The 57671-nt window shown below is 34.1% G+C and carries 55 protein-coding genes, 2 pseudogenes and 1 riboswitch (2 of these 58 cut by a window edge); of the genes and pseudogenes, 34 read left to right on the top strand and 23 right to left on the bottom strand.

The window, feature by feature from the left end; translation table 11 throughout:
* The 5 genes from A4F88_RS22315 to tsf all read left to right on the top strand — a co-directional run.
* Positions 1-642: the 3' portion of a ferritin-like domain-containing protein gene (locus A4F88_RS22315; protein ID WP_068844979.1), read on the top strand. It extends 171 nt beyond the left edge of the window; only the last 642 of its 813 coding nucleotides appear in the window; its start codon lies off the left edge, out of view; the stop codon is at positions 640-642.
* Positions 643-836: 194 nt separating this feature from the next.
* Positions 837-1292 (top strand): 50S ribosomal protein L13, encoded by a 456-nt coding sequence (rplM, locus tag A4F88_RS22310; RefSeq protein ID WP_068844978.1) that lies wholly within the window; start codon positions 837-839, stop codon positions 1290-1292.
* Positions 1292-1678, top strand: a complete 387-nt coding sequence (gene rpsI, locus A4F88_RS22305; RefSeq protein ID WP_007808909.1) for a 30S ribosomal protein S9 — start codon at positions 1292-1294, stop codon at positions 1676-1678. Before rplM ends, rpsI begins: the two co-directional genes overlap by 1 nt.
* Before the next feature lie 176 nt (positions 1679-1854).
* The gene (rpsB, locus tag A4F88_RS22300; protein WP_068844977.1) at positions 1855-2625 is read left to right on the top strand and encodes a 30S ribosomal protein S2; all 771 of its coding nucleotides are present in this window, start codon (positions 1855-1857) and stop codon (positions 2623-2625) included.
* A gap of 136 nt (positions 2626-2761) precedes the next feature.
* Positions 2762-3724 (top strand): translation elongation factor Ts, encoded by a 963-nt coding sequence (gene tsf, locus A4F88_RS22295; protein ID WP_068844976.1) that lies wholly within the window; start codon positions 2762-2764, stop codon positions 3722-3724.
* A gap of 216 nt (positions 3725-3940) precedes the next feature.
* Here tsf and A4F88_RS22290 read toward each other — a convergent pair whose 3' ends face one another.
* Entirely contained in the window at positions 3941-6058 is a 2118-nt protein-coding gene (locus A4F88_RS22290) for a M3 family metallopeptidase (RefSeq protein WP_082815835.1), read from the bottom strand.
* Positions 6059-6227: 169 nt separating this feature from the next.
* Here A4F88_RS22290 and A4F88_RS22285 point away from each other — a divergent pair, with 169 nt between their 5' ends.
* From A4F88_RS22285 to A4F88_RS22235, 11 genes are all read left to right on the top strand, one after another.
* Positions 6228-6905 (top strand): queuosine precursor transporter, encoded by a 678-nt coding sequence (locus tag A4F88_RS22285; protein WP_068844975.1) that lies wholly within the window; start codon positions 6228-6230, stop codon positions 6903-6905.
* On the top strand, positions 6905-7474 hold the full coding sequence (locus A4F88_RS22280) for a DNA-3-methyladenine glycosylase I (RefSeq protein WP_068844974.1): 570 nt from the start codon (positions 6905-6907) through the stop codon (positions 7472-7474). The genes A4F88_RS22285 and A4F88_RS22280 overlap by 1 nt, the downstream gene beginning before the upstream one ends.
* 122 nt (positions 7475-7596) lie before the next feature.
* A riboswitch (TPP riboswitch) is annotated at positions 7597-7693 on the top strand.
* Positions 7694-7757: 64 nt separating this feature from the next.
* Positions 7758-7964, top strand: coding sequence for a sulfur carrier protein ThiS (thiS, locus tag A4F88_RS22275; RefSeq protein WP_068844973.1), 207 nt, complete (start codon positions 7758-7760; stop codon positions 7962-7964).
* A 139-nt stretch (positions 7965-8103) separates the two neighbouring features.
* Complete coding sequence (gene thiC, locus A4F88_RS22270) at positions 8104-9927, top strand: phosphomethylpyrimidine synthase ThiC (RefSeq protein WP_068844972.1); 1824 nt, start codon at positions 8104-8106, stop codon at positions 9925-9927.
* Between the two features lie 31 nt (positions 9928-9958).
* Positions 9959-10558, top strand: a complete 600-nt coding sequence (locus A4F88_RS22265) for a thiamine phosphate synthase (RefSeq protein WP_068844971.1) — start codon at positions 9959-9961, stop codon at positions 10556-10558.
* On the top strand, positions 10525-11280 hold the full coding sequence (locus A4F88_RS22260) for a hydroxymethylpyrimidine/phosphomethylpyrimidine kinase (protein ID WP_068844970.1): 756 nt from the start codon (positions 10525-10527) through the stop codon (positions 11278-11280). Before A4F88_RS22265 ends, A4F88_RS22260 begins: the two co-directional genes overlap by 34 nt.
* Complete coding sequence (locus A4F88_RS22255) at positions 11270-11908, top strand: thiamine phosphate synthase (protein WP_068844969.1); 639 nt, start codon at positions 11270-11272, stop codon at positions 11906-11908. The genes A4F88_RS22260 and A4F88_RS22255 overlap by 11 nt, the downstream gene beginning before the upstream one ends.
* Positions 11889-12665 (top strand): thiazole synthase, encoded by a 777-nt coding sequence (locus A4F88_RS22250; RefSeq protein ID WP_068844968.1) that lies wholly within the window; start codon positions 11889-11891, stop codon positions 12663-12665. Before A4F88_RS22255 ends, A4F88_RS22250 begins: the two co-directional genes overlap by 20 nt.
* Before the next feature lie 142 nt (positions 12666-12807).
* Positions 12808-13185: a GxxExxY protein gene (locus A4F88_RS22245; RefSeq protein ID WP_068844967.1), complete on the top strand. Its 378-nt coding sequence runs from the start codon at positions 12808-12810 to the stop codon at positions 13183-13185.
* A 57-nt stretch (positions 13186-13242) separates the two neighbouring features.
* Entirely contained in the window at positions 13243-14364 is a 1122-nt protein-coding gene (thiH, locus tag A4F88_RS22240; protein WP_068844966.1) for a 2-iminoacetate synthase ThiH, read from the top strand.
* A 96-nt stretch (positions 14365-14460) separates the two neighbouring features.
* On the top strand, positions 14461-15171 hold the full coding sequence (locus A4F88_RS22235; RefSeq protein WP_068844965.1) for a HesA/MoeB/ThiF family protein: 711 nt from the start codon (positions 14461-14463) through the stop codon (positions 15169-15171).
* 7 nt (positions 15172-15178) lie between these two features.
* Here the strand turns inward: A4F88_RS22235 and aat are convergent, their stop codons facing one another.
* The 3 genes from aat to A4F88_RS22220 all read right to left on the bottom strand — a co-directional run bounded on the left by aat (position 15179) and on the right by A4F88_RS22220 (position 17275).
* Positions 15179-15829, bottom strand: a complete 651-nt coding sequence (aat, locus tag A4F88_RS22230) for a leucyl/phenylalanyl-tRNA--protein transferase (protein ID WP_068844964.1) — start codon at positions 15827-15829, stop codon at positions 15179-15181.
* A gap of 168 nt (positions 15830-15997) precedes the next feature.
* The gene (locus tag A4F88_RS22225) at positions 15998-16369 is read right to left on the bottom strand and encodes a DUF3127 domain-containing protein (protein ID WP_068844963.1); all 372 of its coding nucleotides are present in this window, start codon (positions 16367-16369) and stop codon (positions 15998-16000) included.
* 30 nt (positions 16370-16399) lie between these two features.
* Positions 16400-17275 carry a flavin reductase family protein gene (locus A4F88_RS22220; protein WP_068844962.1) on the bottom strand — a complete coding sequence of 292 codons (876 nt, stop codon included), beginning with the start codon at positions 17273-17275 and terminating at the stop codon, positions 16400-16402.
* A 160-nt stretch (positions 17276-17435) separates the two neighbouring features.
* Between A4F88_RS22220 and A4F88_RS22215 the strand changes: the two genes are divergently transcribed.
* Positions 17436-18584, top strand: coding sequence for a sensor histidine kinase (locus A4F88_RS22215; protein WP_068844961.1), 1149 nt, complete (start codon positions 17436-17438; stop codon positions 18582-18584).
* A gap of 113 nt (positions 18585-18697) precedes the next feature.
* Here the strand turns inward: A4F88_RS22215 and A4F88_RS22210 are convergent, their stop codons facing one another.
* Positions 18698-19087, bottom strand: coding sequence for an HIT family protein (locus A4F88_RS22210; protein WP_068844960.1), 390 nt, complete (start codon positions 19085-19087; stop codon positions 18698-18700).
* Between the two features lie 65 nt (positions 19088-19152).
* Positions 19153-19629, bottom strand: coding sequence for a transcription elongation factor GreA (gene greA / locus A4F88_RS22205; RefSeq protein ID WP_053472608.1), 477 nt, complete (start codon positions 19627-19629; stop codon positions 19153-19155).
* A gap of 155 nt (positions 19630-19784) precedes the next feature.
* Between greA and A4F88_RS22200 the strand changes: the two genes are divergently transcribed.
* On the top strand, positions 19785-20198 hold the full coding sequence (locus A4F88_RS22200) for a Rieske (2Fe-2S) protein (RefSeq protein ID WP_068844959.1): 414 nt from the start codon (positions 19785-19787) through the stop codon (positions 20196-20198).
* Positions 20199-20256: 58 nt separating this feature from the next.
* Here A4F88_RS22200 and A4F88_RS22195 read toward each other — a convergent pair whose 3' ends face one another.
* The 6 genes from A4F88_RS22195 to A4F88_RS22170 all read right to left on the bottom strand — a co-directional run bounded on the left by A4F88_RS22195 (position 20257) and on the right by A4F88_RS22170 (position 27123).
* Complete coding sequence (locus tag A4F88_RS22195; RefSeq protein ID WP_068844958.1) at positions 20257-22446, bottom strand: TonB-dependent receptor; 2190 nt, start codon at positions 22444-22446, stop codon at positions 20257-20259.
* A 252-nt stretch (positions 22447-22698) separates the two neighbouring features.
* Positions 22699-23223 (bottom strand): hypothetical protein, encoded by a 525-nt coding sequence (locus tag A4F88_RS22190; protein ID WP_068844957.1) that lies wholly within the window; start codon positions 23221-23223, stop codon positions 22699-22701.
* Positions 23224-23255: 32 nt separating this feature from the next.
* A complete protein-coding gene (gene arfB, locus A4F88_RS22185; protein ID WP_068844956.1) occupies positions 23256-23660 on the bottom strand; it encodes an alternative ribosome rescue aminoacyl-tRNA hydrolase ArfB in 405 nt (134 codons plus the stop codon).
* Entirely contained in the window at positions 23660-25774 is a 2115-nt protein-coding gene (locus tag A4F88_RS22180) for a DUF4301 family protein (RefSeq protein WP_068844955.1), read from the bottom strand. Before A4F88_RS22180 ends, arfB begins: the two co-directional genes overlap by 1 nt.
* Positions 25735-26358, bottom strand: coding sequence for a nicotinamide riboside transporter PnuC (gene pnuC / locus A4F88_RS22175; RefSeq protein ID WP_068844954.1), 624 nt, complete (start codon positions 26356-26358; stop codon positions 25735-25737). The genes A4F88_RS22180 and pnuC overlap by 40 nt, the downstream gene beginning before the upstream one ends.
* 33 nt (positions 26359-26391) lie before the next feature.
* Entirely contained in the window at positions 26392-27123 is a 732-nt protein-coding gene (locus A4F88_RS22170; protein WP_068844953.1) for a phosphoglycerol geranylgeranyltransferase, read from the bottom strand.
* Positions 27124-27218: 95 nt separating this feature from the next.
* Here A4F88_RS22170 and A4F88_RS22165 point away from each other — a divergent pair, with 95 nt between their 5' ends.
* The 3 genes from A4F88_RS22165 to A4F88_RS22155 all read left to right on the top strand — a co-directional run bounded on the left by A4F88_RS22165 (position 27219) and on the right by A4F88_RS22155 (position 28579).
* Positions 27219-27815: a Crp/Fnr family transcriptional regulator gene (locus A4F88_RS22165; protein WP_068844952.1), complete on the top strand. Its 597-nt coding sequence runs from the start codon at positions 27219-27221 to the stop codon at positions 27813-27815.
* A gap of 81 nt (positions 27816-27896) precedes the next feature.
* Positions 27897-28184 (top strand): hypothetical protein, encoded by a 288-nt coding sequence (locus tag A4F88_RS22160; protein WP_068844951.1) that lies wholly within the window; start codon positions 27897-27899, stop codon positions 28182-28184.
* Complete coding sequence (locus tag A4F88_RS22155; RefSeq protein WP_068844950.1) at positions 28181-28579, top strand: group III truncated hemoglobin; 399 nt, start codon at positions 28181-28183, stop codon at positions 28577-28579. The genes A4F88_RS22160 and A4F88_RS22155 overlap by 4 nt, the downstream gene beginning before the upstream one ends.
* Position 28580: 1 nt before the next feature.
* Here the strand turns inward: A4F88_RS22155 and A4F88_RS22150 are convergent, their stop codons facing one another.
* Entirely contained in the window at positions 28581-29231 is a 651-nt protein-coding gene (locus tag A4F88_RS22150) for a 4'-phosphopantetheinyl transferase family protein (RefSeq protein ID WP_068844949.1), read from the bottom strand.
* A 306-nt stretch (positions 29232-29537) separates the two neighbouring features.
* On the opposite strand from A4F88_RS22150, the gene ahcY reads away from it, so the two are divergent.
* From ahcY to A4F88_RS22095, 11 genes and pseudogenes are all read left to right on the top strand, one after another.
* On the top strand, positions 29538-30854 hold the full coding sequence (ahcY, locus tag A4F88_RS22145; RefSeq protein ID WP_031454371.1) for an adenosylhomocysteinase: 1317 nt from the start codon (positions 29538-29540) through the stop codon (positions 30852-30854).
* A gap of 152 nt (positions 30855-31006) precedes the next feature.
* On the top strand, positions 31007-31642 hold the full coding sequence (locus A4F88_RS22140) for a hypothetical protein (RefSeq protein WP_082815834.1): 636 nt from the start codon (positions 31007-31009) through the stop codon (positions 31640-31642).
* A 195-nt stretch (positions 31643-31837) separates the two neighbouring features.
* A complete protein-coding gene (locus A4F88_RS22135; protein WP_068844947.1) occupies positions 31838-34156 on the top strand; it encodes a patatin-like phospholipase family protein in 2319 nt (772 codons plus the stop codon).
* Positions 34157-34399: 243 nt separating this feature from the next.
* Positions 34400-34987, top strand: coding sequence for a hypothetical protein (locus A4F88_RS22130; protein WP_068844946.1), 588 nt, complete (start codon positions 34400-34402; stop codon positions 34985-34987).
* Between the two features lie 162 nt (positions 34988-35149).
* Positions 35150-35392, top strand: coding sequence for a hypothetical protein (locus A4F88_RS22125; protein WP_245179196.1), 243 nt, complete (start codon positions 35150-35152; stop codon positions 35390-35392).
* Positions 35393-35444: 52 nt separating this feature from the next.
* Positions 35445-35777 (top strand): DMT family transporter, encoded by a 333-nt coding sequence (locus A4F88_RS22120; RefSeq protein WP_068844944.1) that lies wholly within the window; start codon positions 35445-35447, stop codon positions 35775-35777.
* Positions 35778-35784: 7 nt separating this feature from the next.
* Positions 35785-36258, top strand: coding sequence for a GNAT family N-acetyltransferase (locus tag A4F88_RS22115; protein WP_143155082.1), 474 nt, complete (start codon positions 35785-35787; stop codon positions 36256-36258).
* A gap of 271 nt (positions 36259-36529) precedes the next feature.
* Positions 36530-37372: a bifunctional helix-turn-helix domain-containing protein/methylated-DNA--[protein]-cysteine S-methyltransferase gene (locus A4F88_RS22110; protein ID WP_068844943.1), complete on the top strand. Its 843-nt coding sequence runs from the start codon at positions 36530-36532 to the stop codon at positions 37370-37372.
* Between the two features lie 170 nt (positions 37373-37542).
* A pseudogene (locus A4F88_RS22105) lies at positions 37543-38255 on the top strand (2OG-Fe(II) oxygenase).
* A 94-nt stretch (positions 38256-38349) separates the two neighbouring features.
* Positions 38350-38595 carry an Ada metal-binding domain-containing protein gene (locus A4F88_RS22100; RefSeq protein ID WP_068844942.1) on the top strand — a complete coding sequence of 82 codons (246 nt, stop codon included), beginning with the start codon at positions 38350-38352 and terminating at the stop codon, positions 38593-38595.
* Positions 38582-39190, top strand: a complete 609-nt coding sequence (locus A4F88_RS22095) for an alpha-ketoglutarate-dependent dioxygenase AlkB family protein (RefSeq protein WP_068844941.1) — start codon at positions 38582-38584, stop codon at positions 39188-39190. The genes A4F88_RS22100 and A4F88_RS22095 overlap by 14 nt, the downstream gene beginning before the upstream one ends.
* Positions 39191-39284: 94 nt before the next feature.
* Here A4F88_RS22095 and A4F88_RS22090 read toward each other — a convergent pair whose 3' ends face one another.
* Positions 39285-39605 carry an MmcQ/YjbR family DNA-binding protein gene (locus tag A4F88_RS22090; protein WP_068844940.1) on the bottom strand — a complete coding sequence of 107 codons (321 nt, stop codon included), beginning with the start codon at positions 39603-39605 and terminating at the stop codon, positions 39285-39287.
* 29 nt (positions 39606-39634) lie between these two features.
* Positions 39635-40390 carry an NUDIX hydrolase gene (locus A4F88_RS22085; protein ID WP_068844939.1) on the bottom strand — a complete coding sequence of 252 codons (756 nt, stop codon included), beginning with the start codon at positions 40388-40390 and terminating at the stop codon, positions 39635-39637.
* 314 nt (positions 40391-40704) lie between these two features.
* Between A4F88_RS22085 and A4F88_RS22080 the strand changes: the two genes are divergently transcribed.
* Complete coding sequence (locus A4F88_RS22080) at positions 40705-40962, top strand: hypothetical protein (RefSeq protein ID WP_068844938.1); 258 nt, start codon at positions 40705-40707, stop codon at positions 40960-40962.
* Positions 40963-41131: 169 nt separating this feature from the next.
* A pseudogene (locus A4F88_RS22075) lies at positions 41132-43153 on the top strand (DUF3857 domain-containing protein).
* Positions 43154-43203: 50 nt separating this feature from the next.
* Here the strand turns inward: A4F88_RS22075 and A4F88_RS22070 are convergent.
* From A4F88_RS22070 to A4F88_RS22035, 8 genes are all read right to left on the bottom strand, one after another.
* Positions 43204-45429 (bottom strand): glycoside hydrolase family 3 N-terminal domain-containing protein, encoded by a 2226-nt coding sequence (locus A4F88_RS22070; RefSeq protein ID WP_068844937.1) that lies wholly within the window; start codon positions 45427-45429, stop codon positions 43204-43206.
* Between the two features lie 6 nt (positions 45430-45435).
* Positions 45436-46275 carry an endonuclease/exonuclease/phosphatase family protein gene (locus A4F88_RS22065; protein ID WP_068844936.1) on the bottom strand — a complete coding sequence of 280 codons (840 nt, stop codon included), beginning with the start codon at positions 46273-46275 and terminating at the stop codon, positions 45436-45438.
* A 193-nt stretch (positions 46276-46468) separates the two neighbouring features.
* Positions 46469-48211 (bottom strand): cellulase family glycosylhydrolase, encoded by a 1743-nt coding sequence (locus A4F88_RS22060; RefSeq protein ID WP_068844935.1) that lies wholly within the window; start codon positions 48209-48211, stop codon positions 46469-46471.
* Between the two features lie 81 nt (positions 48212-48292).
* Positions 48293-50560 carry a glycoside hydrolase family 3 N-terminal domain-containing protein gene (locus tag A4F88_RS22055; protein ID WP_068844934.1) on the bottom strand — a complete coding sequence of 756 codons (2268 nt, stop codon included), beginning with the start codon at positions 50558-50560 and terminating at the stop codon, positions 48293-48295.
* Positions 50561-50596: 36 nt separating this feature from the next.
* Complete coding sequence (locus A4F88_RS22050; RefSeq protein ID WP_068844933.1) at positions 50597-52060, bottom strand: glycoside hydrolase family 30 protein; 1464 nt, start codon at positions 52058-52060, stop codon at positions 50597-50599.
* A 67-nt stretch (positions 52061-52127) separates the two neighbouring features.
* Positions 52128-53588, bottom strand: coding sequence for a glycoside hydrolase family 30 protein (locus A4F88_RS22045; RefSeq protein ID WP_068844932.1), 1461 nt, complete (start codon positions 53586-53588; stop codon positions 52128-52130).
* A 198-nt stretch (positions 53589-53786) separates the two neighbouring features.
* Entirely contained in the window at positions 53787-55322 is a 1536-nt protein-coding gene (locus A4F88_RS22040) for a RagB/SusD family nutrient uptake outer membrane protein (protein WP_068844931.1), read from the bottom strand.
* A 17-nt stretch (positions 55323-55339) separates the two neighbouring features.
* Positions 55340-57671 carry the 3' portion of a SusC/RagA family TonB-linked outer membrane protein gene (locus A4F88_RS22035; protein ID WP_068844930.1) on the bottom strand. It continues 821 nt past the right edge of the window, so 2332 of the gene's 3153 nt are visible here — the last part of the coding sequence; its start codon lies beyond the right edge, outside the window — the gene reads right to left on this strand; its stop codon occupies positions 55340-55342.

Genomic DNA, 57671 nt, shown 5'->3' with positions numbered 1-57671 from the left:
ACTGCAACACCAGCAACGCCGATTGGGGCTTTGCAGTTTGCATTAACACTAGAATATCTGGAAAATGAATTTTACGCTATGGCATTAGATTCCGGAGTAATTCCGGCATCAGAAAATGGAGGTCGTGACTTAAAAGTTTTTCAACAAATAGCTGCTCACGAATCCAATCATGTTAAATTTTTGATTGCAGGACTAGGCGGAACAGCAAGTGCAAACTTTGTTCCTAAACCTACTTTTGATTTTACAGTTGGAGGCGCATTTGATCCGTTTCATGATTATCCAACTTTTTTAGCACTGGCTCAGGCTTTTGAGGATACTGGCGTAAGAGCCTACAAAGGTCAGGCAGGAAATCTAATTTCGACACCTGATTTATTGACTGCCGCATTACAGATTCACTCTGTAGAAGCACGTCATGCTTCAGAAGTACGACGATTGAGAAAATTAAAAGGATGGATTACAAACGACGAAAGAGGTCCGGGAATGCCTAGTCAGACACAAGCTGTATATAATGGCGAAGGCGTTACTGTTCAGGCAGGATTTAACACAGCAACTGCATTTGGCGCTGCCGCAGGCTCAGAAGCTTATGATGAACCACTTACGACACAACAAGTCGTTGATATTGCCAATTTATTTATTGTTTAGTAAAAAACAATTCTAAATATTGAACCACCTTCGCGTTATTCTGAAGGTGGTTTTTTTTTATTGTTTTAAATAGAAAACTGATGCCCTGATTTTCAGCAGATAAAATATTCTTTTCAGGTATTTGGTTTTAAAATAATTAATTGTACTTTTGCATCCCCTTTATTGGGGATGGAATGTTTAATTAAAATAATATTATGGACGCATTAAGCTACAAGACAATTTCAGCTAGCAAAGCCACTGTAACTAAAGAGTGGATTGTTGTTGATGCAGAAGGTCACAACTTAGGACGTCTTGCTTCAAAGGTTGCGATGATCTTAAGAGGTAAGTACAAGCCAAGTTACACACCGCACGTTGACTGTGGAGATAACGTAATTGTTATCAACTCAGAAAAAATTAACCTTACAGGTACAAAAATGAATGACAAAATTTACATGCGTCATACAGGTTACCCAGGAGGACAAAGAACTTTAACTGCTAAAGTATTGCAATCTAAAAACCCTGCATTATTAGTAGAAAAAGCTGTAAAAGGAATGTTACCTAAAAACAAATTAGGAGCTGAACTTTTTAGAAATCTAAATGTTGTTGTAGGATCTGAGCACACTCACGGAGCTCAAAAACCTAGAACTGTTAACCTAAACGATCTTAAGTAATGGGAGTTATTCACAAAATCGGTAGAAGAAAAACCGCTGTTGCACGTGTATATGTTTCTGAAGGAACAGGTAAAATCACTGTAAACAAAAAAGAATTCGCAACTTACTTTCCAACTGCAACTTTACAATACAAAGTTTTACAACCAATGTCTATGACAGAAAACGTAAACAACTTTGATGTAAAAGTAAACGTTTACGGAGGTGGTTCAACTGGTCAGGCAGAAGCTGTAAGAATGGCATTAGCACGCGTAATGTGTGAAGTTAACGCTGAAAACAGAGCTATCTTAAAACCAGAAGGTTTATTAACAAGAGACCCAAGAATGGTTGAACGTAAGAAATTCGGTCAGAAGAAAGCTCGTAAGAGATTCCAATTCTCTAAACGTTAATATTACCTGTCTTGTTCAAATGGGACAAGACATTATCAATTATTTATTGAAATTAAAAAACACAGTTATTGTTGCTCTCCTACCGAGGTAGGATATAGTTTAGCATCTAAATGTATAAAGCCAGAGAAATCGCCATTTATACATTGCTAATCAACAGAACGTAAACTAGTACAAAAATGGCAAACAAAATAGAAGTAAAAGAATTACTAGAAGCAGGTGTTCACTTCGGACACATGACTAGAAAATGGGATCCAAACATGGCTCCTTACATTTATATGGAGCGTAATGGTATTCACATTATCAATCTATATAAAACTGCAGCTAAAATTGAAGAAGCTAACGAAGCTTTGAAAAAAATCGCTGCATCAGGTAGAAAAATCTTATTCGTAGCTACCAAAAAACAAGCAAAAGACATCGTTGCTGATAAAGCAAAAGCTGCAAACATGCCTTACATCACTGAAAGATGGCCAGGTGGAATGCTAACTAACTTCGTAACTATCAGAAAGGCAGTTAAAAAAATGTCTTCTATCGATAAAATGAAGAAAGACGGTACTTTCATGACTCTTTCTAAAAAAGAGCGTTTGCAAGTTGATCGTTTACGTGCTAAATTAGAGAAAAACTTAGGTTCAATTGCTGATATGTCTAGACTACCTGCAGCATTGTTCGTAGTAGATATCAAAGCTGAACACATCGCAATAAAAGAAGCACAAAAATTAAACATTCCAGTTTTCGCAATGGTTGACACGAATTCTGACCCAAGAGAGGTTGATTACGTTATTCCTGCAAATGATGATGCTTCTAAATCAATTGACAAAATTTTATCTTTAGTAACTACTGCAGTAATCGAAGGTCTTTCTGACAGAGGTTCTGAAAAAGAGACTGAAGCTCCTGCTGAAGAAGCTACTCCTGCTGTTGAAGCAGAAGCTGCTCCTGCAACTGAAGAATAAATCAAATTTAAATTCCAAATTTTAAATTCTAAAATCCAAATACAAATTAAAAACGTTATGTTGATAATTTAATAAAATTGGAGTTTAGAATTTAAAAGATGGAATTTTTACTTTTAACATTAAAATTCAAAATATTATGGCAACAATTACTGCTGCAGACGTAAATAAATTAAGACAATCTACAGGTGCCGGAATGATGGACTGTAAAAAAGCTTTAGTTGAAGCTGATGGAGATTTCGATAAAGCTATACAAGTCCTTAGAGAAAAAGGACAAAAAGTTGCTGCTAACCGTTCTGACCGTGAGTCTTCTGAAGGAGCTGCTGTTTCTTTTATCAATGCAGACAACACTAAAGGAGCTATCATCACTTTAAACTGCGAAACTGACTTCGTAGGTAAAAATGAAGCTTTCGTAACTTTAGCTAAAGATTTAGTAGAAAGAGCTATTAACTTCTCTTCTAAAGAAGAATTTTTAGCTTCTGATTTTAACGGAATTACTGTTGCTGAAAAATTAATCGAGCAAACAGGTGTTATCGGTGAGAAAATCGAAATCGGTGGTTTCGAAATTTTAGAAGGTGCTTTCGTTGGATCTTATGTTCACGTTAACAAAATTGCTGCTTTAACTGCAATTTCTGCTGCAATTCCTAACGCTGACGTTTTAACTAAAGATGTTTCTATGCAAGTTGCTTCTATGGGAGCTGATACATTATCTTACAAAGATTTTGATCCTGCTTTTGTTGAATCTGAACTTGCTGCTCGTATTGCTGTAATCGAAAAAGATAATGAAGAAGCAAAACGTTTAGGAAAAACTTTAAAAAATGTTCCTAAATATATTTCTTTCTCTCAATTGACTGAAGAAGTTTTAAAACAAGCTGAAGAAGATGCTAAAGCTGAATTAAAAGCTGAAGGTAAACCAGAGCAAATTTGGGACAAAATTATCCCAGGAAAAGTGCAACGTTTTATCTCTGACAACACTACTTTAGATCAAGAGAAAGCTTTGTTAGATCAAAACTTTATCAAAGACGATAGTAAAAAAGTTGGTGATTACGTTAAAGGATTCAACGTTGAAATCACAGGTTTCAAAAGAGTTACTTTAGGTTAATATATTATTATTTCAATATAAAAAGCCCTGAATATATTTATTCAGGGCTTTTTTATTGGCATTAAACCAATCTGTTCAACCTTTAAATGTCATTAAACTGAGGCTTTTTTATTCGAGATCTTATTTTAAAATTTCAGTTAAAAAGCCAGCTCTTATTTGATAAAAAAAAATCCCCGAATAATACTTATCCGGGGATTTAACTAGATTTTCATCTTATTATTTTTTATCCTTAATTGGAAAATTTCTGGCACGCATTAACGCATCAGACTTAGGAGCTCTTCCTCTGAAATTTTCATAAGCTTTCTCCTGATCGATTGTATTTCCAACACTGAAAACAGTATCATAAAGTCTTTTAGCTACTTTTTTATCATAAGGACCTTTTCCTTCTGTAAAAGCTTCCCAAGCATCAGCATTGATCACATCTGCCCATAAATAACTGTAGTATCCGGCAGCATATCCATCACTTGAAAAAATATGTCCAAATTGTGGAATACGATGACGCATTACAATTTCTGAAGGCATATGAAGCGCATCTAAAGTTTCTTTTTCAAATTTATGCGGATCGATAGGCTCTGTAGCTAAATGAAGTTTCATATCTACTAAAGAACTTGAAATAGTTTCTACAGTAGAGAAACCTTCTCCAAAATTAGCCGCTTTTTCAATTCTGTCAACCAGAGCCTGTGGCATTGGCTGATTTGTTTTATAATGCAACGCGAATTTATTCAATACTTCTGGAGTCGACAACCAGTGCTCTAATAATTGTGAAGGGAATTCAACATAATCTCTTGCAACAGAAGTTCCTGCCAGGCTCGGGTAAGTTACGTTTGAGCATAATCCGTGAAGTGCATGCCCAAATTCATGGAATAAAGTACTTGCATCTTCCCAAGAAATCAAGATTGGTTCATTTGGTGCACCTTTAACAAAATTACAGTTATTAGAAACAATTGTAAGCACATCTCCATCTAGTTTTTGCTGATCGCGGTATGCATTCATCCAAGCTCCTGAACGCTTTCCTGCACGTGCGTAAGGATCAAAGTACCATAATCCCACAACTTTGCCTGTAACTTTATTGCTTACTTCCCAAACACGTACATCTGGATGATATACCGGAACATTTGTAATTTGTTTGAAACTTAGATTAAATAATTCGCCTGCAACCCAAAACATACCTTCGCGTAGTTTTTCTAACTGAAGATATGGCTTAACTTCATTTTGATCTAAGTCATATTTTGCTTTTCTAACTTTCTCAGCATAAAAACGATAATCCCAAGGCTGAATTTTAAATTTACCGCCTTCAGCATCCACTATTTTTTGCATTTCGGCAACATCTTTATGTACTTGTTCCACAGCAGGTTCCCAAACTGACTCCATTAATGCTAAAGTCTTTTTTGGATCTTTTGCCATTTTGTTAGACAAACTCCAATCAGCGAAAGTTGGATAACCCAATAATTTTGCTTTTTGAGTACGTAATTGCAAGATAGAAACAAGCGTTGCATTGTTATCATTTTCGTTGCCATTATCGCCACGTTTAACAAAAATATCAAATGCTTTTTCTCGTAAATCTCTACGATTTGAAAATGTCAAAAATGGCTCAATTGAAGAACGTGTATTAGCAATACAACCCATTACATTCAATTTTCTTTCTTTTGCTTCAGCAATAGCAGCATTTTTAACTTCGGTTGGCAAACCAGCAAAATCACTTTCTGTTTTTAATTCAACATATTGATTATGCTCTTCTGCCAGTAAGTTTTGGCTAAAACGTGTAAAAAGTGTCGCTAATTCTTTGTTTATTCCAGCAACTTTTGCTTTATCAGCATCGTTTAACTGAGCGCCCTGACGAACAAAATTGGTATAATACAGCCAAATCAAACGTTGTTGCTCGCCTGTAAGTTTGCTTTTTTCTTTTGAATTATATACGGTTTCAATTCTGGTAAATAATTTTTTATTCTGATTGATTTTATCTGAAAACTCAGAAAATTTTGGCGACAATTCTCTATCGATTGCACTAAATTCTGGACTGCTTAAATTTGATCTGTAAATTCCGTAAACTGTCATGATTCTTTCGATTGTTTGCCCGGAACGCTCCATAGCAACAATAGTATTTTCGAAAGTAGCTGGTTTTGGATTATTAGCAATAACATCTACTTCATTTAGTTTTTCCTGAATAGCAAATTCAAGTGCAGGTTTAAAATCTGAAACCTTGTATTCATTAAAAGCCGGAACTCCGCCATAAGGCCCTGTCCATTTTTTAACCAAAGGATTATCAGAAATATTCTGTGCGTTGGCCGCAAATAAGGTTGTTCCCATGAGAAAAATTGTCATTAATTTTTTCATTATCATTAAATTTGATTTAAGTATGTTACTGTTCCAAATGTAACTAAAATTCGTCTTCAAAATAAAATTTTAACTTTCTGATTCCCCTTCAGACATCTCTAAATTTAATTTTAATCGGCTATAACTTATAGAGAAATAGTTTAAATTTGAGACTTTATTTACCAATCACATGTTTAAAACCAGAAAAGAAATTGTATTTGTCATTCTCGCAGGCATCTTTATAACTAATGCCGTTGTAGCAGAACTTATTGGAGGAAAATTAATTCAAGTTGGCCCATTTGTAATGAGTATTGGTATTTTGCCCTGGCCTGTAGTATTTTTAACTACCGATTTAATCAATGAATACTTTGGAGAAAAAGGCGTTAAAAAACTTTCTTTTATCACCGCCTGTTTAATTGCTTATGCTTTTCTGATTTTATTTATGGCAATTGTAATTCCTGCTGCAAAGGGAATTAGTCCTGTAAATGACGAGCAATTTCAGGCTGTTTTTGGACAGAGTATGTGGATTATTATAGGAAGTTTAATTGCTTTTATGGCTTCTCAATTAATCGATGTCTGGATTTTTTGGTTCTTTAAAAGACGTACCGGAGAAAGAAAAATATGGCTCAGAACAACAGGATCAACAGTGATTTCTCAACTGTTTGATTCGTTTATTGTTCTTGGAATTGCTTTTTGGTTGCCCGGAAAAATCAATTTCGAAACCTTTCTTTCATCAGCTTTAATTGGTTATACCTTTAAATTATCAATAGCCATTATACTAACTCCCCTTATTTATGCCGGACATCATTTGATTAAAAAATATTTAGATGAGGATCCTGATCATAAAAAGTCTAAACACAGAAAATAATGGACAACGAAAATCAAATAAGATGCGGTTGGTGCTCCGCCAGTGATTTATATAAAAAATACCATGACGAAGAATGGGGCGTTCCTATTTATGACGATCCGTCTATATTTGAATTTTTAATCCTGGAAACTTTTCAGGCTGGTTTAAGCTGGATTACCATTTTAAACAAAAGAGAAAACTTCAGAGCTGCTTTTGACCATTTTGATTATAAAAAAATCGCCAATTATTCTGAAGAAAAAATTGAATCTTTATTACTTGACAGCGGAATTATTCGCAATAAACTTAAAATTCGCGCTACTGTTTCAAATGCTCAGGCTTTTATGAAAGTACAGGAGGAATTTGGCAGTTTTTCTGATTACATCTGGAAATTTACCAATGGAAAACCCATAAACAACAATCCAAAAACATTAAAAGACGTCCCCGCCACTACTCCACTTTCTGATGAAATTAGTAAAGATTTGAAAAAACGCGGATTCAAATTCGTTGGATCAACAGTAATTTATGCTCACATGCAAGCTACCGGAATGGTCAATGATCATATCGAAGATTGCTGGACAAGGATAAAGTAAACGTTTTTGTTTCAGGTTGAGTTGTTTCTATAATAGAAACAAAAAAGTACTTTTCGCATTTAACCTGAAATCTGAAACTTGATTTTTTTTTTAACTCCCAAGCAAAAATTACCTATATTTGCTTCACACTTTAGGGGTGTCTACAACTTGTAGGCTGAGATTTTACCCTCTGAACCTGATCTAGTTCATACTAGCGTAGGGAAAAGTAAGATGACTTCTGCGCGCATACTTATGCGTAATTGTAGCCATTCCTAAGGTATAACACATACTAAACTTACAAGGAATGGAACTAAAAATCAACCAACAAATCAAACAATTCAATGCTGAATCGCTAAGCGTTCAATCATTGCTCGATCTCGAAATTCCGAATAAACAAAACGGAATCGCCGTTGCTATCAACAATACCGTTGTTCCAAAAATCAAATGGAACGAATTCCTCCTACAAGAAACCGACGAAATTTTAATTATTTCTGCCACTCAGGGCGGTTAATTTTTGAAAATCCGAGAAAGAAATTGCTTTGCCTTTTCGCTATCGTTCAAGTCCACATTTCAATTGCTCACAAAGGGTATACAGGTTACCGTATGTCTCTGCAACAACTCATAACTTATAACTCATAACTTCTTTTCCTATGACTACAGAAGAACAAATCTCAAGAACTCCTTTTCCCAACTCCAGAAAAGTATACGTAAACGGTGAAATCCACCCAATTCAAGTCGCCATGCGCGAAGTCATTTTAAGTGACACTAAACTTTCTAATGGTGGAATTGAAAAAAATCCACCCGTAACAGTTTATGATACTTCCGGCCCTTATACAGATCCAAACATCGAAATCGATATTCGCAAAGGATTGCCACGCTTACGCGAAAGTTGGATTCTGAACCGAAATGATGTTGAAATCCTCGAAGAAATCACATCAGATTACGGACAAAGCCGATTAAAAGATGAAAGTTTAAATCATCTTCGTTTTGAATATTTACATCAGCCTAAAAGAGCTAAAAAAGGCGCAAACGTAACGCAGTTATATTACGCTAAACAAGGAATTATTACCCCGGAAATGGAATATATTGCGATTCGCGAAAACCAGCGAATTGAATTATTGAACGAACAAACCAAGGCGATGAAATGCCAGCATAGCGGACATAGTTTTGGAGCCAATACACCAAAAAGTAAAATTACTCCGGAATTTGTTCGTGCTGAAGTTGCCTGCGGGAGAGCCATAATTCCAAACAACATCAATCATCCTGAAAGTGAACCTATGATTGTTGGGCGTAATTTTCTGGTCAAAATCAATGCTAATATCGGAAACAGCGCTGTGACTTCGAGTATTGAAGAAGAAGTTGAAAAAGCCGTTTGGGCTTGCCGTTGGGGCGCTGACACGATCATGGATTTGTCTACAGGAAAAAATATTCACGAAACCAGAGAATGGATTATTCGTAATTCACCTGTTCCTATTGGAACTGTACCAATTTATCAGGCTCTGGAAAAAGTAAAAGGAATCGCCGAAGATTTGACCTGGGAAGTTTTCCGTGATACTTTAATCGAACAGGCAGAACAAGGTGTTTCTTATTTCACCATTCACGCTGGAGTTTTATTGCGTTACATTCATTTAACCGCTGATCGTGTTACCGGAATCGTTTCGCGTGGTGGATCAATCATGGCAAAATGGTGTTTATTTCATCATAAAGAAAACTTCCTGTACACCCATTTTGAAGAAATCTGCGAAATCATGAAACAATATGATGTTGCTTTTTCTTTGGGAGATGGTTTACGTCCGGGTTCAATTGCAGATGCGAACGATGCTGCTCAATTTGCCGAATTAGAAACTTTAGGAGAGTTAACCAAAATTGCCTGGAAACACGATGTACAGGTTTTTATTGAAGGTCCGGGTCACGTACCAATGCATATGATCAAAGAAAACATGGACAAACAATTGGAACATTGTCATGAAGCTCCGTTCTATACTTTAGGCCCTTTAACAACTGATATCGCACCGGGTTACGATCATATTACCTCTGCTATTGGAGCTGCCATGATTGGCTGGTACGGTTGTGCCATGTTGTGTTATGTAACCCCAAAAGAACATCTTGGTTTGCCCAACAAAAAAGATGTAAAAGACGGAGTGATTACCTATAAAATTTCAGCTCATGCTGCTGATTTGGCAAAAGGTCATCCGGGTGCACAATATCGAGACAATGCTTTGAGCAAAGCCCGTTTTGAATTCCGTTGGGAAGATCAGTTTAACCTTTCATTAGATCCTGACACAGCACGAGAGTTTCACGATGAGACACTTCCGGCTGATGGTGCAAAAGTGGCTCATTTTTGTTCGATGTGCGGACCGAAATTCTGCTCTATGAAAATATCTCAGGAGATTCGTGATGTTGCTGCTGCCGAAAAAGGCATGCAGGAGAAATCAGAAGAATTTATTGAGCAGGGAAAAGAAATTTACATCTAGAGTTTTAGAATATAGAATAAAGAGAAAAGATATGCTCGTAATTTCTAATCCTTTTGCTGTAGCAAATGAAATCAAAATAATTCATTCTTTGTTTGAAGAAGGATTGTCTTTACTTCATATCCGGAAACCTGATTTTTCTAAATTGGAAATGGCTGCATTTATTCATCAGATAAAATTAGAATACAGAAATAAACTCGTTTTGCACCATCATCACGCTTTGGCAGAAGATTTTGGCATTAACCGAATTCATTTTTCTGAAAACGAAAGAAAAGATTCTCTTGAATTTGCACCGTTTTTTAAACCTGATAAATACAAATCAACATCAACACATGCTATTGAAGATTTTAATTCTTTAGAAAACGAATTTGAGCACGCTTTTCTTAGTCCTGTTTTTAAAAGTATTTCTAAAGAAAATTATCATCCAAAGATCAATCTATTTGAAGCTTTAAAATCAAGAACCAACTTTAAGACAAAAGTGATCGCTTTAGGCGGAATTGATCCTGATAATATTGCAAAAACACTTGAAAATGGCTTTGATAATGTGGCGCTTTTAGGAACAATCTGGAATCATGAAAATCCAATAAAACAATTCAAATTATGTCAGCAAATCGTCCATTCGTACTCTCTATAGCTGGTTTTGATCCTTCAGGAGGTGCCGGTGTTCTGGCAGACATCAAAACATTTGAGCAGCATCAGGTTAGCGGATTTGCTATTCTGACAGCTAATACGATACAAACCGAAAACAATTTTCATGTTATCCAATGGACCGATTTAAGTTTTGTAATTCGCTCTGTTGAAACTTTTTTTAAGGACTATAAAATCAGTGCCGTAAAAATTGGGATCGTCCCTTCTTTACATTATCTCAACCGAATTCTTTCGACAATAAAATTATTATCCCCAACAACACAAATTGTCTGGGATCCTGTTTTAAAATCAACAACAAAATTCGAATTTATGAATGTGGAAGATCAACTCGATTTAAACCAAATTTTATCTAAAATAAATCTGATTACACCAAATTATAACGAAATAGAAGTTTTATTTCCAGGTTTTATCCTGAACAACCTTTGGCTCAAAGATGAAGTTTCAACATCAATTCTATTAAAAGGCGGACATAATGCTGCAGCAATTGGAACAGATCGTTTATTCATTAAAAACGAAATTATTGATTTGTTTCCCTCTGAAAAAAAATGCTTTGAAAAACACGGTTCTGGCTGTGTATTATCATCTGCTATAACAGCAAATCTCGCCCTTAACCAATCCCAAATCGAAGCCTGCAAAAACGCAAAAACCTACATCGAAAATTACCTGGGTTCAACTTCAAACTTAATTGGATATCACTATGTACCATAAACTGCAATATATTTCTCAAGGAAAAACAATCGAAGAACAATTGTACAATATTCATCAGGCACTGGATGCAGGATGTGACTGGATACAACTGCGTTTTAAAGATCAGACAGTAAAAGACACTTATGCTCTGGCTGAAGCTGTAAAATTTTTATGCGAAGAATACCTCGCTAATTTTATTGTCAACGACAATTTATCTCTCGCTCAGCAAATTGCGGCAGATGGTGTGCACTTAGGGCTTTCGGATATGAAAATTGACGAAGCCAGAGCGATTTTAGGCAGTACAAAAATCATAGGCGGGACCGCAAACACTTTTGAGGATATAAAAAATCACGTCAAAAATGGTTGCGATTATATTGGGCTAGGCCCTTTTAGGTTTACGAATACAAAAGAAAAATTAAGCCCAATATTAGGTTTATCAGGATATTTTGAAATTTTGAGACAAATGAAAAAAAACAAAATACAAATTCCTGTTTATGCTATTGGCGGAATCGAATTAAATGACATAAACCCTTTAATGGAAACCGGAATTCATGGTATTGCCGTTTCAGGAATGATTACCAATAGCGACAAAAAGAAGAAATTAATTCAACAGTTAAACGAAAAATTATATGCAAACGTCATTGTTTAAAATTGGAGATAAAACCTTAACCTCCCGCCTATTTTTAGGAACAGGGAAGTTTGGTTCAAACCATCAAATGGAAGAAGCAATTTTGGCTTCAGAAAGCGAATTGGTTACGGTTGCACTTAAGCGCATTGATCTCGAAACAGAAACTGATGCCATTCTCTCGCATTTAAAACATCCAAACATCAATTTATTACCCAATACTTCGGGCGCGAGAAATGCCAAAGAAGCTGTTTTTGCATCGCAATTAGCTCGTGAAGCATTAGAAACAAACTGGATCAAACTTGAAATTCATCCTGATCCAAAATACTTAATGCCGGATCCAATTGAAACTTTAAAAGCTACAGAAGAACTCGTCAAACTTGGTTTTTTTGTTCTCCCGTATATTCACGCTGATCCTGTTTTGTGTAAACATTTAGAGAACGCAGGAACGACTGCTGTTATGCCTTTGGGTTCCCCAATTGGCAGTAATAAAGGTTTAAAAACAATCGATTTTCTGGAAATTATTATTGAACAAAGTACTGTTCCTGTAATTGTTGATGCCGGAATTGGCGCTCCGTCTGATGCTGCAAAAGCCATGGAAATTGGCGCCGATGCTGTTTTGGTTAATACTGCAATTGCTGTAGCAGGAAATCCGAAATTAATGGCTGAGGCTTTTAAAGAAGCTGTAATTGCCGGACGAAAAGCTTTTGAAGCTAAAGTTGCAAATCAGCAAAATTATGCTTCGGCTTCAAGCCCTTTAACCTCTTTCTTATATGAATAAAATTATTTCACGCAGATTTTTGAAGATTTAAGCTGATTTAAAATGATCTATTCATTATTTATCTATTAAAACCTGTTCAAAAAACGAAATAAAAAAGAAAGAAAATTCTTTATTTTTGAATCAAATTTAAAATTAAAGAATGATGACAGAAAATGAGATTTCATATTTAGTGCGCGGAGCTATTTTTAAAGTATATAATAATTTGGGACCTGGATTATTCGAATCTGTTTATGAGAGTGCTTTGTTTTATGAATTGACAAAAATTGATTTACATGTTCAAAAACAGGTTGAAGTTATAATTTCTTATGAAGAAATAACATTAGAACCTGCTTTTAGAATTGATCTTTTAGTAGAAGCCAAAGTAATAATTGAATTAAAATCAGTTGAAGAATTAGGAGCAATACATTATAAACAATTTGCTACATATCTAAGACTAACAAATAAAAAATTAGGATTGTTAGTCAATTTCAATACGTTAAATATCTTAAACGATATCAAAAGAATTGCTAACAAAATATGAAATCATATTTTATCTGCCTAAATCTGTAAAATCTGCGTGAAACAAAAACACAATCCAATGAAAACATTCAAATCGGTTTTTGAAAAATATAACTGGGATTCCATTCAATCTAAAATACACCAAACCTCATCAAAAGATGTTGAACGTTCTTTGGCTAAAACCAAACGAAATCTCGATGATTTTTTAGTTTTGATTTCTCCTGCTGCTCAAAATTATCTGGAGCAAATGGCGCAGGAATGTCATCAGATAACAAAAAAACGTTTTGGAAAAACCATTCAGATGTATGCTCCTCTTTATTTGAGCAACGAATGCCAGAACATCTGTACTTATTGTGGTTTTAGTCTCGATAATAAAATCAAACGAAAAACCCTTTCAGATAATGAGATTAAAATTGAAGTTGAGGCTCTAAAAAATATTGGTTTCGATCATGTTTTACTAGTTACCGGTGAAGCAAATTATACCGTAAATATTAATTATTTTCTAAATGCAATTGCTTTGATACGGGAGCAATTTTCGATTATTTCTGTCGAGGTTCAACCGCTTTCCACAGAAGATTATATTCGTTTGCATGAAGCCGGAGTATACTCCGTTTTAGTCTATCAGGAAACTTACCATCAGGAAGTTTACAAAAAGTATCATACAAAAGGTAAAAAATCCAATTTCGATTATAGGCTCGAAACTCCTGACCGAATTGGAACTGCAGGAATTCATAAAATCGGATTGGGGGTTTTATTGGGTTTAGAAGACTGGAGAACAGACAGCTTCTTTAATGCCCTACATTTGGATTACCTTCAAAAAACCTATTGGCAAACCAAATATTCTGTTTCGTTTCCACGACTTCGCCCCGCTGAAGGTATTATTGAACCCAACTTTATTATGGATGACAAAGATTTGACACAACTAATCTGTGCTTATCGATTATGGAATGAAGATTTAGAAATTTCTATTTCTACACGGGAGAATGAAAAATTCAGAAACAACATTATCCCAATTGGGGTTACTAGTATGAGTGCAGGTTCTAAAACAAATCCGGGAGGTTATGTTGTTGATCCACAATCTTTGGAACAATTCGAAATCAGCGATGAGCGCTCTGCAAATGAAATATCAAACATTATAAAAAATGCAGGCTATGAACCTGTCTGGAAAGACTGGAACAAATCATACAGTCGAAAGTTTTAAAGTCGAAGGTCATAAAGTCCAAAATCATATATCATCTGACTTTAATCTGCTTCCACGGCTTTTGACATTTGACTTTCAAATTTTAAAACTAAAAAAATGAGTATTATACAAGAATTTTTACGTTACAACAGGCAAACCATATTACCTGAAATTGGCGATGAAGGGCAGGAAAAATTAAAAAGAGCAAAAGTATTGGTAATTGGAGCAGGTGGTTTAGGCTGTCCGGTGCTGCAATATCTTTCGACTGCAGGTGTGGGTTATATTGGTATTATGGATTTTGATCGTATTGAAATTCACAATTTGCATCGTCAGATTTTATACACTGAAAATGAAATCGGGCAAGAAAAAGCCCTTGTTTCTCAGGAAGTAGTTTCGAAACTGAATCCTTTAATCGAAGTCGTGGCAATTCCGGAAAAGCTAACGGCCGAAAATGCAGTGAGAATTATAGAACACTATGATATTGTTGTAGATGGTTCTGACAATTTTGCAACACGTTATTTAGTCAATGATACTTGTGTTCAGCATGGGAAGTCTTTAGTTTATGGCAGTATTTTAAAATTTGATGGACAAATAGCTGTTTTTAACCATAAAGAAAGTAAAAATCTAAGAGATTTATTTCCGGAAATGCCGGATCCAAAAGAGGCTCCAAATTGCAATTTAAATGGTGTCCTGGGCACTCTTCCCGGAATTATAGGCACTATGATGGCTCAGGAAACACTCAAATTAATTTTGGAATTACCCACTTTAAAAAATGAATTGATCCTCTTTAATACGCTAAACTGGAGTTTTACAAAATTAAATTTTTAGATAGCAATTATATTGATGATTTCTCACTTTCTAAAATAGCCATAAAGTCTTCTCGATCAATTTCGCGGCAGCCCAGACTTTCTAAATGCGGATTATAAACCTGACAGTCCAGTAATTTGTAATTCTCTTTTTTTAAATGATTTACCAAAGCGATAAAAGCTACTTTTGAAGCATTAGATACTTTCGAAAACATACTTTCTCCACAAAACACATGTCCCAAATCGACACCATACAAACCTCCTACTAAAACCTCATCCTGCCAAACCTCAACAGATTTTGCAATTCCCTGATGGTGTAGTTCACAATAGGACTTAACTATTTCATCAGAAATCCAGGTTCCGTCCTGACCATCACGTAATACTTTCTGGCAGTTTAAAATCACATCTCTAAAACAGGTATTAAACGTAACCGTAAACAGCTTTCTGTTTAAAATATTTCGCATGCTTTTAGAAACCACTAATTCATCCAAATACAATATCATTCGTGGATCCGGTGCCCACCACAGGATTGATTCTCCTTCATTAAACCAGGGAAAAATACCTCTTTTATAAGCTAGTTTTAGCCGTTCCGGACTTAAATCACCTCCAACTGCAAGAACTCCTTCTTCATCGGCTTCTGAGACGGGTGGAAAATATAAATTTTCAAATATAAAATACATCTTTAAAGAATAATCAATTTTTAAAATTGTTTTAAATGCACTACAACCTGGATTTCTTTATACCTAAATAACATAAATATACCTGGTTTTCAATACAAAAAATTCCAAATCCCAAATACATCTGAATGATTTGGAATTTGGAATTTGATAAATTGTTATTTAGACTTCTTAGAACGGTAAATCGTCCGGTTCGTCTTCGTTTACATTCGTTGCCGGTGCAAAAGCTTCTGCTGCTGGCATTGGAGGTGTCTGTGCAGGACCTTCAGGAGCTACTCTTTCAATTCTCCAACCTTGAATACTATTGAAATATCTGGTTTCTCCTTGAGGATTAACCCATTCTCTTCCTCTTAAATTGATAGAAACTTTTACTGCCTCACCTTGTTTGTAGCTACTTAATAAATCGCATTTATCTTGTGTAAATTCGATCAAAATATGCTGTGGATACTGCTCATCTGTGGTAACAACCAACTCTCTTTTTTTGAATGCAGCACTAACTTGTTGCTCTGGGTTAACCACTTTTACTTTTCCTGTAACTTCCATCTTCTTCTATATTAATTATTGTTTCTTTTCTTACTTCTTTGCTAAAAGCACTTTCCAGGCAGATGAAATATCATCTTTGTTAAGGTATTTTTTGGCTTCTAAATGTACTTTTTCCTGGTCATCTGAACTCAATACTCCTTTTACCGAAAAATTTTCCTTCACAAATATACTAACTTCTTCCGTTGTAGGCAAGGCTTCTATATTACCTAATTTTCCAAAATCATTTCCGTTAAAAACGGTACTTTCTTTTATATGATTTGGTATGGCATCTACACCTACGCCTAGTGTTGTTAATGGTTTTGGCACTTCAAAAAGCCCTTCATTCGATCTTGAATACCAGTTACTTCCTAATCTCGAAACCAAATCAATTTTATGTTGGTCAATCGCTCCGTTTTCATCCAGAATCGATTCATGAATATGAATTTTAACAACTTCACAGAGAATCAGGTTTCCTGCTCCGCCCTGATCCCCTAAAGGAATAATCTGCGTAACTTTGCATTCAAATTGCACCGGAGACTCTTTTACACGATACGGTTTTACTAATTCTGACGGAATTTGTGTTAATCCGGCCTTTACAAATTCGTTTACACCATCTCCATATTCTGTACTCGCCAAAGATGTTTGCTGTACTAAATCATAATTTACAACATTAATTACGACTTCCTTTGTTGCCTCAGCATTAATTAATGTATGTTTTATGGTATTGTCACGCACTCGTCTTGCTGGTGAAAAAACCAAAATTGGCGGATTGGCACTAAACACATTAAAGAAACTAAAAGGAGACAAATTTGGGATTCCTTTTGCACTAATTGTACTGGCAAACGCAATTGGTCTTGGTCCTACAGCACTTTGCAGGTAACCCTGTAATTTTGCTGTTGGTATCTCTTTTGGATCGATACTAATCATATTTTTTCTTTTTAACCGAACCTCATTTCGGCAAGTACAAAAGTATAGAAATCGTTTAATCCAAAGAAATAGTTTTCCATTTAAAAACCAAAAATCTTTAGCAATTTACAAAATATTAAATGTGTTTATTTCGTTATATTTATACCTCAAAAATATACTTATGTCTTTTTCCGAAAGAAGAAATACAACCCGCTGGATTATCATTTTTATTTCCTTTTTAATCATTTCTTTGATTCTCTGGAACACTTATACTTTTTTTCAGATTTTTAAAAATGAAGAAAGACTGAAAATGAACCTTTTGGCAAATGCACAAAAAACACTCGTTAATGCTGATGAAAATACAGATTTAGATTTACCGCTTCAAATTATAAACAACAATACCTCGGTACCTGTTATGTTAACGATGTATGACAAGGTAATTAATTCTGTAAATGTTCCGGAAGAGATTCTGCAAAACAAAGAAAAATCAATTTCCTATCTGAATAATCTAAAAAACGAAAATGATCCAATTGTTATTGAATATGCTCCCGGAAAACATCAGGAATTGTATTATGGTAATTCGGCATTACTCAATAAACTAAAATATTATCCTGTTGCTTTATTATTGATTATCTTTTTGTTTGGTGCACTAATTTATAATTTTTACAAAAGCACTAAAATGGCTACCCAAAACAAACTTTGGGCTGGAATGGCAAAAGAAACAGCACATCAGATTGGAACACCTTTATCCTCCTTAATTGGCTGGGTTGAAATATTAAAAACAGAAGATATTGATGCTTCTATAACAACCGAAATTGAAAAAGATGTCGAACGTTTACAGACTATCACAGACCGTTTTTCTAAAATTGGATCGGTTCCTGTATTAGAAACGCATGATATTGTAGCCGAGACTTTGAATTCGTATGAGTATTTACAATCTCGTTTTTCTAAGCAGGTTGCTTTTTCTTATCACGGTACAAAAGAGCCTATTCTGGTTATGATTAACCCAACTTTACACAGCTGGACTATCGAGAATTTAGTTAAAAATGCCATTGACGCAATGAAAGGAAAAGGAACATTGGACCTTCAAATCGAACAGGACGCACAGCATGTAAAAATAAATGTAAAAGATTCAGGAACGGGAATCCTGAAAAAACAGTTTAAAACCATATTCGAACCTGGTTTTACGACCAAAAAACGTGGCTGGGGATTAGGCCTTTCTCTTACTAAACGAATTGTAGAAGAATACCACAATGGAAAAATAAAAGTTTTAAATTCTGAAATTGGAAAAGGCACTACTTTTCAGATTTCATTAAACAAAAAAGTGTAGCAAAAATCATTTTTACTACACTTTATCTTTTTTTATTTTGATTAGCAAATCGAGTTGAATTGAGATTTTTTGAACACAAAAAGGTTTCGACTTCCCTCAATCTGACAGTATTTTTACAAATTTGCCTGAATGCTCTTAGCCAAAGTTTCAAATTCTTCTTTAGAAAGAGATACTTTATTTTGAAAACGCATTTCATCCATTTCGTTTAACGGAATCAAGTGTACATGCGCATGAGGAACTTCCAGACCAACAACAGCAATTCCTACTCTTTTACATGGAACTGTTTTTTCGAGTGCAACTGCAATTTTTTTTGAGAATTTCATTAATCCTAAATACAACTCATCATCCATATCAAAAATCTTATCGATTTCTTGTTTCGGAATACAAAGTGTGTGTCCTTTTGCATTTGGATTTACATCTAAAAAAGCCAGATAATTATCGTCTTCGGCAATTTTATAGGCTGGAATTTCTCCGTTTACTATTTTAGTGAATATACTGCTCATTGTTTATTCTTTTATTTCATTAATCGGTTAACCAACTTAACGATTAAACGGTTAAACTTTAAAAATTAGTCTCTTGAGATTTCCAGAATTTCGAATTTCAAAACGCCATTTGGCACTGTAATTTCGGCTACTTCCCCAACAGATTTCCCTAGTAAACCTTTTCCAATAGGAGAAGTTACAGAAATTTTCCCTGTTTTTAGATCTGCTTCACTTTCAGCAACAAGTGTATATTTCATTTCCATTCCGTTGCTTTGGTTTTTAATTTTTACATTAGAAAGTACCAAAACTTTCGAAACATCTAATTGCGATTCGTCTATTAATCTTGCATTAGAATACACTTCTTCCAGTTTTGCAATTCTCATTTCTAACAAACCTTGTGCTTCTTTTGCCGCATCATATTCAGCATTTTCAGATAAGTCACCTTTATCTCTTGCTTCTGCTATATCTTGAGATGCCTTTGGACGCATTACACTTTTTAAATGCTCCAATTCATCTTTTAATTTTTTTAATCCTTCTGCGGTATAATAAGATACTTTACTCATAACTTCATCGTTTATATAAATACAAAAAATCCCATTGGGATGGGATTTTGTATTACAAATATACTATTATTTTTTATAGTACATAATTATATGTTAATCATATAGATTTCAAATCTAAATATTTTATTTTTGTTTCACTAATTCTTATTAAAATAATGAAAAAATTCTGGCTCTTAATTGTGTTCGTATCTGTGCTTTTTTCTTGTAGTGATAATAGCATCAGCAACAAAAATCCTTACATTCCGAGTTATGCCGTTAATCTGTCTGTTGATATGAATTTACCAGCCTATTCGAATCTTAAATTTGTAAGTAATGGTGTTATCGTTCCTAATTACGGAGCAAAAGGAATTATTATTTTTAATGCAGGAAGCGGTTATAATGCATTTGATGCAGCATGCCCTAATCAAGCCATTAATTCATGCAATGCCATGACCATAAACGGTATCAATGCTGTTTGTTCGTGCGACAAGACAGAATATAGTTTGTTTACCGGACTTGGCGGAAAAGAATATCCATTAAAACAATATCGTGTCGAAGTAAGCGGAACTGTAATTCACGTTTATAACTAAAATAAAAAAAGCCTGAAAATTTAAATTTTCAGGCTTTTTTTATTTTTGACTTTTTTTTTTAGAATTTCAAAGTCAATCCGGCTAAGAAGTTAATCCCTGCTTGTGGATAATAGTATGGATAAATATCCCACATGGCTCCGTTTGAAACATATTTTTTATCCAGAATATTGTTTACTAAACCAGTAATTGTAATTGATTTAAAAATAGATTTTGGTTTAATCTCATAAGACACATTCAAATCGTTTACAAAATAATCAGCCAGTTTTGCTGATGGTAATTCGATATTGTTCATGTATTGTTCGCCAACATATTTTTGCAACAATGAAATATGTAAACTCTTAATTGGACTGTAAACAATTATGTTTCCTGCAATAACTTCCGGAGAATATGCAATTTTAGTAGTTCCATAATATTCTCCTTCAACTGCTAAATCAACATTTTTGTTGCTGCTTAAAGTAAAATTTGGTCTAATAATAAATTTTTCTGAAAGTGAAATTGTGGCATCAAACTCAAAACCTAAACGGTAACTTTTTTCAGTATTAGCACGAATTGGTGCTCCAACATCATCTAATCTTCCGGTTAAAATCAACTGATCTCTGTAGCCCATATAATAGAAGTTAGAGTTTAATTGAAATTTCTCTGAATTAAATCTCCAGCCTAATTCAAAATCATTTAATTTTTCAGGCTTTACATTTCCGCCTTCATAATCGGTTCGGTTCGGTTCACGATTAGCACGTGCATATGAAAAGTAAAGATTATTTTTTGAATTGATTTCGAAATTTAAACCTGCTTTTGGGTTAAAAAAGTTAAAGTTATCATTTACTAAACCTGTCTCGGCGCTATTAGCTTTGTAACGCACATTTCGGTATTGTAAATCTCCATACAAACTTAATTTTTCAGTAAACTGATAGTTTGCTTTTGCAAAGATATTTCCATCAGTTTTTGTTGAGAAATCATCATAATAGTGATTTCCCAATTCAGACTGCGCTGAATATCTTGCCCAAATTACTTTTCCGTAATGATCTCCTTCGTATTTATTCCAGCCTCCACCTATAATAACATTCAGTTTTTCTTCTGTATATTTTACAGAGAAAGTTGTTCCGTAAAAATCATTGTCTAGCCACTTCTGACGAATCAAATCAGTTCCGGGAACTAATTCTCCTAAATCATTCTCAACTTGTTTCGTAGGCTGAATTGGTCCATATCCGGCAATTGGTTCATTATATTTGTAATTCTCATAATAACCTAATCCTTTTGTATAGTGAAAAGCCAGATTTGTACTCCATTTATCAGACCATGATTCACTCCAATGTAACTGATAATGGTTTTGTTTATAATTATCGGTTTCATTATCATAAAAATGCACATTGCCTGCCTCATCTTTGTACTTTCCTGCAGAATTATAAGTACGATCTGAATTTAAAGTTTCTGCATCAATTCCATTCCAGGACTGATACGTTTTTTCAGTCCCACCAAAAACCAAAGCTTTAATTAAAGTTGTTTTTCCAACGTAAGTTCCCTGTAAAAAATATGATTTTAAATCTGAACTGGCGCGATCTACATAACCATCAGATTTAATGGTAGACAAACGTCCTGCCAACTCAAAATGATCGTTTAATAAACCTGTACTAAACTTTACCGTATTTTTATTTGAATTAAAGCTTCCGTATGAACTTGAAATTTCGCCATTCGCTTTAGAAGCATAATTGTCTGTCAGCATATTTAAACTTGCTCCAAAAGCTGAAGATCCGTTTGTAGAAGTTCCAACTCCACGCTGCAACTGTAAACTTTCTACAGAAGAAGCAAAATCAGGCATATTAACCCAAAATGTTCCCTGACTTTCGGCATCGTTATAAGGAATTCCGTTGATAGTTACGTTAACTCTTGTAGCATCACTTCCACGAACTCTGATTCCGGTATAGCCTATTCCGCCTCCCGCGTCTGAAGTAGTAACAACAGATGGTAAATAATTCATTAAAACCGGAATATCCTGTCCAAGATTCCTGTATTTAATTTCTTTTTTATCCATATTACTAAACGTAACCGGAGTTTTTGACGTAACACGAACTGCCGAAACTAACACATCATCCAGTTTATTAACCTTGGTTGAATCCTGTTCTTGTGAAATAGAAGAAAGAGAATAGAGGAAAGAAAATAGAATAAAAAAAACAGGTTTGATTCTGGTTATATTTTGAACCTTAGAACCTTTGCAACTTAGTACCTTAGTACCTTGAAAAATAGTTTTCATCCGTAAAAAAATTACGAATAAAAGGGGGAATTATTCTTTTGTTAAATTAATAAATGTTTCACGACAAGATATAGTGTGCACGCTAAAATTGTCGTTTTCCCTTAGCAACATTACTCGCTCAGGTTCTTTGGGTATGATCTCAGCTCGTTATTTAGAGCACCCCTTTGAGACAGTGCAAATGTACTGTTAAAAATTTCAAAAATCAATGGCAATTTCAAAAATCAAAACTGGCAAGTAATTTTAATCATCTGCTCACAAATCAATATACTTATATCTGCTTTTTACAATATAAAGTTTTCGCATTAACTCTCTATATTCTAGAATTTCAAAAGAATTAAATTTTATTTTTTTTTCAGAAAACAAATAAATTACAGTTTCTTTACCATCATGAATATTGTATACAATTCTTCTGACTTTTGGGTTAACTTTATAATCTTTCTCTGAAATTTTATCAATATCACCTATGGAAATTGTTTTTTTCAGAAAGAAAAAAGGGTATTCAATTATGAGATTCGATGATGTTAGCGTTATTATTTTCATTCTTAAAACCAACGTCAAAGACCATAATCCAAAAAAAATAAATACACCCAAGCAAATGTAATACAGAACTTCAGCTGTTTTCAAATTCACAGTTTCAGTAGCCCGCAACGAATTGGATCGAGAATGGTAAATCACAAAGATCATCCAACCAAAAAAAGCACCTCCTATAATTGCCCAAAATATTGATGCAAAATTTGGCAAAGTTTTAAATAGTACTTTTTTCGATTTTGAATTCATTTAATTTAAAACTTTATTGCTAAAAAAGAGTATTATTCTAAATTTGGTTTTCTTCTTGATTGTTTAAGATCAGAAACATTCTTCTTGTCTTTAATTCGTTTTTTAATTACCGATTTAGGAATTTTAGTTGCTTTACGAACTTTAGGAACAAACAATCCTTTTTTAATAATCTCTAAAAAACGTTTTACAACAATTTCTTTGTTTTTAAGCTGGCTTCGGTCTTCGTCACAGTTTAAAATCAGGATATTTTCAGTTGTTAAGCGAGCTGCAATGTTCGTTTGTAAAAGCATTTTTTCTTCTTCAGATAAAGCCTGAGAAGTATTTAATTCAAAAGTTAAAACCACTTTTGATGAAACTTTATTCACGTTTTGTCCGCCGGCACCGCTGCTTCGAACGGCTTTAAAACTTAACTCTGATATAATTTTTTCGGTATCCATTATTGTGGCTGATGTGCTGCTTTTAATAAATCATTTACTGTTTTCACAGGATTAAAGGTAATTAACGGAACGGCAACAAAAACAGTTAACCAATTTGCCATTGAACCATTCCATAAACCCGGAAGTTCGTAACTTTTTACAGGTTTTCCCTCAACACTTTTTTCTACAATAAATCCGGATTTTTGATCTACAAATTGTTTCAGATTAAATTTTTCGCCTTTATAATTTTTAATTCCACAAACTAAATCAACAGGATTAAAGTGTGTTGATTCTTCCAGAATTTCAAGTTGTTTTTTGTTATTTAAATCAACCTGAGATGTTTCTACAATCTGAAGGGAAACTTCCCCTTTTTCATTCATTACCCAAAATGGTCCTCCACCCGGTTCTCCTTCATTCTTAACCATTCCGCAGACTCTTATTGGCCTGTCTAATAAATCTTTAATTTTCGCAATTTTATTCTCAAAAGTAAATTTATTAAAATCTTTAGTCATTTTAATATTTAACTTTTGTGTTAGAAACGCAGCAATCTCTATAAGTTCATTTTCAGAAATTTCTCCCTTTTCAATAGCTTTCAAATAACCAAATACTTTTTGCTGAACCTCAATTAAGATTCCTCCTAAAGCTTTTTTATACAACGTAATTTTATCAATATGGTTTTGAATTACATTATCGATATTTTTAATAAAAATAATATCTGAGTCAAGATTATTAAGATTTTCGATCAAGGCTCCGTGTCCGCCTGGTCTAAAAACTAATTCACCATTATTATTTTTGACAATTTTATTTTTTAAATCAGCATTAATAGAATCTGTGCTTTTATTTTGATAAGAATATCCTATGTTGATTTTTGTTCCTGAAGGCTTTTCAATCTTCTCTTTTACCTCATCAACTGCTTTTTCAAATAACTCCTGATGTATTTCTGAAACTGTAAAATGTAAATTTGAAACATTTTCTGATGTTGCATAATGCACGCATTCATTTAAATGTTCTTCAATTGGGTTTGCTATATGGGTTTTATATAAGTGAAAAGGTAAAACAGCCTTTGGTTTATTTGCAGAATTAAAATACTCCTGAGATAATAATAATTTGATGAAATAGTAATTCTTATAATCTCTTTCTAAAGTTTCAAAATCCGGATAAATTTCTCTTAACTTTTTGTCAATCGTTTCAAAAAAAGGAAACTTTTCCATACCAACAATAAAAATAGCCAGTTCTTTGTCATTTTTTCTGTTGATGTATGCGTTTACCGTTTCTTTTTCAATATCAAAATCATTCAAAAAAGCCGTTAGAAATTTGAACATTCTGGTTGCTGCACCAGAAGCGGGAACGAATTTCTTAATTTTTAATTTTTCTTTTTGTTGATCAAAAAAAGCTGCTTTCTTTTCAAAATCATCTTCAGATAAACTTAGAATTCCGTTATCAATTGTTGCCGGAGCTATCAGATTAGCTTTTGCAATTCCGTTTTTAAAAATTTCTAACTGATTTAAAATATTTTCAAAAGGGATTCCGTGACTGTAAATCTGAACAAAATCAGCTGATAAAATTCCGTGTTGTTTTGCCAGTGTCAAATGATCTATAATAGCTGTAGCTTGTGACAAACGACTTTCTTTATTACCAGAAAGAGTTATGAAAGGCTTTCCGGATTCAATTAAGGCTTGTTTAAAAACAGAAAATATAGATTCTCTTCCTTCCGGAGTATCTCTGATGTCATCTTTTTCCCAGGGAACATCGATGTCTGTTAAGAAAAACAAATCATATTCGTGCTCCAGAGCTGCTTCGTTTAAAAGCGGATCGCAAAATCCGTAGTACATTTCAGAAAAAACCTTGGTAACCATTAGATTAGTATCTGAAAACAAATATTTTTTTGCCGCAGAAAGTTTTTCATTCTCTAAGGCAACTTGTCCGTAAGCAATAGGCATCATATCATCAGCTGCACATATATGCTGATTCTCTTCCCATTTTTCCTGCAAATAATCGCGCGCAAATTCCGGAACCCATTCGGTTTCGTAATATTCTGCGAGTTGTTTTGCTAAGGTTGTTTTTCCTGTACTTTCAGGACCAAATAATGCAATTTTTATGATAGCTGTTTTTTGCTGTCTAAGATTTTTTTCCATTCTAAATAAGCTGAAATAGCCAAAATTGTAAAAATTAAATACTGAAGTGACAGCATCCCCAGGCCGCGATAAGCATAAAGAGGCACTACAATAATATCGCCAATAATCCAAAGTGTCCAGTTCTCGATTTTTTTTCTGGCCATGTACCACATTCCTGCAAAAAATATTCCGGAAGAAATCATATCGACATAATTGTCTTTTTTGATTTCGTAATCAAAATATTTATAAATGCCGAAAACTACAAAAATGGTCACAAAAAACAATAAAACTCCAATTATTTTTTCATTAAGGTTTGTTCTTGTAATGGGTAGATTATCTTCAACAGTTCCGCCTTTTGCCCATACATACCAACCATATATACTCATAATCGAGAAATATCCATTGATAATCATATCGCCAATATATCCTGCAATGAATAAAAGATATACCGAAATGACAGTAGCAATTAATCCTGTTGGATAAACCCAGATGTTTTCTTTTTTGGCAAACCAAACACTTAAAATACCAAAAACAAATACCAGGAACTCCAGGGCTATATGCCATAAAGGTGCATTTTTGTAACTATCAAGAAAAAAGTCAATCATGTTTATGGTATTTGCGGGCTGTTAAAATCTGTTTTATGAATCAAAAAAATGGCTGTCATTTTCAAAAGCAGTTCCTATAACTACTAAATCAGCACCAGCATTATGCGCCATTTTAATTCCGTGCAAATCTACAATTCCTCCTCCAACAATTACAGGAATTTCTATGTTTTGAACAATTAACGAGATCATTTCTAATGGCACAGGTTTTTTAGCTCCGCTTCCGGCTTCTAAATAAATCAATTTATTACCCAGCATTTCACCAGCCTGAGCTGTTGCAAGAGCAAGATCAAAATTTTCTCTGTTAAGCGGCTGTGTTTTACTAACACGTGCAACGGCAGTTTCATTACCACTTTCAATTAAAATATATCCGGTAGAAATCACTTCAAGATTTGTTTTCTTTAAAATTGGAGCTGCCTGAACCTGATATTCTATTAAATAATCCGGGTTTCGACCGGATAATAAAGAGAGAAATAAAATAGCATCAGCCTGTGGTGAAATTTGCGATGGATCACCAGGAAATATTATAACCGGCAGGTTTGTCTTTTCTTTTAGCTGAGCAATTAAATCTTCTAAAATATCATTTTGAACAATACTTCCACCTACAAAAATATGTGTTGCAGGAGATTGATTTATTTTGAGTAATAAATGATCTAGGTTTTCCAGAACAATTTTATCCGGGTCTAAAAGTATGGCCAATAATTTTTGTCCGTTTTTCTTAGCCTCTAAAATTTGTTGATGGATAGTGGTAAGTATTCTTTGCTCCATAATGGCTGTAAAAGTAAAAAGTTTTTAACGTAGAAGAACTATTTCGAATGAATTATATTTGTAATTCCTCTGTTAATAATCCAAGAAGATAAATTATGATTGCGACTGAATTATTAGAAAAGTATGGTGCGCTAAAAAAATCTTTCAGCAAAAATGAAATTGTTTTTGAGGAAGGGAATTTACCAACACATTATCACCAGATCATTTCGGGCGAAATAAAAATGAGTAATTATAATGATGACGGACGGGAATTTATTCAGGGAATTTTCTACAAAGATCAGTCTTTTGGGGAACCACCATTATTTTTGAACCAAAAATATCCTGCTAATTCTATTGCTGTTGAAGACAGCGATATTCTTGTGCTTCCTAAATCTGATTTTATGAAGTTATTAGAAGAAAATCCAAAAATCAGTATCAGGATAATCGAAAACTTAGCGCAGCGATTGTATTATAAATCAGTTATGGCAGCAGAAATTTCGACACATGAACCGGAACATCGTGTTTTAAAATTAATTGATCACGGAATCGCATACTTTAATTTTAAGAAAGACTCAAATGGTTACTTAATCAATTTTACCAGACAGCAAATTGGTGATTTAACCGGTTTACGGGTAGAAACTGTTATTAGAACAATAAAAGCTTTGGAGAAAAAAGGCGAATTGAAGATTGTAAACAGAAAAGTATACAGATAAAAAAGTTCCTGTTTTATGATTTAAATCATAAAATGCAGCGATAAAGTGCATGTACCTTTGTGGTATAAAAATCTCAATATCATGACACTATATCAAACAACATTCGAAAATTTCAATAAAAACTATATGGGTTCTGCTGCAATGGCTGTAATTGGTCAAAGCTGTTTAGGTGGTGCTGCAGCCATGTACGTTTTGGCTAACGGAACTTCAATACCTCAAATGATACAGCTTGCTATTATTGTTCTGGCATGTGTTTTTGCAAACACTTCTATATTGGCGCAAATGAAACATAAAATGGTTTTTAACCTTATTATTGTAAGCACACTTTTGAGTGTGTTCTTTATCCTTTTAAATAGTTTTATTCTATGAGAAAACAAATAGAAAACAGAGCTGATATTACTTTTTTGGTTCATCAGTTCTACGCTAAGATAAGAGCCGATGAAGAGATCGGCTTTTATTTTAATGAGATGATTACCGATTGGGATGCACATCTGGAAAAACTGACTGATTTTTGGGAAACCAATTTATTTGGTGTAAAAAAATACAAAGGCAATCCGCTTGCGGTTCATAATGAAGTTGACGAGCACTTTGAGGGTAAAATCACTTCGAACGAATTCGGAATCTGGCTTAACTATTGGTTTCAGACTTTAGAAGAGTATTTTGAAGGTGAAAATGTAGAAACGCTAAAACGACGCGCCAGAAAAATGGGCACTTTTTTGTTTATGAGCATGTTTGAACAACGCAAAAAAGAAAGTGAAGTGTAAATTATTTTTCAAAAGCATACACCAGAGTGAAGTTTTGTTCTGAATTGTCAGATTTCATTTCCTCGTAATAAACATTAAAGTCCTTAATCAGATTATCAAAATGTAAACTTGCTGTGGTTTGATTTTCGTTTAACGAAAAAGTATCTACTTTGATATGATCTTTAAAACTGATTCCTTTTTCGTTTCTGATTTTAAAGATCGCTTCTTTTGCTCCCCAGATCACAGTAAGTTTTTTTATGTATTCCTCAAAACCATCAGGATTCAGGTAATCGAATTCTGTATCTACAAATTTATCAGCGATTCTAAGGATTTTTTCACGTTGTAACTCCATATCGATTCCTACAGTTTCATGACTGATTATTATAGCTGCAAAATGATGCGAATGCGTAATGGAGATGTGATTGTGACAATTAAAATATGGCTTTCCAAATTCGTCATAATGCAAGTCGTGATCTGTAAAACCCATTTCCTGAATTAACATTCGAACACTCAAAAAAGCACGCTGATGCATTTGAGATTTCATTCCGTTTAGTCTCAACTGTGTTTTTTCTTTCAATACTACTTTGCTTAATAATTCCTCCAGAGATTCAGTTATTTCCCAAATTAAGATTTTAGTCGTTTCGTTGAATTGTATGGTCTGAAATAAAGGCATTTTTTAATTTTAAATTATGAGTTGAGAATTATGAGTTTTTAAACCATATAAGTTAAAGTAAGAAAATATAACCCCTGGTTCAAAAAAATGTATTACGTAAATTTAAGCAATTCAAAACAAAGCGTATTACGAGAGAATCCTTTTTTAAATGAGCTTATATCACTTATATGGTTTAAATCGTTTTATAAACTAATGTTCTAAAGATTAAGAAATTAAACATTTCACAAATCTGACAGAAAGTAGTCTAAATTAAAAACCTATTCCGTAAATTTGCAAAAAATTTACAATTATACAAATATAATATAAATGAGTACTACAACTACGCCATATGTGGCTTTCAAAGTAAAAGACATTTCTCTAGCGGCTTGGGGAAGAAAAGAAATTGAACTAGCTGAAGCTGAAATGCCAGGTTTAATGGCACTTCGCGCTGAATACAAAGATGAGCAGCCACTTAAAGGAGCTCGTATTGCTGGATGTTTACACATGACGATTCAAACTGCTGTTTTGATCGAAACTTTAATTGCTCTTGGTGCAGAGGTTACTTGGTCTTCTTGTAACATTTTCTCTACTCAGGATCAGGCTGCTGCTGCTATTGCTGCTGCTGGAATTCAGGTTTATGCCTGGAAAGGTCTTGATGAGCAATCATTTGACTGGTGTATTGAGCAAACTTTATTCTTTGGTGAAGACAGAAAACCATTGAACATGATTTTGGATGATGGTGGAGATTTAACTAATATGGTTATTGATCGTTTTCCTGAATTGGTTCCTGGAATTAAAGGTCTTTCTGAGGAAACTACAACTGGAGTTCACAGACTTTACGAAAGAGTAAAAGCCGGAACTTTACCAATGCCTGCAATCAACATTAATGACTCTGTTACTAAATCTAAATTTGATAACAAATACGGTTGTAAAGAATCTGCTGTAGATGCTGTTCGTCGTGCAACTGACTTAATGTTGGCTGGAAAAAGAGTTATCGTTTGCGGATATGGTGATGTTGGAAAAGGAACTGCTGCTTCTTTTAGAGGTGCAGGATCTATTGTAACAGTTACTGAAATCGATCCAATTTGTGCTTTACAAGCTGCAATGGACGGTTATGAAGTTAAAAAATTAAACACTGTAATTGCTAATGCTGATATCATCATTACAACTACAGGAAACAAAGATATCGTTCTTGGAGAGCACTTCGAGCAAATGAAAGATAAAACTGTTGTTTGTAACATTGGTCACTTTGATAACGAAATTGATATGGCTTGGTTAAACAAAAACCACGGTGCATCTAAAATCGAAATCAAACCTCAGGTTGACAAATATACTATCGCTGGAAAAGATATCATCATCTTAGCTGAAGGTCGTTTAGTAAACCTTGGTTGTGCTACAGGTCACCCAAGTTTTGTAATGAGTAACTCATTCACTAACCAAACTTTGGCACAAATCGAATTATGGAATAATAGTGCTGCTTACAACAATGACGTTTATATGTTACCAAAACATTTAGATGAAAAAGTTGCTGCCTTACACTTAGCTAAATTAGGCGTTGAACTTGAAGTTTTACGTGATGATCAGGCTGCTTACATTGGTGTTCCGGTTGAAGGTCCGTTCAAACCAGAATACTACAGATACTAAATCTATTTTAGATGGAAGATTTCTGATTTTAGATTTCTTCGATTACATATTCAAACCCGACAGGTTTTTAAAACTTGTCGGGTTTTATTTTTAATTCTTTATAGCCTGAAAGAATATTCTCTATATTTGACTGTTTTTTTAATTAAATAATTATGATTTCAACTAAAAATTTTAGCTCATTACCAAACAAGAATAAACTACAGCAAATCTGTAAAGCTATTTCTGTCTTAGATGCTATTATTTGCCAAGAATGGGAATATCGATATTACTCTTACAACTCAAAATGGGGAGAAGGAGAAGAATTTTGCGAAATGAGAAATGGCTCAGGAGACTTAATGAACATTTTATTTGTAGATAATAAATGTGTAATAAGCGGTTTTGCACACGAATATCAAAACAATGAGAAAAAAGAAGTCACAAAAAATCTTCCTGAAATTTACACCGAATTTATATTTGGCGAACCTGTTAAATCATATGGAACAACATTCTGTTTATGGCTTAATGAAAATAATGAGTGGCAAACAGGAAACATAAAAGATTACAATGATAATTCTGAAGAAATGCTGGAAATTTTTGACAGTAATCCACAAACCTACATTAATTGGGCAAGTGAATATTTCGAAGAATCATATAAAGAAACGGGAATCCCTCTGGAAACTGTTACGAAAATTTACGGAGGAGAAACTCTTACAAAAGAAATGATACTTTCAATCGTTAATGAAATTGAAGATTGGGAATTACTAGAATCAGATTTAAAAGAAATAAACTATCCTTATAATTTTAAATAGACAAATTAGATTATCTAAATTCATATTTCAAACCCGACAGTTTTTTTTAACTTGTCGGGTTTTATTTTTAAAAAGTGAGAGACTTATTCTTGGACAAAAAAGATTTCTACAAAAAACATTCTTTTTTAAGAATAACTCCTTAATTTTAAGAATCCGAATAAGTTACTATTTCTCAACTACATAAAAACTGTACTCTTGAAAAAAACATCTTATTTATTCCTTATATTATTTCTATTGTGTCTTCCGCACATTATTTTTTCGCAGGAAAAAAAGCCTAAAGTCGTGTTAGTGTTAAGCGGTGGCGGTGCAAAAGGAATTGCACATATCCCTCTTTTGCAAAAACTGGATTCATTGCATATTGTTCCAGACCTAATTGTTGGAAACAGTATGGGAAGTATCATTGGAGGTTTATATGCCATGGGATATTCCGGTGACAGCATAGAAAAAATCACAAAAGATATTTATTGGGATAAACTCTTGGGCGGAGGACAATCACTACGATCGGTAAGTGCCGAAGAAAAAAGAGAATTTCAAAGATATTTAGTAGGTATAGGGGTTAAAGACGGAAAACTGAATAGCGTTGGCTCTCTTTTAAACGATCAAAATCTAAGAGAATACCTTTCTGAATTAACCTTTCCTGTATATAACGTTAAAGATTTTGACAGTCTGCCAATACCATTCAGGGCTATGGCTACAGACCTGGCACAAGGCAAGGAAGTTATTTTGAGCAAAGGAAGTTTAGCTTATGCTATGAGGGCCAGTATGTCCCTTCCCGCTATTTTTCAGCCCATGCCTTACGAAAAAACAGTTTTAGTAGACGGAGGAGTATTAAATAACTTCCCTACTGATGTTGCCAAACAAATGGGTGCTGATATCATAATTGGCAGTGATGTTGGTGGCGGAATGGAACACATCGATAAACTGAATAATCTTATGACGATACTCATGCAGACCAGCATGTTTCCGAGTAATATTAAAAATCCTGCAAATCGTGACCTTTGTACAATATTAGTCGATCATATGCCTAATCTGCGTTTCTCTACTGCAGATTTCGCATCTAGTAATGAAATCTACAAAGATGGTAAAATCGCAACAAACCAAAATCTTCCAGCTCTAATAGCATTATCAGAAAAGCTAAAAGGATTTCAGCAGCGAACTCACAAATTGCCCGATGTCCCAGATGAATTTGTTCTAGACACCATAGTATATAAAAGAATAAGCCCCGAAAATATGCCATTGGTTGTCGGAAGAGCAAATCTAAAAACCCACGTTAAATATACCACCAAAGATTTAATTGCCGGAGTTAACAGAGCAATGGGTACAAATCTTTTTGATCAAATTACATACAGTTATTTCATCAAAGACGGAGATAAGTTAGGAATTACATTGTTCGGGTTTGAACGTGCAAAAAATCAGCTAAATACATCCGTACATTATGACACTTACAGAGGCGTTGGAATAATTTTTAATTATACAGGCCGAAATATCCTTGCTGCTGCATCACGTCTTCTTTTAACTGTAGATATTGCTGAACAGCCCAAAGCAAGAATCAACTATCAGAAAAATTTTGGACAACACAGAGAATGGTGGTGGGTATCTGAAGCTTACGGAGCTTTCCTGCGTCAGGAAATTTATATCAATGGCAAAGCGTCAGACAATATCCTTTATAATGCTTTTGAATTGAACAATGAAGTAAACAGAAATTTAAATTCTCTGAAAAGTTATATAGGTTTCGGATTACACTATAGTTATACTAATCTAAAACCAAAATATGACCGTGAATATAACCCTAACTCCGTCAGCATAAACAACTACAACTTTAACAATATCGAATTAAACCTGCATTATTCTTATAACGATATGGATAAAGTTTTTTTTGCTACAAGAGGAACCATCATAAAATCAAATGTAGCACGATCATTCCTTACGGATCTTAACACCTCTTTTACCGATCCGAATTTCACCCATTTTTCCGGCTCAACAAATGGTTACACGAAATTTGGTTTAAGTTTTGAAAAGAGATTACCCATAAAAAAGAAAATTACAGGAATCGTGGGATTTGATTCTTATTTTATTTTTCAGGACAAACTTAAACAAGATGATATTCCATTTTCAGGATTTGGTTATGCTGCAAAATATTTCCTTGGTGGTATTATACCAAGCTCCGGCAGTAATCGTTTTTCATTTCCGGGTCTGCATGAAGATGAACTCAATGTTACGCAATATATGGGACTTTCCCTTGCGTCTCAAGTAAACATAACAGGAAAAATTTATCTCACCCCTCACTTTAAGATTGCAACTATTGGTTTTGATTCTTTTAACGATTATATAGATCATGCATTTCATCCAAAAGGAAATTGGGACAATAACTTCGAAACCAGCCTGATACTATCCGGAGGTGCAGCGATTTCCTATCAATCCATTTTAGGCCCTATCCATTTTGATACTTCATGGATCAATAATATTGACAAAGTAAGGTTATTTTTCAGCGTAGGATTGTCGTTTAATCCGTAGCAATATTAAACAGATTCTTCAATCTAAAATTTGGGCGTGCCACCATCCTGATAAGAGGGCAAAATTACCATGCGCATATACGCCCTCTTATCAGGATGCTGTCGGGCTATCCGGGCTACTTCGGTAGCTTCCTCCTATCTCTCACGCAACCGATAATAAAACTTAAAAATTAATCAGATATTTTTGAATAATTTTTAAATTATAATATACATTTGAACTCCAAAACAAACTTAAATCCAAATTATGAGAACACGTTTTATTGTAGCGTTATTAGTAATGCTACCCTTTTTTGCTTCGGCACAGTTCAACAACCAGGCCAGAGCCATGCATCAGCAAATGAACGCCCAGAATCAAAAATGGGCAAGTGAACGCGCAATATCAAATCAGCAATGGCAAATGAGAGCCATGATGTCTCAGACAAATAAAATTCAGAGTGCTGAAAACAAATTAGCAAAAGAAGAAAAAAACAGAAATAAACTAGAAGAGAAAACAAATAAATTAAGCGCTGACCTTAAAACAAAACAAGAAGAACTGGCTGGTCTAAAAAACAATCCTGAGAGCAATAATAATCCTGATTTACAAAAAGACATTCAAAGATCAGAACAAAAAGTAGCAAAGTCTGAAGAAAAGTTAAATAAGTCAAGAACAAAACTGGAATCTAGTTCTAAAAAAGTAGAAGACTTTAAAAAACAAGTAGAAACCTCTAAAGCAGAAAAAGAAGAACTGACCAAAAAACAAGAGGAAGAAAAAAAGGTTAGAGAAGCGGAGAAAGAAAAGAAACAAAAAGAGAAAGAAGAAAAAGAGCAACTAAAAAAAGCAGCTAAAAGTTAATAAATTTATTTTAACACGATAACAAACCCTTACGATATCAATTTATAGTAAGGGTTTTCTTTTATATATTATCTTTGAAACTCATTATAAAATCTCCTTAAATCGACAACTATTAACAACATGATTGAAAAAGTTTTATGTGACCTACACGGTTCTAAAGAAATGTCTTTTTCCTGTATCCACATTGCTATGGCGATAGACACCAAAGAAAAAGTAGGTTTTTACTATTCAGAAGCCGAAGAAGATCTTCCGCAAATTGCCTGGTGCGGACAATGTGAACAATGGCTTTTGGATAATGGTGAAGAATGGACCGACGTTTTTCAAGCCAAAGCCGATTTCAAAACGCTATGCATTGACTGCTTTGACGAGGCAAAAAATAAAGAAACGGAAATTCATATTCGATAAATAAATTCTTTTCCGTTTCAAACAAAGCTTAACTTTGTAAAAAAGCGAAATCATGAAGAATTTTTTATTTTTATTTATTGCCATTATTTTCGAAATCATCGCAACTTCGGCACTAAAAAAGTCTGAGCAATTCACACAACTAGTGCCTGGCATTATTACAGTTGTGGGCTATTTTGCCGCATTTTATTTTTTGAGTTTTGCCATCAGAACAATTCCGGTTGGTTTTGCTTATGCCATCTGGTCTGGAGTCGGGATTGTTTTAATAACAGCTATTGGCGCTATTTTCTTTAAAGAAATACCTGATTTACCTGCCATAATTGGATTGGCTCTCATTATAATTGGTGTCGTTGTCATCAATGTTTTTTCTAAAACTGCAGCACATTAATACCATCATGAAAATAAGTTTTAGAAAAGCAACCATTTCAGATTTAAACGAAATGCAGCAATTGTATACCAATACGATACAATTTGCCTGCAAAAATGATTATAATTCTGCTCAAATTGAAGCCTGGATTTCCGGAGTAAAAAATACAGAACGCTGGACACAAGTTATCGAAACGCAATTTGTTGTATTGGCAATCATACAAGATCAAATCGTAGGTTTTGGAACTCTCAAAAACGGTAATTATATTGATTTCTTTTATATTCATAAGGATTTTCAAAGACGAGGAATTGCCAATAAACTATTGACTGAATTAGAATTAGAAGCTAAAAATCAGCATACAAAAATTATAACTTCTGATATCAGTATCACTGCAAAACCATTTTTTGAAAAGAAAGGATTCGTTGTAAAAGCCGAACAAAAAAATATCCGTTTAGATGTTGAATTGATTAATTACAAAATGGAGAAGCAATTAAAACAATAAAAGTCTAGCGGAATAATCTCCTGCAAGTCGCGAAGTCGCAAAAGTTTAATTTTAAAATTTAAGTCAATCTTTGTCGACGTACTTTGTGCCCTTCGACTTCGCTCACGGTGACAATACTAAAAAACTCTGCGACTTCGCGTCTTTGCGAAATTAAAAATATTGCGAACTTTGTGTAAATCTTTGCGATCTATGCGGTTAGAAAAACTCAGCAAGTTTCAGATTTTATAACTGCCAAAACCAATCGATCTTTGCCTTATAAAATTGAATAAAAATGAGCACACAGGAAACTATCAATTATAATCGAATTGCAGATGCAATAGATTATATCAAAGCGAATTTTAAAGCCCAACCAAATCTGGATGAGGTTGCCGAAAAAGTACACCTAAGTCCGTTTCATTTTCAAAGGCTTTTTAGCGATTGGGCAGGAACAAGTCCGAAGAAATTTTTACAATACACCAGCATTGAACATGCCAAAAAACTGCTGAAAGAGCATCAGGCAACTATTTCTGAAACGGCTTATGAAACAGGTCTTTCAGGTACAAGCCGACTCCATGACTTATTTGTAAATATCGAAGGAATGACCCCGGCAGAATATAAAAATGGCGGTAAAAACTTAGCTATTAACTATAGTTTTGCCGAAAGTCCGTTTGGGAATATTATTGTTGCTTCAACCCATAAAGGAGTTTGTTTTATGGCTTTCGCCGAAGATGAAGAAACCGGATTTGAAGACCTGAAACACAAATTCCCCAATGCCGGATTTACAAGAAAACTCGATTTATCTCAACAAAATGCGCTCTTTATTTTCCAGAATGACTGGAGTAAACTGTCTGAAATAAAACTGCATTTAAAGGGTACCGATTTTCAACTGAAAGTTTGGGAAACTTTATTAAAAATCCCAATGGGACAACTTTCTACTTATGGCACCATTGCACAGCAAATCGAGAAACCCAATGCTTCGAGAGCTGTTGGAACTGCTATTGGGAGTAATCCTGTAGCCTTTTTAATTCCGTGCCACCGCGTTATTCAGTCTTCAGGAACTTTTGGAGGTTATATGTGGGGAAACACCCGAAAAACCGCTATTATTGGCTGGGAAGGCGCACAAATAAATCTATAAGTTTTTCTGCTACGACTCGAGCGATAGCGAACAGGCGAAGCAATTCCGAATTATTCTTTTTAAATACTTCATCTAATATTATTCGAATTAATTCGAATAGATAATCGCAAAGATTTTAAAAGAATAATTCGTGAATTCGAGGCGAAAAAAAATCTCAATCTAAAATTATTATGCAAAATATACAATCTAAAATTGCTTCTCAAGACTGGGAAAGCATCACCGAATCTATGCATGAAAATGGATTCGCCATTATTCCGAATGTACTAAATAATGAGCAATGTGAAGATCTGAAATTCGACTATGATAATCCAAATTTATACCGAAAAACAGTTGTTATGGAACGTTATCGGTTTGGTTTGGGCGAGTACAAATATTTCAATTATCCCTTGCCTGATTTAATTCAGGATATTCGTTCTTTGATTTATCCAAAATTAGCTCCAATTGCAAATGCATGGATGAAAGTTCTTAACATTGATACTGTTTTTCCTGAAACACATGCAGAATTGTTACAACAATGTCACGATAATAATCAGCTAAAAGCAACTGTTTTAATTTTAAAATTGGTAAAAGCGGTTTCAATACGCTGCATCAGGATTTGTATGGTGATGTTTATTTTCCCATTCAGATTGTCTTATTTCTAAATGAACCTGATGAAGATTTTACCGGAGGTGAATTTGTTTTAACACAACAAACTCCAAGGGCACAATCGAAAGCTATTGTTCTAAAACCCAAGAAAGGAGATATTTTGATGTTTACTACCAACTTTAGGCCTGTAAAAGGTACAAAAGGGTATTATAGGGTAAATATGAAACATGGTGTAAGCGAAATTCATTCTGGTGAAAGACATACATTGGGCATTATTTTTCATGATGCGTTAAATTAAGGAGCAAAGGTTCAAAGGAGCAAAGTTGCAAAGCTATACAATATACAAAACCTCTGAACCTTTGTCTCTCTGAACCTCTGTAACTTAAAAATAAATGATTGTACACAATAAAATTTCAGATTCATATCTTCGGAATAAAATTAAAAATGCGGAGATTTGCTTTGGTGGAAACCAAAAATTAAAAATTTACGGAACTCTCAAATGTTCTTCAGGAAAAAGAATGAAGCGCGAAAATCGGGTTTTCTTTTCTTCTGAAAATGAAGCCATACAAAATGGCTTCAGACCTTGTGGACATTGCATGAAAACCAAATATCAAAACTGGAAAAATGGACTTATTTAATCCCGAAACTGACGAAACTACTAATTTACTTCCTAAAGACGGAACTGTAAACTATTATGGCAAACTGTTTTCGAGAGAAGAATCCAATCGTTATTTAGAGGTTCTTTTGAACACTGTTGAATGGAAAAATGATGAAGCTATTATTTTTGGAAAGTTAATTTTAACGAAACGAAAAGTAGCCTGGTACGGTGATCAGGAATTTGAATATACGTATTCGAATACCACCAAAAAAGCACTTAAATGGACAAAAGAGCTTTTGGAACTAAAGAGAATTGTAGAGGCCAAAACAGGAGAAACTTTTAATTCCTGTTTACTCAATTTATATCATTCCGGCGATGAAGGAATGGCCTGGCACAGTGATGCCGAAAAAGATTTGAAGAAAAATGGCGCCATTGGATCAGTCAGTTTTGGTGCTGAACGCAAGTTTGCATTCAAACATAAAGAATCTAAAGAAACGGTTTCTTTAATTTTAGAACATGGGAGTTTATTGGTTATGAAAGATGAAACACAAACACATTGGTTACATCGCTTACCTCCTACTAAAACCACTCAAAAACCAAGAGTGAATCTCACTTTTAGAACTATTGTTGGGTAAAGTATAACTTTTTTTTACCATTATGAGATTAAGAAAAGTTAAGATTTTAAACTTAATGAATTTTAATCTCTTATATGGTTAATTTAAAAGAATTCTATTTCATCTTGGGAGCAACATTTTGATAGGAAAGCTTCAAAGCATCTTCAAACATTTCTGGTCTTACTTTGGTCAGTTCTACAATTGTCCAGCCTTGTTTGCCCCACTTATTCGGAATTGGATAAAAAATCATTTCGCTTGAAGCACAAAAAACAGATTGATCTATTTCGTTCAATTTTAAAACTGCCCAATTATTTTTTTCGTCAAAAGTGGCAAATATTTTTTTCTTCACACGAAAAGAGATTTTCTCAAAATGAGGTTCTTCTGTTGCATCTGGAAATGACAAAGCTGTTTTTCTAAAATTCTCAATAGTAACCATATTCGTAAATTTTAAAGTTAAACCTTAATTTACCAGCCCTGATTTAGTCCATTTTTTAAAACCTCATCATATTTTTCTTTATCAAAAGTGTACAAGTTTGGGGCTTTGTGCGCCACATTACTTTTCTTTTCGTCGAGTTTGGTAAGAATTCCAATGTTTGTTATTTTTCGCAAAAAATTTCTTCTGTCCAGTTTTTTATCTAAAATGGTTTCATACAGCTTTTGCAATTGCGGAATCGTAAATTTCTCCGGCAATAAATTATAGCCAACAGGCATCAGGTTCAATTCGATACGAAGTGTGCTTAATGCTTTATCGAGAATTGCTGCATGATCTAAAATTAGTGCCGGAACTTCCTTATGATCTATCCATTCTATGATTTCCTGCTTGTTTTCTTTTTGCGGAATTGCTTTTAAAAAATCTATTAATGCATAATAACCAATAGTTACAAAACGCTGGGTAAACCACTTTCCTGCTTCTCTTGGAATTTTAAAATGATCTAAAACTGCATTGTCAAAATGTTTGTCGTTTCTTTTTACCTGTCCAAAAGTAGCAAACTGTCTTAAAAAGATGCCTTTCATTCCGGTTCGTTCATTTAAAACAGTAACTGCTGCTGTATCAATATCTTCATCAATAGGAACAAATCCTCCGGGCAAAGACCATTTATCTTCATACGGCGTTTTTATCAGTAAAACTTTTAGCTGGTTATCATGAAATCCAAAAATAACACAGTCAATAGAAAGTCCGGGTTGATAATTTGCGTTATTTTCTCCTATATCTTTTAACATTGAATGTTTTTAAAATCAATACTTCGTCTTAAATAAACATGCAATTTAAGTCATTTTTATAAAAACGATACATTTTTCTACAAACGGGTTTTTAATATTATTAAAATTCTTAAATAAAATGAAGAAATGTACATATCACAAATTTTACTTAAAATGAAAAATGAACTAAAAAAATAATTACATTGCGTCATAATAACACACTAAAGCTTCTTTTTGTGTTATTTCAATCATTAAAAAGAATAATATTACAAATTTAGAATTGGATTTCTGATTTTTTAATGAAAATGAAAAAGTAGACTAATAATGCAAGAGATATGATTACCAATCCATTAAAAAACATAAATGAAAAAATTAGAAACAAGATCTGGACTTCTTTTGGATTTGTTTCTAAAACGTATCTTCTTGAAGCTTCTCTAAAGTATAGTGAAGAACAGGAGAAAATTTTCAACCAGATGATTGTTGAAACAGAATCTAAAGATAAAAAAGCAAAGCGTGAGGCTTTTGATAAAGCATTGTACGCTTCTTATAAAGGAATTGGAGCTATGGATTTTATAAACACTGTTCTAAAATAGTTTCACTATATGTGACTCATTTTTAAATACAACCTTGCCTGCAGCGAGGTTTTTTTTATTTTAGGCTGTATTTTTTTAGAATACGTACGATATATCTAACACAATTCTATATTTTTGCCAATCCTAAAAGTAAGAATATACGCAATCAAACACTATAAAAGCTATTAAAATGGAAAACACGGTAGAATTAGAAAAATACAAAATTCAGAAACCTGAAAACTGGGCGAGCCAAATTAATGACACTCAACTTACTGAATCTATAAAAGAATCTGAATTTTCCAGTAAACAAGTCGAAGAAGGACGGGATTATTGTTATTTTTTAGATAAAATCTATTATACAAGTGATACTGAAAATAGCGAATATGCTTGTGTTGCGTATACGCTTAATGAACCTTAAAATCTGGAAAACGCATCTGTTATGGATGTAGTGGTCGAAGAAAACGAAACTTATATTATACACCGCATAAGTGTTTTAAGAGAAGGTGTTTTAATTGATAAAATCCAGGATACTAAAATCAAAGTACTGGATAGCGAAAACCAAAGTGATGGCGGGGTTCTAAGCAGCAATAAAAAGATCAATATTACGATTAAGGATTTACGCCTTTATGATGTTTTGATAATGGAAGATTCGAGAGTAAAAATATTTACTGATCGTGACTTTTTACGCAAAGAATTTCTAAAGTTTGTATGGGTAAGTCCAAGTACTTATTGGGCTTACGGAAATTATAAATTTACTTTTATCAATGATCGTAAAAATACAATTGCCTACAAAAAAACTTTTTTCAGAGATGAACAGGGAAATGTATTAGAACCGGAAATTAATCATTTAGAAAAAGGACAAAGGTTTACCATCGAAAAAGAAAACTACATCAACTTTGTAGATACCAATAGAGAGATTGCTCCTTTTATTGATTTTGCAACAGCTAACAACTGGGTTGAGTTGTCTAATTATATTTCGCCATTATATGAAGAGGTTTATAAGAAATCATCTTTAAAGGAATTTGCGCCTAATCTGGTTGAAAAACTGGATGCTATTACAAACAAGGATGAACAATTGCAGTTTGCCATTGATTATGTACAAAATCATGTGTATTATGTTTTTAATGCTGATGAAATGAATGGGCATAAACCACAGGAACCGTCGATAACGTATCAGAATAAACAAGGAGACTGCAAAGCAAAATCGGTTTTATTGAAAGTCGTTTTAGATTATATTAATGTTGATTCATCTGTAGTTTTGGTTAATTTCAATACAGATCATTACATGAAGTATTATTTACCGTCTTTACTTACTTTTAATCATGTTATTGTAAAGATTGATTATAAAGGTGAAACTTATTTTATTGATGCCACTAGTCGTGATGAATTTGGTTTGATTGAAAATCGCGGGTATATTTATTTCATGCACTATCTGGAAGTTAAACCAAATCAGGAATTGCAAATTAAAAAGCCTCATCAATTTCCTTATTATGGTATTAATGAAAAAGCTGATTTTAATGTAGAAAAGAATATTGGAAATCTTGTGTTAACGACTACTTACAAAGGAAATCGTGCCAATTATATGCGTAAATATTTTAAAAATACAAACAAAAGGGAGATCATTGACAGCTGGAATAATTTCTTTTTTTACACGCTGAATTATAATAATGACCGAAATGGAACTGATGTTAGAAATATTTTTAAGGATGCAACAATAGAAACTGTAAGTGATGACAAGCAACTGAACGAATATACGATTCGTTACAAATCTACTGTTCAGGATCCGTATTATACTGATGCTCAAAAAAATCGTTTCTTAATGTATTTTGACCGAAATGTGATTAAAAATAACGCAAGGGATTTTATGCACACTGATATTTTATTCTGGCATAACTTTGATAATGAGAAATACGAAATCAATCTTTATACAGATCAAAGAATTGATGCAGAAGAAAAATACACAACACAGGAAAGCACGATTAAGAATCCTTATTTTGATTATACCAGCCGTAAAAAAATCACAAAAAATGGTGCTTCAGTCTATATTGATTACAAATCATTGGTAAACTTAGAAATTCCTGCTGCAGATTTTGAAGAATTCAGAAATGCACATCACACGGTTTCTGACAGTAATTTTGGACTTGGAATTGATATCATTGAACAAGGTTTTATGAATTTGATGAAGTTTAACTTCAAAAAACTGGTAAAATAATGATAATAAAAAAAGGGCTTTATTAAAGCCCTTTTTTTATTGTTGAATTTTTAAAGCAATTCAAAATCAGATTTTAATTTGATATCTGCTGATGAAGCTCCAATCATTACTTCAAAATCTCCCGGTTCTGCTGCCCAGTCTAATTTGTTATTGTAGAACGAAAGTTTCTCTTTGTCAATTGTAAATTCGATGGTTTTAGATTCTCCTGCATTTAATTTCACTTTCTGGAAATCTTTCAATTCTAAAACCGGTCTTACTACAGATCCAAATTTATCTTTTAAATATAATTGTACAACTTCTTCTCCTGCTACTTTTCCAACATTTGATAATTGAAAGGAAACTTTAATGGTCTCGTTATTTCTCATTTTTGTCGAAGACAATTTCAAATCAGAATAGTTGAATTTGGTATAACTCAATCCATATCCAAAAGGAAATTTAGGTGAGTTTTTTAAATCAATGTAAGCAGAAACATAATTTTTAGAATCTTCATTTTTCGCTGGTCTTCCTGTACTGTAATGATTGTAGTAAATTGGTATCTGCCCTACTTCTCTCGGGAAAGTCATTGGTAATTTTCCAGATGGATTGTAATCTCCAAATAAAACATTAGCGATTGCATTTCCTGCTTCTGTACCTAACCACCAGGTGTATACAATTGCCGGAACATTGTCTGCTGTCCAGTTAAAAATTAAAGGTCTTCCTGCATTTACCAAAACTACAACTGGTTTTCCTGTTGCCTGAATTGCTTTTACCAAATCTTCCTGAACACCCGGTAAATGAAGATCACTACGACTTTTTGCTTCTCCGCTCATATCGCGTCTTTCTCCAATACTCAAAATTACAACGTCGGCTTGTTTGGCTGTTTCAACTGCTTCAGCAAAACCATCTTTGTTGTTTCCGTCAACATCACAACCTTTAGCGTATAGCAATTTGGTGTTTTTGCCTACTTTATTTTGTAAACCATCCCATTGCGAAACGATCCATTTGCTATAATCTACTTCTGGTAATTCTACAGACCAAAATCCCATGTTTTCTTTGTATTCTTTAACCATTGGTCCAATAAAAGCGATTGTTTTCAGGTTTTTAGAAAATGGTAACGTTTCATTTTCATTTTTTAATAAAACGATACTTTTTTGTGCTACATCAAGGGCTGCTTTTCTGTGTTCAGGATCATTCAGGGCTTTATCTGCTCTTTTTTGATCTGAATATCTGTATGGATCTTCAAATAAACCTAATTCAAATTTCTTGCGTAAAATACGTTTAACCGCATCATCAATTAAATCAACAGATACTTTTCCTTCTTTCACTAATTCGGCTAAATTATATCGGTAAGCATTACTTTCCATATCCATATCACTTCCCGCTGTAATGGCAGAAAGCGCCGCAGCTTTAAGATCTTTCGAATAACCATGCGCTACCATTTCGCCAATCGATCCCCAGTCTGAAACTACAAAACCCTGAAAATTCCATTTTCCTTTTAGGATGTCACGTTGCAAATGAGCATTCCCTGTAGCAGGAATTCCGTTTAGATCATTAAAGGAATTCATGAATGTTGCTGCTCCGGCATCTAATGCTGCTTTGAAGGGAGGTAAATAAGTTTCCCACAACATTCTTTCGCTCATGTCTACAGAGTTATAATCTCTTCCGCCAACAGCTGCGCCATAAGCGGCAAAGTGTTTAACGCAAGCCATAACTGAATTTAGATCACCCAGTTTGTTTCCCTGAAAACCTTTTACGCGGGCATAAGCAATTTTAGAGCCCAGATAGGTATCTTCTCCGGCACCTTCCATGACTCTTCCCCAACGCGGATCACGGCCAATATCTACCATCGGTGCAAAAGTCCAGTGAATTCCGCTTGCAGAAGCTTCTGTAGCCGCAACTCTTGCCGCCAGTTCAATTGCAGCTAAATCCCAACTTGCAGCCTCGGCTAACGGAATTGGAAAAGTGGTTTTGTAACCGTGAATCACATCCTGACCAAATAACAACGGAATTTTAAGTCGTGACTGCATCGCCAGTTCCTGATATTGTCTGGTATATTTTGTTCCAATAATATTTAACATCGAACCTACGATTCCGGCTTTTATTTCGGCTTGTTTGTTCGGGTTTATGGTAATCGGTCCCGTTGCAGAATTATCTCCTGTATACTGATTGAGCTGACCAATTTTCTCTTCAATGGTCATTTTTTTTAATAGAGCATTTACTTTTTGATCTATTGTTTCTTGTTGAGCGGTCGCAAAAAACGATAACATCAACAGGGTAAATGTGGTTAATTTTTTCATTCTTGTTTAATTAATTTCTATTAAAACAGGCAAATGATCTGACGGATATTTTAAATCTTTTGAATCACTTAGAACTGCATGCTTTTGAACCGTTAGTCCGCTGTTTTTAGAGATGAATATATAATCTAATAATAAGGTAACAGGTTCATTATGTTTAAAATCGTTAAAAGTTCCTGATGGTCCAAAAGGTTTTTCTTTCGAAACATCTTTGGTATCATCCATTACTTTTTTAATGGTTACAATTTGTTTAGTATCCGGTTCTGAATTAAAATCTCCCATTAAAAAAACAGGCAACTTATTTGTATTTAATGCTGCTATTTTCGAAAGAACCAATTCTACACCTTTTACTCTGGCTACTTCTCCCATGTGATCGAGATGCAGGTTAAAAATCCAAAATACTTTATTGGTTTTCAAATCTTTAAACAATCCATAGGTACAAACTCTATTGCAGGCAGCATCCCAGCCTCTTGAAACTTTATCCGGTGTTTCGGATAACCAAAACGTGTTTGATTCCTGCACCTGAAAACGATCTTTTTTATAGTAAATCGTACAGGCTTCACCTGTTCCTTTTTCTTCTCTTCCTATTCCAAACTTGTTATATTTTGGCAATGCCAAAGCGATATCTGTAACCTGATTTGGTGTTGCTTCCTGAACTCCAAAAATATCCGGACTGTAAAATTGAATTTGCGAGGCAAAATAATCTTTACGATTTGGCCAGGCATTTTCTCCATCAGAAGCAACATCTAATCGAATATTATAAGTCATGATTTTTAAATTCTGACCATAGAACGGAGTACTTACAAGAAGTAGCATTACTGCTAAAAAAATTACGTTTGTCTTTTTCATGTTAAAAAATTTTAATGCTGTAAAGCTACCATTTCAATAGCCTTAAAGAAAAAAATTAACTTCAAAACAATGTTAATTATATACTCTATTATAATCAGTATCAAATTTATCATGTGTACTATGGCGATAATTAGTTTTTCAAAATTCTATACCATTACCTGCGAAAAGATGTTGCTTCTCTTTATTTTTAAGCTTATTTTTTGCTTTCTGTAAAATCTAAATAGTTCAGATTGAAGCCACCTTTTTCAAAAACTACTTTAATTTTATTTGTACCGGCATCTAAAGCTACACCAGATAAAATAATCGTTTTCCATTTTTCATTTCCTCCTGTTGCAGGAAGCGTAATGGTTTCTGATTTCTTTCCGTTTTCAGTTTCCAGATACAGCTTTCCTTCTAAGTTTTCACTTGAATAGCGAATAGCTACTTTGTATTTCCCTTGTTTTTTAACCTGTGCAGTAAACTGCAACCATTCTCCGTCTTCAATAAACGAAACCTGATAACCGTTTGATCCTGCATCTTTGCATGGCAAAATATCGACACCGTCATTTCGCATTGTATTTCCTTTGTTCCAGTCTTCAAATTTTCCGGTTTCTACTCTGTAGTTTACAAAATCTTTATCCAGATAGGCATAGCCATTTGTTCCTAAATCATACTGAGTTGCTGCAATTTTTCCGGGAATCAAATGCTTTTTATAGGGTTTGGTATCATTTGTCTGAACTTGTCTGAACATTGCATCGATTACATCTGGCTTAACTGTTACGTTTTCCATTTTGTAATTATCTGCCATTTTCATTAATGCTTTTTTCGCGAAATCAGCTGATGGTTTTTGACCTCCGTCTTTCCAGTATTTTAATAAAACATCGTATTCCGGAATTTTGGTTACTGAAGTTACTCCTGCAATATTTTCGATTTTTTTCATTGGCCAGAAAGCCCATCCAATATTATTGCTTTCTACTAATGTCAGGGCGTCTTTAAACCAAACATTGGAGTTTTCTCCACTTTCTCCCAACCAGATTGGCACATTATATTGGGTTCTGTAATCCAACATTTTTTTGATTGATTCTTTAGTATTGTAGTTCCAGTATTTATGAAAACTCAACGCCATATTATCATCCCATAAAGGAAAAATTCCGTTGTAATTATTTCCCCAACAGTTTCCTTCAATAAAAATTAAATGGTTGGTATCGACTTCACGAATGGCTTTTGTAACCTGAACCATTAATTCTCTTAAAGGTCCGTTTGAGTTTTCATCACAACCATTTTTATTGGTTCCTGTAAAATTCCAGTTGGGTTCGTTGATGATGTCGTAGGCACCAATCCAGGGATTATCTCTATAACGTGAAGCCAGTTTTTTCCATAAAGCAATCATTTTTTTCTGATTGGCTTCACTTTGCCAAAGTGATGGTTTTGTAGTATCGTAATCCGAAATTGCAGCATCATTTCCTTGTCCGCCCGGAGCAGCATGCAAATCTAAAATAAGGTACATTTTATTCTCGGCACACCATTTCAGTAAATTGTCTGTAATGGTAAAACCTTCTTCTATCCAGGTGATTTCACCATTTTTTTCTTCCTGAATTGGTGGTGTATACAGGTTATAATGCATTGGTAAACGAATAGAATTAAAACCCCAGGCTGCAAGTGAATCAACATCGCGTTTTGTGATTCCGTTTGCTTTGTAAGCGGCATAAAACTCTTTGGTTCCCTGTTCTCCGATAACGTCCTGAATTTTTTGTCTGATAACATATTGCGGACTTGCAAATGGCTGTGTCTGCAACATATATCCTTCCTGCACCATCCAGCCGCCTACTCCAAGTCCTCTTAATATTATGTTTTTTCCGTTACCATCTACAATATTTTGTCCGTCTCTGTGCAAAAATCCTTGCCCAAAAGCGGTAATAGAAAGTAATAGTTGTAATGTGATAATTATTTTTTTCATGCTCTTCTTTTTAACTTAATGCGTTTTCATACGCTTAAAATACCTGCAAGATTTTAAAAACCTTGCAGGATATACAATGGTTTATTTTAACAGAAAATCCTTTTTTTGATTAGCGATTTGAATTGTAAAAGTCCCTTTTTCAGAAATCCATTTTAAATCTTCATTTACAAATTGCAGATCTTTTTGATTTAAGGTGAATTTTACTGTTTTGGTTTCGTTTGGATTCAGGCTAATTTTTTCGAATCTTTTTAATGCTTTAACTTCCGGTGTAATACTCGCCACATTGTCTGACAAATACAATAAAACAGCTTCTTTTCCTGCTTTTGATCCTGAATTTGTAACATCAACAGAAACATTTACTTCGTCTGTAGTATTGATTTCGGTTTTGTCAATTTTTAAATTTGAATACGTAAAAGTGGTGTATGATAATCCTGTTCCAAACTCAAACTGAGGCGAATAACTTTTCTCGTATTTGGCATCGTTATTCTGCTCATTTTCAGAAATACTTTCTGTGTATTTTCTATTGTATTTTTCTAATGAATTAGGGTATTTTGGATAGTTATAAGGTAATCTTCCGCTTGGGTTTACATCTCCGTATAAAATATCTACCAAAGCTCTCGCTCCTTCATTCCCCGGAAGGTAACACTGAATTACAGCACTCATTTTGTCTTCGAAATCGCTAATTAATCTTGGTCTTCCTTCGTTTAAAACTAAAACGATTGGTTTATTTAATTTTGCTAAAGCCAAAGCTAATTTTATTTGTGATGCACTCATATACAGATTGCTGATATCGCCGGGAGTTTCGGTGTAATTTTTCTCACCCAGACACAAAACAATTTTAGAAGCTGTTTTTGCCAGTTCTACAGCTTTCTGAATTTCGGTATCGTCTTCTTTTTCAAGATCTGCACCTGGTGTATAGAGTACATTTTCTTTTCCTAATTTATTTTGAAAGGCTTCCAGAATAGTAAATTTATCAGCGGCATATGTATCTGAATTTTCACCTTGCCAGGTATATGACCAGCCACCGTTTAAATATTTCATGCTATTAGCTGTCGCCCCTGTCACTAAGATTTTTTCGTTTTTGTTTAATGGTAAAACAGCTGCATTGTTTTTTAACAAAGTAATAGATTCTGCTGCTGTATTATACGCTTCCTGAATGTGTTCCGGTGATCCAAATTTTGGATAATCCTTGAGGTTTGCAACTGAATTCTCAAACAAATTCAATTCAAACTTCATTCTTAGAATTCGGGTAACGGCATCATCAATTCTTGAAACAGGTACTTCGCCTTTTTTTACCAAATCAACTAAATCGGTATAAAAAGAAAATTCTTCGGGAACCATACTCATATCGATTCCTGCCATTACAGCAATACGAACTGCATCACGTTTAGATTCAGCTACTTTATGTCTGGTATACAAATAGATTATATCTTTCCAGTCTGTAACAACTACGCCCTGAAAACCAAGTTCTTTTTTAAGAATATCGGTAATCAGATGTTTGCTTGAATGCACCGGAGTTCCGTTGATTTCGCCTGAACTTACCATAACACTTTTTGCTCCGGCATTGATAGCTGCCTGATAAATGGTTAAATCATATTGTCTTAAAATCCTCTCCGGAATAATACTTGGTGTTCTGTCTTTTCCTGTTGTGGTACTGCCATATCCAATATAATGTTTCATACAAGAAGCAACACTATATTTAGAACCTACATTGTTGTTTCCTTCAAAGCCATCTACCAGAGCAACCGCCATTCTTGAAGATAAATAGGCATCTTCTCCAAATGATTCCCACATTCTTGACCAAGCAGGATTTCTCGGAAAATCTAAATCTGGCGAAAAAACCCATGGAATTGAGGATGCTCTAGTTTCATAAGCCGAAATTTCTGCTCCACGTTTTACCAGATCAGTATTAAAAGTCGCCGCTAAACCTATTTGTTGCGGAAACAAAGTTGCTCCTGCAGTATAACTTGCTCCATGAATGGCATCGATACCATATAAAACCGGAATTTTAAGTCTGGTTTTGTTTGCTTCGTTTGAAATTGCAGTTAGTGTTTCCTGCCATCTTTTTAGAGTTGGCGCTCCGGGATTTGGTACATTCAAAATAGATCCAATATGATAATCCTGAATTCCTTGTTTCAGCTTTGCGGCGTCGAAATATCCTGGTTTGGCGGGATCTTCAAATATGGTTACGGTGATCTGAGTCATTTGCCCCACTTTTTCTTCAAGTGTCATTTTCGACAATAACTCTGAGACCTTTGCGTCTATCGCTGATTTTTTATTTTTTGCTTCCTGACTCCATGCTGACCCGTAAATTAAGAGAGCCAGTATTAGCAACTTAGTGTTTTTCATTTTAAACTTTTAAATTAATGTTTCATAATTAAAACTCTAATATTCCAGAGTTTGCATGGCATGTGCCGGTATTATAATGGTTGTTTTCTGCTTATTGTTTGTGATGCTGTAAATCACTTCTTTATCAGATGAATTCATGATAATGGTCGCAATTTTTCCGTCTGTATTTTTAAACGTGGTACTTAGCAACGTTTTGTCGCTGATCGTTGCTTCGATTCGTTTTGCATTTGGTCTGATAAATTTTGACAAATGACCTATATAGTAATACATTGGTGTATATATTAACTCATCTTTTGAAGTATCTCCGTGAATGGGTGCAAAACAAAAGTTACCTACATGATTTGGTCCTCCGTTTTGATCTAACAGAATATTCCAATCTGTCCAGGCGACGGTTCCGTTATTAAAATCATTGATCATGTTTAATCCGTATCGCTCCGCATTTCCCCAAAACTGGAACTTACCGGCATCAAATTTTTCAATACAGCCTTCTGTAAAAATTAAGTTTTTGTTTGGAAAGGCTTTATGAACTTCGGCAACTGATTCGAATTTTGGTGTTCCTCCGTTCCAGGTTTCATACCAGTGAAATCCAATTCCCCATGCATATTTTGAAACTTCGGGATCTGAGAAAACCAGATTGGCTCGTGTTACTAACATATCTCCACGATTATGATCCCAGATGATAATGTTTTTTGACCCCAGACCTTCCTTTTCAAGGGTTGGTCCCAGAAAGTTTTTCAGAAAATCTCTTTCGGCTTCCGGAGTATAAATGCAGGATTCCCATCTTTGTTTTGCCATTGGCTCATTCTGAATGGTTAATCCCCAAACAGGGATTCCTTCTTTTTCATATGCCTTTATAAATTTTGCATAATAATTGGCCCACGACTGAGCAAATTCAGGCAATAAAACGCCGCCGTGCAAAATATCATTATTGTCTTTCATAAAAGCTGGGGGACTCCATGGACTTGCAAATAAGGTTATTTTCCCGCCGGCTGTTTCAATTGCTTTTTTAATTAGTGGTATTCTGTATTTTCTATCATGATCAATATTGAAGGTTTTTAAATCTTTGTCTCCTTCCTGAACATAGGTATAACTTTCGCTGCTAAAATCGCAACTATGAATATTTGTTCTGGCTAAAGAGTAGCCAATTCCTTTGTTTTTATCATAATAAGCGGTAAGGAATTCCTGTTGCTTTTTTGGAGATAATCTGGCAAAGACTTCAGCGCTCGCATCTGTAATTGCACCTCCAATTCCCAGAAAAGTCTGGTATGTTTTTGCCGGATCTATTGTAATAGAAACGGTTGAATTTGTTTGTTGTGAAGTTGAGATTAAATCATTGGATAATGATAATCTTAAATTGGTATTTTCTGCAGTGGTATAAACACTAATTTTTGAGTTTGGTTTGGATTTAGCAACAGTAGAATCGGCTACAGTCTTTGATGAAGAACAACTTAATTGCAGAATTAATATTGGAATTATTAAAATTTTATGGGTTGATTTCATTGTATTTCTAGATTCTATTTAAAAAAATAAGGGCTAAATAAATAGCCCTTACAACTAACAAAATAAATTAATATACTAATGTTTGTATGGCGTGAGCCGGTATTTTTACTACTGTTTTCTGAGTAGCAATTATTAAATTATAAGTGATTTCGTTATCTGTATGATTCATCACTACGGTTGACATTTTACCATCAGTATTCAGGAATGAAGTACTTTGCAAATAACTTCTGCTCACTGAAGTACTCACACGAACAGCATTTGGACGAATGAATTTTGAAAAATGTCCGATGTAATAATACGAAGGTGTATAAATTAATTCACCTGTTGTTGTATCGGCATGAATTGGGGCAAAGCAAAAATTACCCACATGATTTGGTCCTCCAAACTGATCCAAAAGAATATTCCAGTCTGTCCAGCCTACGGTTCCGTTGTTGAAATCATTGATCATTGATGTTCCGTATCTTTCTGCGTTTGGCCAGAATTGGTATTTAGCAGCATCAAATCTTTCGACGCAGCCCTCTGTAAACATCAGCTTTTTATCCGGATATGCTTCGTGTACTCTGGCAACATTTTCAAACATTGGCTGTGCTCCTGTCCAGGTTTCATACCAGTGAAATCCAATTCCCCAAACATATTTTGAAGCTTCAGGATCTGAGAAAATTACATTTGCTCTTTGTACCATTAAATCACGATTGTGATCCCAGGCAATAATTTTTACTTTATCCAGGCCTTCTTTTTTAAGTGTTGGGCCTAAATATTTTTTTAGAAAATCTCTCTCTTGTTCCGCAGTATACAAACATGATTCCCAGGTTTGTGTTGCCATTGGCTCATTTTGAACAGAGGTTCCCCAAATAGGAATTCCTTCTTTTTCGTAAGCTTTAATAAATTTTGCATAGAAATTAGCCCAGGGCTGATAAAACTCTGGAAGTAATGTTCCGCCTTTTAGCACATTTTTATTGCTTTTCATAAAAGCATTTGGTGACCAAGGAGTAGCATAGGTTACTAATTTTCCCCCGGCTGTTTTAATGGCTTGTTTTATTAATGGAATGCGATATTGTCTGTCGTGTTCAATCGAAAAGGTTTTTAAATCCTTATCTCCTTCTTCAATATAAGAATAACTTGCACTGCTAAAATCTGAACTTTGAATCGTTGTTCTTAGCAATGTATAACCTATTCCTTTTTGAGTATCGTAATAAGCATTTAAAAATTCTGTTTGTTTTTCTTTTGAAAGTTTCGCGAAAATTTCGGCACTTGCATCAGTAACGGCACCTCCGATTCCCATAAAAGTCTGGAATTTTTTTGATGGCTCGACAAAAACTGAAATCTCAGTTTCTACTGGTTGTTTTGATGCTGTAAAGGATAAATTATCTGTAGGGGTTAGCCTTAATTTCGTATTATCGGCAGTAGTATATACTGCAATCTTTTTGTTATTTGTTGTAAATTCCTGCGGGTGTTTTTGGCTTTTCTGCTGTGAAAAAGCAGCTACGGAAAAACATAAACAAGTAATAATAAAACCGTTTTTTTTCATTGTATATGTTTTAATAATTAAAACTTTTTTGCAATACCTGATTTAAAAAATAGCCCATAATCAAAGAGAATATGGGCTATTCTGACAACCAAACTTAACTTAACTTAAACATACGTTAGTACTTGTTTGTTTATTAAGACTGAGATTTTCACCTCAGTCTTTTTTACATACTAATACTAAATTTTATTTTGATGGTTATTAATATCCTGTATTCTGAACCATTTTAGTATTATTGAATTCGCTGTAAGGAATTGGGAAAGCTTCATTTTTATTAGCTGTAAATCCTTTGAAAGCAAGTTTAGCTGCTGCCTGACCTGTTCTTATTAAGTCAAACCAACGGTGTCCTTCTCCTGCAAGTTCTAATCTTCTTTCAGCATATATAGCAGTCAAAGAAACTGGTACAGATGCCAAACCTACTCTTGCTCTTACAGCATCTAAAAGTGCCTGAGCTCTTGCTCCTGTTCCGCCTAAAGCTTCAGCTTCTAATAAATAAGTATCAGCCAAACGAATAACATAAGTATTGATACCAAAATTTAAGAAAGGATTAGATGCTTTAATATCAGCATTAACTGGTGCGTATTTAATGAAATGATATCCGGTTTCGTTATAACTGTCTGTATAAGTTATAGATCCGTTTGGATCGTCATTTCCTGTACCTCTTAAAGGACCTGCATTAAAAATAGTAGATGCGTAACGAGGATCACCTTGCATAGCAGTCTGCAAATCTTTAGTAACCACCATGAATCCCCAACCATTGATATAGTCTGGTAATCCTGCAGTAATTCCTTTAGCTTTTCTTGAGTAATCTCTAATTCCCATTAATTGAGCAGCAACATTTCCTTCGTCATCTCCTCTTTCAAAATTACCCCAATCTGCATTTGATTTATCTGAATAACTAATTTCAAGAATAGATTCTGAATTAAACTTGTGTTGTTTATCCCATAACTGAGCAAAATTATCCAACAATTTATAACCAAAACTACTAGTTCCTCCCGGAGTACCATTTACTAAAGCTAATTGTGTAGCAGCTTCAGTCTTTTTATTGTCATATAAATAGGCTTTTCCTAAAAGGGCTGTTGCAGCTCCTTTTGTTAATCTTCCTAGTTCACTAACTGCTAATGTAATTGGCAAGTCAGGAATTGCATCGTTTAAATCTTTTTCAATTTGAGCATAAACATCTTCTGGTTTAGCTTGTGTAATTGTAGCAATTTCGCTTTGTACTACCGGAGTTAAGATTAATGGAACATTTTTGAACATTCTCACTAAGTCTAAGTAGTAATAAGCACGTAATGCTTTTACCTCTGCCATGAATCTTGATTTTTTAGCTGCGTCCATAGGAATTCCAGGAAGCTTTACTATCATAATATTACATCTGGCTACTCCTTTGTAATAATCTGCCCAAATGTTTGGCGGAATATTAGTTGGAGTGATCGAATAGTTTGACGCTACCTGAAGACCTGGCTGATCACCTGCTCCTCCTCCTCCTGCATAAAAATCATCTGATGCAGAATTTAAAAATAGTAAAGGTGCGTTTTCCATTGCTCCGGCGTATTTACCGATTTTATCATAAGCAGCAACTAAACCAGAATAAGCTTCTGTTTCATTTCTGTAAAAATTATCTTCAAGTACTACACCATCTCCTTTTACTTCGAGCTTTTCATCGGTATCGCACGACGCAAGTGCCAATAACACTCCCAAAGCGATAAATGATTGTTTAAAACTTATAAGTTTCATAATATTTTATTTTTTAATTAAAATTGCACATTAACTCCTAACATATACGACTTCGCCTGAGGATAAAATCCTCTGTCAACACCTTGTACGTTGTTCATTCCAGCCGTTGTAGGTCCTCCAATTTCAGGATCAAAACCAGTGTATTTTGTAATAGTGAATAAATTCTCTCCTGTTAGATAAAGTCTTACTTTTGATAGTGAAATACTATTTATCCACTCTTGTGGGAATGAATATCCAAACTGAATCGTTTTGAATCTAAAGAAATCACCTTTCTGTAAATTAAAATCTGATGGATTAGTGAAGTTTTTATTCGTATCATCTGTTGTAACTCTAGGATAAGAATTTGTTGATCCCGGACCTGTCCAACGATTTAAAACAGCTGTTTGATAATTTGCATTTGTAATATCTAATCTTCTTAATCCCTGGTAAATCATATTTCCACCAGCTCCCTGACCAAAAACCAATAAGTCGAAACCTTTATAATCTACGTTTAAAGTTAAACCGTAAGTAAATTTAGGTAATGAAGTTCCTAAGAAATCTCTATCGTTACCATCAATTTTACCATCTCCGTTTAAATCCTGCCAACGGAAATCTCCTGGTTTAGCATTTGGCTGAATTAATCCTCCAGCTGCATTTTTATAAGCATTTACTTCGTCAACTGTTTGGAAAACTCCATTTGTTCTGAATCCGTAGAATGAATTATAAGCCTGACCAACCTGAGTTCTGTTGATCTCGTAAGAAGTTGATTGTACTGTTTCATCACCTGCGATAAAATTAACTCCTTTGTCTATGTAAGTAATTTCATTTTTGATGTAAGAGAAGTTTCCGTTTACTGATAAATTCAAAGCTCCAATTCTTTTACGGTAACCTAATTCAACATCAATACCTTTATTTTGCATATCAGCAAGGTTCGCATAAGTGTCTCCACTTGCTCCAACAAATCCAGGAATTGGCACTTTCATTAAGATACCTGAAGTCTTTTTGTTGAATAAATCTACACTTAAGTTAAAGTCATGGAAAAGTGTACTTTCAAAACCTACGTTAACTTGTTTTGTTTCTTCCCATTTCAAATCCGGGTTAGCAATTGCATTAGGGCTTTGTCCCGGAGTAGGTGTTCCTCCAATAGTGTAATTTCTTTTATTACCAATAGTAGAAAGGTATAAGAAATCCGGAGATGAATCATTTCCTGTAACTCCATAACCTCCTCTAATTTTCAGGTTATTTACCACATCATTTTCTTTCCAGAACTCTTCTTTAGAAGGTACCCATCCAAGAGAGAATGAAGGGAAAGTTCCGTATTTGTGGTTTGGTCCAAATCTTGTAGAACCATCACGACGGATAATACCTGTAAAGATGTATTTTTCTTTATAGTCATAGTTTAACCTTGCAAATAAAGATTCAACTCTATGCTCTACAGCTAATGAATTATAAGCATTAACAAATTTATCTGTAAGAGGAATATCTACGTTAAAAGAAGCTTCTTCGTGAGTAGTTGCAGGAATCCCCTGGTAAGTAGCATCATTACCTGATGTGATGTTATCTACATAAGTTCCTTTTCCTAATAAAACACTAAAGTTATGATCGCCGAATTTTTTAGTATAGTTTAATGTATTCTCCCAATTCCAGCTAAATGATTTTTTGTACGATCTGAATAATTCATTTTTATCTCTTTTCGTAGCACCATTTAAAAAGAAAACCGGAGTAAAGTTATCTGATCCATAGTAAGCTAGTTTTGCACCGGCAGTAGATCTAAATTTCAAACCTGGCAAAATTTCAGCCTCAATAAAGATGTTACCAACAAAATTATCTGCAAAATCATTATTGCCTAATCTTGTTTGAGTATAAGCTAATGGGTTTGTATTTTCCTGAGTTACAATAGTCGAAATACCATAGTAGTGACCATTTGCATCTTTAAGTGTATTTGGATTAGCGTATACAGAACCTGGTCCTGTTTTAGACGGATCAGTTTCAATAATTGGAGTTAATGGATCTAAGTTGATTGCTGATGCCAAAGGACCACCAAACTCATCATTTGTATTACCAATACCAATAGTTTTTTCATTAGAATAACCTAACGTTTGTCCAATTTTAATATACTTACCAATTTTGTGATTAGAGTTTAATCGGATGTTTTTTCTTGTATAGTGAGAGATGTCAGTAGTAATAATACCTTCCTGATCTGTTATACCAAAAGACATGTAAAATGTAGAAACATCATTACCTCCGCTAAAACTTAATTCGTGAGAATAACGTTGCGCATGATTGTTAAAAATAGCATCTTGCCAGTTTGTTCCTTTTCCATAGTTTATTGGGGTACCACTACCATTTTTGGTTGGGAATTTTTCACCT

This window comes from Flavobacterium chilense (assembly GCF_001602525.1).
Taxonomy (GTDB): domain Bacteria; phylum Bacteroidota; class Bacteroidia; order Flavobacteriales; family Flavobacteriaceae; genus Flavobacterium; species Flavobacterium chilense.
The sequence above is the reverse complement of the archived record's forward strand: the minus strand, read 5'-3'. Positions and strand labels throughout refer to the sequence as shown.

Bases quoted from the DNA above. Each gene is read 5' to 3' on its own strand.
- A4F88_RS22100 (WP_068844942.1), top strand. From the start codon at position 38,350: ATGATTGTACACAATAAAATTTCAGATTCATATCTTCGGAATAAAATT.
- A4F88_RS22080 (WP_068844938.1), top strand. From the start codon at position 40,705: ATGATTACCAATCCATTAAAAAACATAAATGAAAAAATTAGAAACAAG.
- A4F88_RS22085 (WP_068844939.1), bottom strand. From the start codon at position 40,390: ATGTTAAAAGATATAGGAGAAAATAACGCAAATTATCAACCCGGACTT.
- aat (WP_068844964.1), bottom strand. From the start codon at position 15,829: ATGTATTTTATATTTGAAAATTTATATTTTCCACCCGTCTCAGAAGCC.
- rpsB (WP_068844977.1), top strand. From the start codon at position 1,855: ATGGCAAACAAAATAGAAGTAAAAGAATTACTAGAAGCAGGTGTTCAC.
- A4F88_RS22280 (WP_068844974.1), top strand. From the start codon at position 6,905: ATGGACAACGAAAATCAAATAAGATGCGGTTGGTGCTCCGCCAGTGAT.
- A4F88_RS22220 (WP_068844962.1), bottom strand. From the start codon at position 17,275: ATGATTAGTATCGATCCAAAAGAGATACCAACAGCAAAATTACAGGGT.
- A4F88_RS22245 (WP_068844967.1), top strand. From the start codon at position 12,808: ATGACAGAAAATGAGATTTCATATTTAGTGCGCGGAGCTATTTTTAAA.
- A4F88_RS22195 (WP_068844958.1), bottom strand. From the start codon at position 22,446: ATGAAAACTATTTTTCAAGGTACTAAGGTACTAAGTTGCAAAGGTTCT.
- rpsI (WP_007808909.1), top strand. From the start codon at position 1,292: ATGGGAGTTATTCACAAAATCGGTAGAAGAAAAACCGCTGTTGCACGT.
- A4F88_RS22070 (WP_068844937.1), bottom strand. From the start codon at position 45,429: ATGAAAAAATTAACCACATTTACCCTGTTGATGTTATCGTTTTTTGCG.
- tsf (WP_068844976.1), top strand. From the start codon at position 2,762: ATGGCAACAATTACTGCTGCAGACGTAAATAAATTAAGACAATCTACA.
- A4F88_RS22095 (WP_068844941.1), top strand. From the start codon at position 38,582: ATGGACTTATTTAATCCCGAAACTGACGAAACTACTAATTTACTTCCT.
- A4F88_RS22260 (WP_068844970.1), top strand. From the start codon at position 10,525: ATGTCAGCAAATCGTCCATTCGTACTCTCTATAGCTGGTTTTGATCCT.
- A4F88_RS22225 (WP_068844963.1), bottom strand. From the start codon at position 16,369: ATGGAAGTTACAGGAAAAGTAAAAGTGGTTAACCCAGAGCAACAAGTT.
- A4F88_RS22285 (WP_068844975.1), top strand. From the start codon at position 6,228: ATGTTTAAAACCAGAAAAGAAATTGTATTTGTCATTCTCGCAGGCATC.
- A4F88_RS22120 (WP_068844944.1), top strand. From the start codon at position 35,445: ATGAAGAATTTTTTATTTTTATTTATTGCCATTATTTTCGAAATCATC.
- A4F88_RS22210 (WP_068844960.1), bottom strand. From the start codon at position 19,087: ATGAGCAGTATATTCACTAAAATAGTAAACGGAGAAATTCCAGCCTAT.
- arfB (WP_068844956.1), bottom strand. From the start codon at position 23,660: ATGGATACCGAAAAAATTATATCAGAGTTAAGTTTTAAAGCCGTTCGA.
- A4F88_RS22125 (WP_245179196.1), top strand. From the start codon at position 35,150: ATGTCTTTTTCCTGTATCCACATTGCTATGGCGATAGACACCAAAGAA.
- A4F88_RS22255 (WP_068844969.1), top strand. From the start codon at position 11,270: ATGTACCATAAACTGCAATATATTTCTCAAGGAAAAACAATCGAAGAA.
- rplM (WP_068844978.1), top strand. From the start codon at position 837: ATGGACGCATTAAGCTACAAGACAATTTCAGCTAGCAAAGCCACTGTA.
- A4F88_RS22170 (WP_068844953.1), bottom strand. From the start codon at position 27,123: ATGGAGCAAAGAATACTTACCACTATCCATCAACAAATTTTAGAGGCT.
- A4F88_RS22050 (WP_068844933.1), bottom strand. From the start codon at position 52,060: ATGAAATCAACCCATAAAATTTTAATAATTCCAATATTAATTCTGCAA.
- A4F88_RS22215 (WP_068844961.1), top strand. From the start codon at position 17,436: ATGTCTTTTTCCGAAAGAAGAAATACAACCCGCTGGATTATCATTTTT.
- A4F88_RS22065 (WP_068844936.1), bottom strand. From the start codon at position 46,275: ATGAAAAAGACAAACGTAATTTTTTTAGCAGTAATGCTACTTCTTGTA.
- A4F88_RS22130 (WP_068844946.1), top strand. From the start codon at position 34,400: ATGAGAACACGTTTTATTGTAGCGTTATTAGTAATGCTACCCTTTTTT.
- A4F88_RS22250 (WP_068844968.1), top strand. From the start codon at position 11,889: ATGCAAACGTCATTGTTTAAAATTGGAGATAAAACCTTAACCTCCCGC.
- A4F88_RS22115 (WP_143155082.1), top strand. From the start codon at position 35,785: ATGAAAATAAGTTTTAGAAAAGCAACCATTTCAGATTTAAACGAAATG.
- A4F88_RS22200 (WP_068844959.1), top strand. From the start codon at position 19,785: ATGAAAAAATTCTGGCTCTTAATTGTGTTCGTATCTGTGCTTTTTTCT.
- A4F88_RS22055 (WP_068844934.1), bottom strand. From the start codon at position 50,560: ATGAAAAACACTAAGTTGCTAATACTGGCTCTCTTAATTTACGGGTCA.
- ahcY (WP_031454371.1), top strand. From the start codon at position 29,538: ATGAGTACTACAACTACGCCATATGTGGCTTTCAAAGTAAAAGACATT.
- A4F88_RS22235 (WP_068844965.1), top strand. From the start codon at position 14,461: ATGAGTATTATACAAGAATTTTTACGTTACAACAGGCAAACCATATTA.
- pnuC (WP_068844954.1), bottom strand. From the start codon at position 26,358: ATGATTGACTTTTTTCTTGATAGTTACAAAAATGCACCTTTATGGCAT.
- A4F88_RS22155 (WP_068844950.1), top strand. From the start codon at position 28,181: ATGAGAAAACAAATAGAAAACAGAGCTGATATTACTTTTTTGGTTCAT.
- A4F88_RS22265 (WP_068844971.1), top strand. From the start codon at position 9,959: ATGCTCGTAATTTCTAATCCTTTTGCTGTAGCAAATGAAATCAAAATA.
- A4F88_RS22190 (WP_068844957.1), bottom strand. From the start codon at position 23,223: ATGAATTCAAAATCGAAAAAAGTACTATTTAAAACTTTGCCAAATTTT.
- A4F88_RS22045 (WP_068844932.1), bottom strand. From the start codon at position 53,588: ATGAAAAAAAACGGTTTTATTATTACTTGTTTATGTTTTTCCGTAGCT.
- A4F88_RS22160 (WP_068844951.1), top strand. From the start codon at position 27,897: ATGACACTATATCAAACAACATTCGAAAATTTCAATAAAAACTATATG.
- A4F88_RS22140 (WP_082815834.1), top strand. From the start codon at position 31,007: ATGATTTCAACTAAAAATTTTAGCTCATTACCAAACAAGAATAAACTA.
- thiC (WP_068844972.1), top strand. From the start codon at position 8,104: ATGACTACAGAAGAACAAATCTCAAGAACTCCTTTTCCCAACTCCAGA.
- greA (WP_053472608.1), bottom strand. From the start codon at position 19,629: ATGAGTAAAGTATCTTATTATACCGCAGAAGGATTAAAAAAATTAAAA.
- A4F88_RS22165 (WP_068844952.1), top strand. From the start codon at position 27,219: ATGATTGCGACTGAATTATTAGAAAAGTATGGTGCGCTAAAAAAATCT.
- A4F88_RS22040 (WP_068844931.1), bottom strand. From the start codon at position 55,322: ATGAAACTTATAAGTTTTAAACAATCATTTATCGCTTTGGGAGTGTTA.
- A4F88_RS22060 (WP_068844935.1), bottom strand. From the start codon at position 48,211: ATGAAAAAAATAATTATCACATTACAACTATTACTTTCTATTACCGCT.
- thiH (WP_068844966.1), top strand. From the start codon at position 13,243: ATGAAAACATTCAAATCGGTTTTTGAAAAATATAACTGGGATTCCATT.
- A4F88_RS22110 (WP_068844943.1), top strand. From the start codon at position 36,530: ATGAGCACACAGGAAACTATCAATTATAATCGAATTGCAGATGCAATA.
- A4F88_RS22150 (WP_068844949.1), bottom strand. From the start codon at position 29,231: ATGCCTTTATTTCAGACCATACAATTCAACGAAACGACTAAAATCTTA.
- thiS (WP_068844973.1), top strand. From the start codon at position 7,758: ATGGAACTAAAAATCAACCAACAAATCAAACAATTCAATGCTGAATCG.
- A4F88_RS22180 (WP_068844955.1), bottom strand. From the start codon at position 25,774: ATGGAAAAAAATCTTAGACAGCAAAAAACAGCTATCATAAAAATTGCA.
- A4F88_RS22090 (WP_068844940.1), bottom strand. From the start codon at position 39,605: ATGGTTACTATTGAGAATTTTAGAAAAACAGCTTTGTCATTTCCAGAT.
- A4F88_RS22290 (WP_082815835.1), bottom strand. From the start codon at position 6,058: ATGAAAAAATTAATGACAATTTTTCTCATGGGAACAACCTTATTTGCG.